Here is a 55,310-nt window from a genome sequence, read left to right as displayed (position 1 = left end):
CCGCCCGTGACCGTGCAGCTGTACGCCAGGGACGTCGGCAGCGGAACCCCGCTCGTCCTGCTGCACGCCTTCCCGCTGTCCTCGGCGATGTGGCTCGCGCAGCGGGAGGGGCTCGCCGGCCGGTTCCGCGTCATCACCCCCGATCTGCGCGGCTTCGGCGGGTCCGTGCTCGGCGACGACGAGCCCTCGATCGACGCGATGGCCGACGACGTCGCCCGCACCCTCCACGGCCTCGGCGTGCGGCGCGCCGTCATCGGCGGCCTGTCCATGGGCGGGTACGTCGCGATGGCGCTGTGCCGCCGCCACCCCGACCTCCTCCTCGGGCTGGTGCTCGCCGCCACCCGCGCCTCCGCCGACACCGAGCAGGCGCGGGCGAACCGGCTCCGGCAGGCCGAGCGGCTCGACCGCGACGGCACCCCGCAGGTGCTGGTGGACGAGGTGCTCCCCGGCCTCGTCGGGCCCACCACCTACCGGCAGCGCGCCCTCGTCTACGGGCGGGTGCGCGGCCTCGTCCAGGCGACGCCGCCGCGCGCCGCCGCGTGGGCCCAGCGCGCCATGGCCGGACGCCCCGACGCGTTCGACACGCTGCGCGGCGTCCGGGTGCCGGCCCTCGTCGTGATCGGGGACGAGGACGCGCTCGCCACCGAGGCCGAGGCCCGCGCCATGGCGGACGCCCTGCCGAACGCCGAACTGATGGTCGTCCCGCGCGCCGGGCACCTGTGCGCGATCGAGCAGCCGGACCTGTTCAACCAGGCAGTGGCCGAGTTCGCCGCCGCCCTCGCCCGCACCGCCCGCTGACCCGGCCCGGCGGTCGGGCTACAGCGTCTCCTGGCGCGGCATGACGACCTCGCGGATGAGCAGCGAGATCGCCGCCGCCGTCGGGATCGCCAGCAGCGCGCCGACGACGCCGAGCAGCGCCGCGCCGACCAGCGCCGCCACGATCGTCACCGCGGGCTGGACGTCCACCGTCCGCTTCATCACGCGCGGGTAGACCAGGTAGTTCTCCACCTGCTGGTAGACCACGTAGAAGATGACGCAGACGATCAGGTCGGTGGTGTCGCCGGTGAGGAACGCGACCAGGCACACGATCACCGCGCCGATCGTGGCGCCGATCAGCGGGACCAGGTCGGTCACCGCGACGATCAGTGCCAGCGCGAGCGCGTACTTCACCCCGAGGATCGACAGGAAGACGTAGGAGCAGACGCCGGCGATGAACGCGATCGTGAACTGCCCGGCGACATAGCCGCCGATGCGGTCCAGGATCTCGTCGCCGAGCAGCGCGACGCGGGCGCGCCGGGAGCGCGGCGCGAGCTTGTAGAAGAACGTCTTGATCTGAGGCAGCGAGCTGAGGAAGTACAGCGTCAGGATCAGGATCGTGATCGTCTGGAAGATCCCGTTGACCGCGACCTTGCCGATGCCGGTGGCGGTGTCGGTGAGGGTCTTCTGGAAGTCGTCGCTGTTGACGGCCTTCTCGGCGCGGTCCAGCAGCCCGTAGCGCTTGTCCCAATCGGCGAGCGTCTTGTTGTTCTGCAACTGCTCGACGTACTCGGGGATGTTGTGCCGCAGCTCGGAGACCTGCTCCGACACCGGCTGGACGAGCGAGGCGACGAACCCCGCGAAGAACATGATGACGACGAGGAACACCGTCGCGACCGCCGCGCCGCGCGGGAACCCGAACTTGCGCAGCCGCTCCACCGCCGGGTTGAGGCCGACCGCGAGGAACATCGCGACGACGATCATCACGATGACCGACTTGGCGTTGGTGGCCGTCTTCACCAGCATCCAGGCGGTGATGACGCCGAGCGCGGCGGTGAACCCGAACACGAACGGGTGGGCGCGGCCGAGCGGCTCCCCGGGCCGGCCGAACGGGAACCGGTGGTCGACGCCCGCCTCGCGGCGGCGCTGCTCCACGTCGTGCGCGGGATCGGGCGCGTCCGACGCGGCCGGGGCCTGGTCGGCGACCGCCACCGGCGCGGGCAGGTTGACCGGGGCGCCGGTCGCGGGGTCGCGCTCGCCCACGGGCTCCTCGGCCTCCTCGGGCGTCAGCGCACCGCTCGGCGCGACGCTCTCGGAGCCGTCCGAACCGGCGGCGTCCTCGCTCTCGTCGTCGCTCTGGTCCTCGGGAGGCGGGGAGTCCTTGGTGGGCGGGGCGTCCTCGTCGGCGGGCGGTGCCGGGGCGGGGACCCGGGGGTCGCCCGCCGGCCGCCCCGAGCCGGGCGCCGCCTCCGGCTCGTCTTCGCGGGAGGTCTCGTCGGGCACGCCGCTCTCCTCTTCGTCCTCTGCCTCGCCGATGCGACGTGGTCAAGCGCGTGATGGTCCGGTGGCCGCCGGACCAACGTCCCACGGTGGTGAGACGAAGGAAAGCCTAGAGGCGTTCACCGCCTCTAGGCTTCCTCGACGCCGTACTCAGGAACTCACTCCTGCCACCAGTCCTCGTCGTCCTCCTCGGACTTCTTGGCCTGGGCCTGCTTGGCGGGCGCGGCCTTCGCGGCCGCCGGCTGCTGCTGCTTCTGCGGCGCGGGGGCCGGAGCCGGCTTGGGCTCGGCCGCCGGGATCGCGGCCTTCTCCGGGGGCGCGGCCAGCTCGGGCTCGCCGCCCATCGTCGGCGCGACGCCGCCGATGAGCTGGCGCAGCTGGTTGAGGTGGCTGGTGATGCTGTCGCGCTGCCGGGTGAGCTCGTCGACCTGGCGCTGCGCCGCCGTCCGGACGCGGTCGGCCTCGGCCTTGGTCTCGGCGAGCAGCTGCTCGGCCTGCGCCTTGGCCTCGGCGATCACGTTGTCGGAGTTCTTGCGCGCGTTGGCCATCAGCTGCTTGGCGTGCGAGTCGGCCTCGCGCCGGGTCTGCTCGGCCTGCTGGGTCGCCTTCGCGGCCCGCTGCTCGGCGGACGCGGCGCGCTGCTCGGCCTCGGCGACCAGCTTCTGCGTGGCGGCCTGCGCCGCGGAGTGCCGCTCGGCGTCCTGCCGGTCGGCCTCCTCCCGGCGGGCGGCGAGCTGGATCTCGAACTCGGCCTCGGCCTGGGCGCGCTGGGCCTCGCTCTCCTCCAGGATGCGCTGGGCCTGCGCGCGCATCTCGTCGGCCTGCCGCTTGGCCGTGGTGAGGATCTCGTCGCGCTCGCGCTTGGTGGACGCGCGCAGCTGCGCGACCTCGCGCTCGGTGGTGGTGCGCAGCTTGGCGATCTCGCGCTCGGCGCCGGCCCGCTTCTCGGCGACCTCGTGGTCGGCGGTGGCGCGCAGCTTGGCGACCTCGCGCTCGGTGGTGGAGGTCAGCTCGTCGGCCTCGCGGCGGGCGGAGGTGCGCACCTCCTCGGCCTCGCGCTCGGCCGCGTTGCGCATGTCGTCGCCCTCGCGCTGGGCGTTGGCGCGCAGCTCGGCCGCGTCGTTCTCGGCCGTGGCCCGCTGCTCGGCGGCGTCCACCTTGGCCGCGGCCTTGATCTCGTTGGCCTCGGAGCGGGCGGCCTGCACGAGCTCGGTGGCCTGCTCCTCGGCGAGGCGGAGCAGCTGCTCGATGCGGGCGCCGAGACCGGAGTAGGTGGGCCGCTCCTGCTCCTGCAGCTGACGGTGCGCGTCCGACAGCTCCCGCTGCAGGGCCTGGGTCTGCTCGCGGGTCTGCCGCACCTCGTTGTCGAGCTGCTTGATGTGCTCGTCGACCTGGTGCCGGTCGTAGCCGCGAAGCACCACGTCGAACTCGCGCGGGGGCGTGTCTTCAAAGAAGTTGCTGAGCTGGGCGTCGATGTCGGACTGCATGTGGCTCAATCCTGATGTGACGGGGCTACGGGTGGTTCCGGGGACCGGTTGAACGCCTGGCGTGAACGGCGCAGAGCCCCAGGACCTCTTCCGGCGAATGAAGCGTACTCCGGACACTGCCGTGTTGGGGGCTCATCTTGACGCGCTGCGTGGAATGTCCGGTTTGTTGCCATGTTCAGACGTGGCAAAGGTGCCCAGGTGCCGGGGGTGCAAATGCACCAGATGTGTCCGAACGGTCACAGAGCGGCGGTCGAGGCGGCGCCGCCGCCCGCCGTGATATCGAACACGTCACGATCCGGTCGCGCCTCCGCCGCGCCCCGCCCGCTTGATCATTCCGCGTCGCGGCGCTTCTGCACGAGCTCGGTCAGCACGCCGTGGCAGTCCTTGGGGTGCAAAAAGTTGATCAAGGATCCCATGGATCCGTTCCGCGGCGCGTCGTACAGCACGCGCACGCCCTTGCCCGCGATGCCGGCCGCCTCGCCGGCGACGGTCCCGTCCGTCCCGAACGCGATGTGGTGGACGCCCTCGCCGTTCTTCGCCAGCCACTTGGCGACCGCCGAGTCCTCCCGGATCGGCTCGATCAGCTGCAGGTAGCTCGCCGCCCCGTCCCCCGTCTCGTTGATCTTGAGCATGCACTCCCGGACGCCCTGCTCCTCGTTCACCTCGAAGTGCGCGTCGGTGAAGCCGTAGGTCGCCTTGTAGAACTCCACGGTCGCGTCCAGGTCGTGACAGGCGATGCCGATGTGGTCGATACGGGTCAGCATGGGCTTTCTCCCTACTAGGACCTGCTTGGACGGCCGGACGGGGGCGAACCGAACCGGTCGGGGTTCCCCTGGGTATGGTGGCAAACGTCTGCGCAGCACCACCTGGAGGGCCCCCACATGACCGCTACGTCCGTGATCGTCGCCGGTGCGCGAACCCCCATCGGGCGCCTGATGGGCTCGCTGAAGGACTTCTCCGCGGCCGACCTCGGCGCGCACGCGATCAAGGCCGCGCTGGAGCGCGCCGGGGTGGCCGGCGACCAGGTGCAGTACGTGATCCTGGGCCAGGTGCTCCAGGCCGGCGCCGGGCAGATCCCGTCCCGGCAGGCGGCGGTCAAGGCGGGCATCCCGATGAGCGTCCCGTCCATCACGATCAACAAGGTGTGCCTGTCCGGGCTGGACGCGATCGCGCTCGCCGACCAGCTCATCCGGGCGGGCGAGTTCGACATCGTGGTGGCGGGCGGCATGGAGTCGATGACCCAGGCCCCGCACCTGCTGCCGAAGTCGCGCGGCGGCTACAAGTACGGCTCCGTCGAGGTCCTCGACCACATGGCCTACGACGCCCTCACCGACGCCTTCGACGGCATCGCGATGGGCGAGTCGACCGAGCACCATAACGCCAGGCTGGGCATCTCCCGCGAGGAGCAGGACGAGTTCTCCGCGCGCTCCCACCAGCGCGCCGCGGCCGCGATCAAGAACGGCGTGTTCGACGACGAGATCGCGCCGGTCGAGATCCCGCAGCGCAAGGGCGACCCGATCGTGTTCGCCAAGGACGAGGGCGTCCGCGCCGACACCACCGCCGAGGGCCTGGCCCGGCTGCGGCCCGCGTTCAGCAAGGACGGCACGATCACCGCCGGGTCGTCCTCGCAGATCTCCGACGGCGCCGCCGCGGTCGTCGTGATGTCGAAGGCCAAGGCCGAGGAGCTCGGCCTCGACTGGATCGCCGAGATCGGCGCGCACGGCAACGTGGCGGGCCCCGACAACTCGCTCCAGTCGCAGCCGTCCAACGCGATCAAGCACGCGCTCGGCAAGGCGGGCCTCACCGTCGACGACCTCGACCTGATCGAGATCAACGAGGCGTTCGCGTCCGTGGGCATCCAGTCGATGCGCGACCTCGGCGTCTCCCCGGAGAAGGTCAACGTCAACGGCGGCGCCATCGCGCTCGGCCACCCGGTCGGCATGTCCGGCGCCCGGATCGTCCTGCACCTCGCCTACGATCTGAAGCGGCGCGGCGGCGGCACCGGCGCCGCGGGCCTGTGCGGGGGCGGCGGCCAGGGCGACGCGCTGATCCTCCGCGTGCCGACCGCGTAACTCCCGCCGCTCGCCACTCCTGCCGCTCACTGGGCGCTGGGCTGCGTGACGGTCACCGTCGTGAAGCCCAGCGCCTTGAGCATGTTCTCCAGCATGGTCTTGGTGTTGGCGTCCGCGCGCTGCGTCAGGCCGCTCTGGCCCGCGGCGGTCTGGATCTTCTGCGCCGCGAGGACGTAGAGCTGCTGCTGGTTGTTGGGGTTGCTGCTGAAGAAGTCGCCGAAGCGGTCGATGAGGCCGCGCTCGGTGGCGTAGACGTAGCTGGTCTTCGTGTCCAGGTTCGTCTTCTCCAACTGCGCGCGCGGGAGCGTGATGGTCGCGGCCGTCCGGTCCTCGTTGACCTTGACCGCGCCCGAGGCGAGCTGAGAGAAGTCCACGTAGGCGTCGACGGTGCCGTTGCCGACGAACAGCGTCCGCTTGCCGCGCAGCGAGCCGGGCAGGAACTTCGCGTCCTTCTCCAGGTCGACGATGACCTGGAAGCTGCCGCTCGCCGCCTCGTACCGGTGCAGGTCGCGGATCGACTTCAGCAGGACGGGCCCGCTGCGGTCCTTCGTCTCCTCGGCGAACGGGTTCAGCCACCCCGGCAGGCCGCGCAGCGCCTGCTGCGCCAGCAGCACCAGGGCGACGGTCGCGACGACCAGCACGAGGGGCGTCAGCAGGCCGCGCCGGGGAGCGCGGGACGGCGTGGGGGGTGCGTCGTTCTTCGGTTCGGCGTCGGCCATGCACCTCCCATTCCCGGCATCCCGCCCCTCATATCCGGCGCCGCGGTGATGTCGCCGTGCGCGGGCGCGCTCCCGCTCGTGACATGGTGTGGGCTCCTTGAACGCGTCGGTCGATGTGATCAGGGCCATAGGAGCGGCCGAAACCTCCGGCCGCGGTCGTCCGTTGGGAGGGCGTGGACATGATCCGTGTTTTCCGGCTCGTCTCCGTGGCGGAGGCGACGTCGTTCCTGCTCCTGCTGCTGGTCGCCATGCCGCTGAAGTACGGCGCGGACGCGCCGCTCGGCGTCCAGGTGGTGGGGCCGCTGCACGGTGTCCTGTTCATGGCCTACGTGGGGCTCGTCCTCCTCGTCCGGGAGCAGCTCCGCTGGGACCTCAAGCGCACGGCCCTGGCCCTCGTCGCCTCCGCGCTGCCGGTGGCGCCGTTCCTCGTGGAGCGGTACTGGGCCCGGCCCGTGACGCCCGCCGCCGAGCCGCAGCCGGCCGGGCGGGCCTGAAAGCTCCTGCGCGGCCGCGGCAGGCTGGGGGTGGCCGCCGCGGCCGCGCAGGGGACGCGTGCGGGCGGGGGACGCCCGCACGCAGGGGGACGGCCCCATCGGGGCCGCATCCGGGTCATCGGGGACTCATTGTGGTTCGTGCGGGTTCCGCGGCCGGTAGGCCGGACGGTCGAGCGCGCGGCGGGAGAGCTGGGACGCGCGGGCCTTCTTCGGCCGGGACGGCCGGAAGTCGGCGGGGCCGAGGGAACAGGTCCGGTATTCAGCGAAGTGATGGCGCAGCCACGAGCGGCGCTCGCGCTCGCTCAAGGACGCGAACCGGCGGGCCGCGCGCGTGTCGTCGATGGACGGGGGGTCGTCGCCGAGCAGCCACGCGTCGACCAGAGCCCGGTAGCCGCCTGGTGAGCCGACCGGGCACCGGGCGGGGTCCTTGAGCGTGTGGCTGATCTGCCGGGCGGCGCGCGCCGCGTAGCCGGGGGAGAGGTCCTCGTCGAGGTGGACGAAGGCGGTGCCGTCCGCCACCTCGACCGGCGCCCAGCCCGGACGCTGCCGCACCGCCGTGAACGCGCCGGGGGTGCCGTTCAGCCGCGCGGCGAGGGGGACGAACTCGGCCGTCAGCCGGGGCAGCGCCTCCCGCAGGGCCGGGTGCACGCAGACGACCAGCGGCCACTGCCGGCAGACGGGTGCGGCGTCGGCGGCCCGGACCACCGCGCCGCCGGAGTCGCGCAGGCCGAGCGTGGCGGTGCCGGTCGCGGCGAGCGCGGCGGCGAGCGGCAGGACGAGCAGGTGCCGCCGCGTCGCCCACAGCACGTAGCCGAGGATGAGCGCGGCCGTCAGCCCGGCCGTCCAGGCGGCCTGGTCGGCGAACACCCGGGGCCGCAGGGTCGTGAACAGGTCGGCGCGGGGAAGCGCCGCCGGGGGGAGCAGGCTCCACCACGACACGCCGGGGATGCGCAGCGCCGCCCACATCGCCGTCGCGCCGAACGCCAGCGGCGCCGTCGCGCGGTGCGGGACGACGCGGCCCGTCAGGTAGCCGACGACGACGTGCAGGACGAGCGTGCCCGCGCCCGCCGCGAGAGCCAGCGGCTGCGGGTGCCCGGCCCCGTCCCGCGCGAGCGTGACGGCGGCGGCGAAGCCCGCGATCACGGCGTAGGAGACGAGGGCCGCCGAGGACAGCAGCAGCAGGTCGAGCAGCACGCCGGTCGCGGGCGAGCGCGCGGTGAGGTCGCGCAGGTAGTCGAGCGGCCGCTCGCGGACCGCCGCCCACGCCGCCAGCGCGGCGGCCACGGGCCCGAGGAAGCGGACGGCGTTGACCAGCGCGACGACCGTGTTGTCCCAGTACGCGGCGGACGGGTGGAGCGCCGGAAGCGCCGCCGCCGCCCCGACCAGGGTGAGGACCGGCACCGCGACCAGCAGCGCCGTGCGACGGGCGTCCAGCCGGAGCACCCGCCCGAGGTCAGACACCGGTGGCGCTCCCACCCGCCGGTGACGGGGCGGGCGGCCGCCGCGCCGGCAGCCCGGTGAACCGCGGCAGCGGGAGCCGCGGCAGCGGCGGCCGTCCGGGCCGCCGCGCCGGCGGGCCCGGCCGCGCGCCGCGCGCGGCGGGCCGGGCCTCGCGGCGCCGGTTCATCGCGCCGACCGCGGGCCGCGGCGGCCGGTCGGCGCCCTGCCGCCCGGGGGCGCCCGAGTCGCGCGGTTCGGCCCTGTCGCGTGGTTCGGCCCTGTCCCGCGGTCCGGCCCCGTCCGGCGGTGGCGTCCCGTTCCGGTCGGGGCCGTCCCGGAGGTCGGCCGAGGCGCCCGCCCGGCGGTCCGCCGCCGACCGGCCGCGCCGCGTCCCGGCCGAGTGCGTGGGCTGCTCGGTCAGCCGGCCGCGGGCCAGCGTGAGGAGGCGGTCGCACCAGCCGGTGAGCGTGTCGGTGGCATCGGCGGTCACCACCACCGCCGGGGCCAGCGAGCGCAGCACCGGGATCAGCTCGGCCATCGCGGCGGTCAGCACGGACCGGCCGGGGCCGTCGGCGCCGGTGGGCCACGGCTCGGCGGCGGCGCACAGCGTGCCGAACGGGTCGTCCAGCAGCACGACCGGGGGCTCGTGGACGCACGCGGCGGCGAGCCCGGCGCGCAGCCGGACGTCCGGCGGCAGCAGCGCCAGCTCCGTCCCGGCGGCGTCGGCGAGGTCGAGCCGCCGCAGCATCGAGCGCGCGGCGGACGCGCTCGTGCGCTTGTAGTACGCCGCGTAGGCGACGAACTCGCCCGCCGTCATGTTCTCGGCGCGGGAGAACCGGGCCGGCAGGTAGCCGATCCCCGCCCGCGCGGCCCGCAGCCCGGCGGCGTTCGATATGTCATGTCCCAGAATGCGCAGCAGGCCGGCATTCGGCCTGCGCAAGGTCGCGAACGTGGCCAGCAGAGTGGATTTACCGGCACCAGGTGGACCGGCCAGGCCGACCACGCCTTCGGACACGCCGAAGGTCACCGGGCGCAGGAGCCACCGCCCCCCGCGGCGGACACCCATTCCTCGGGCCACGATCACGGAATGCTCCGCGATCACAAGTGTTTCCCCCCGTAGCTCGCCATGCGGTCGCGACGCCGGCACGGGCGCTCCGGTGGCCGCGGGTCCCCCAACCCGCCACGCGGTGCCCGCCGGGACCGGGCCCGCCCTCCGGCGGGTCCGGCGCTTTTGCCGGGCCGCGATGCATCGACATCGTGACTATAACCGGGCTTGGTGATGGCTGTCAGCAATCTTTTTGCCTTTACGGCAGCACGCCTGGATTCTTTGCCTACCGCGCCGAAGTGGCGAATTCCAGAAAGGTGGACAATTGCTGATTTACCCCGTCGGGCGGGACGGGTGGGGCGTCCGGGGCCGGGGGCGCGGGGCGGCGGCCCGCTCCGCTGAGGGCGTACGGGCGTACAGGCTGGTGCGCTCATGGGGCAGGATGGACCCATGCCTTCTCGGGACTTTTCGTTGCACGGGGCCATCGACCTGGGGGCGCGCCAGGCGGCCGCAAGGAAGCAGCAGGAACGCCGCGCCCAGGGCGGCGGCGCGCAGGCGGACTCGGGCGGGGCCGCCGGGCAGTACGTCGTGGACGTCACCGACCAGACGTTCAACACCGAGGTCGTGGAGCGGTCGCAGTCCGTCCCCGTCCTCGTCGACTTCTGGGCCGAGTGGTGCGGCCCCTGCAAGCAGCTCGGGCCGATCCTGGAGAAGCTCGCGAACGAGGCGGCCGGCACGTGGGTGCTCGCGAAGGTCGACATCGACGCCAACCCGCAGCTCGCCGCGTACATGCAGCAGATGGGCGTGCGCGGCATCCCGTTCGTGGCGGCGGTCGTCGCCGGGCAGCTGCTGCCGTTCCTCAACGGCGCCGCGCCCGAGCCGCAGGTGCGCCAGGCCATCGACCAGCTCTTCGACGCGCTCCGCAAGGAGGGCATCCTGCCGGACGCCCCCGCGGGCGAGCAGCAGCCCGCCGCCGGCGCGGCCGAGGGCCCGGCGGGCGACCCGGTGTTCGCCGAGGCCGAGTCCGCCCTGCAGCGCGGCGACCTGCCCGCGGCCAAGGCCGCGTTCGAGCAGATCCTCGCCGACAACCCCAGGGACGGCCAGGCCAAGCAGGGCCTCGCCATGGTGGAGCTGAGCCAGCGCGTCGGCTCGCTGGACGCCGAGCGCGTGCTCCAGGAGGCCGCCGAGAAGCCCGGCGACGTCCAGGCGCAGATCAGCGCGTCCGACGTGGAGATGATGTACGGGCGCGTCGACTCCGCGTTCGACCGGCTGGTCGCCGCGGTGCGCGTCAGCGCGGGCGACGACCGCGACGCGGCGCGCAAGCACCTGCTGTCGCTGTTCGACCTGCTGCCCCCGGACGACCCGCGCGTCGGCAAGGCCCGCCGCGGCCTCCAGTCGGCCCTCTTCTGAGGCGTCCGCGCGCTGCGGCGCCGCCGCGCTGAGGCGCCCTCGTTCTGAGGCGTGCCGTTCCGGTCGCTCCGGTGCGGGCGCCGGTTCCGGCGTGCCCCGATCCGCGCTGGTCGGGGCCGGGAACGAGCCGGGGCGATCGGGACACCCCGCCGTGATGTTGCGCGTATGCTCGATGCGTTGACCGTGCCCGGACGGCCCGCGCGCACCACTCCCACGAGCCGCCCCGTCGCCGATCCGCGCCCCCCGGGCACGCCGCCCGGGCGATCGGGCGTCGCGCACGGGTGAGAACAACCACGGGCGAGAACAACCCAGAGCAGCTAGGGAGCAGTCGTCGTGGCGAGCGTGCCGAGCGTGTCGTACTCCATCACCGTCCGGCTGGAGGTGCCGGCCGGCGGCCGTGCGGTCAGCCAGATCACCCACGTGGTCGAGAACGCCGGCGGCATCGTCACCGCCCTCGACGTCAACACCGCCGGGCACGAGACGCTGCGCATCGACGTCACCATCGCGACCCGCGACACCCAGCACGCCGAGGCGATCGCCGGGGCGCTGGAGGGCATCGAGTCCGTCAAGATCCACAAGGTCAGCGACCGGACCTTCCTGATGCACCTCGGCGGCAAGATCGAGATGCAGTCGAAGGTGCCGCTGCGCAACCGCGACGAGCTGTCGATGGCCTACACGCCGGGCGTCGCGCGGGTGTCGCTCGCCATCGCCCGCAACCCCGAGGACGTCCGCCGGCTGACCATCAAGCGCAACAGCGTCGCCGTCGTCACCGACGGGTCGGCGGTGCTCGGGCTCGGCAACATCGGCCCGGAGGCGGCGCTGCCGGTCATGGAGGGCAAGGCGGCGCTGTTCAAGCGGTTCGCCGGGATCGACGCCTGGCCGATCTGCCTCGACACGCAGGACACCGACGAGATCGTCCGGACCGTCCAGATCCTCGCGCCCGCGTTCGGCGGCATCAACCTGGAGGACATCTCCGCGCCGCGCTGCTTCGAGGTCGAGGCCCGGCTGCGCGAGCTGCTCGACATCCCCGTCTTCCACGACGACCAGCACGGCACGGCGATCTGCGTGCTGGCCGCGCTGACCAACGCGCTGCGCGTTGTCGGCAAGGAGATCGGCGCGGTCCGCATCACGATGGCGGGCGCCGGCGCGGCCGGCACCGCGATCCTGAAGCTGCTGATGCACGCGGGCGCCCGCGACCTCATCGTGTGCGACTACCGCGGCGCCGTCCACAAGGGCCGCGACGACCTGGACGACTCGCTGCGCTGGATCGCCGAGCACACCAACGCGGCCGGCTACGACGGCGACCTGCGCGGCGCCGTCAAGGACGCCGACGTCTTCATCGGCGTGTCCGCCCCCGCGATCCTGAACGGCGACGACATCGCGACGATGAACGACGGCGCGATCGTGTTCGCGCTCGCCAACCCCGAGCCCGAGGTGTCCCCGGACGAGGCGCGCGAGCACGCCGCCGTCGTCGCGACCGGGCGCAGCGACTACCCGAACCAGATCAACAACGTGCTGGCGTTCCCCGGCGTGTTCCGTGGCCTGCTCGACGCCCAGGCCGACGGCGTCACGCTCGACATGCTGGCGGCCGCGGCGGCGGCGCTCGCCGAGGTCGTCACCCCGGAGGAGATCGGCCCCAACTACATCGTGCCGAGCGTCTTCCACCCGGACGTGGCCTCCCGCGTCGCGGGCGCCGTCCGGGAGGCGGCGGGCGGCCGTCCCCGCACCGAGGCGTAGCGGGCTGAGCCGGCGGGCGGACGCCGGGCGGGCGGGACGCCGCGCGGGCGGGGGCGCGGCTCAGGAGTTCTTCTTGTCGGCGAAGATCCGCTCGCGGCGGCGGGGCCAGATGCCGCCGTACCAGAAGATGATCACGCCGGTGAGCATGACGCCGACACCGGTCGCGGCCCGCGCCCACAGCACGGTGTCGGGGCCGGTGTGCGGCAGGTTGCTCGGGGGCGTCTCGGTCGGCGCGGCGCCCGCCTTCTTGCAGTTCGCCCGCACCGCCTTGGTCTCGATGCGCTTGTTGGCCCAGGTGACGGTGAGGTCGGTGCGGCGGTCCTCGCGCAGCTTCACCGAGATCGTCCGGGTGCCGCCGGGCTGGATCTGGCCGGGGACGGCGGCGCCGCCGTCGTCCCGCTCGACGGAGAAGTCCTCGGTGCGCGTCCCGGTGTTGCGGACCTTGACGTGCACGGTCCGCTCCGGGCAGGAGACGGCGCCGATGTCGGCGGTCACCGGCCGGGCGGGGGCCTTCGCCGTCCCGGACGTGCTGGGCGACGCCGACCCGGACGCGCTGGGGCTCGCGGACGCGCTGGACGCCGCGGGCGACGCCGAGCCGTCCGACTTGAACACCGCCTGGATGGTGATCAGCGCTCCCAGGACGGCGAACACGGCGGCGATGATGACCCTGGGCAACTGCATCGCTGTCCTCCCGGCGCGGACCAAGCGGATGGCCGATGATCCTAGATCATTCTTAACCCAGGACCTTGTGGTGCCGATATCCCCATCGATAGGAATGCGTAACAGGCTAACGACCGGGGAGGCGTGCCGCCGGAGGTCCGGGCAACGCATGATGGAACCCATGGAAGACGGCATCAGGGTGGGGCTCCTGCTGGTGGCGACCCCCCAGCTGGAGGATCCGAACTTCAGGCGGAGCGTCGTCCTGCTGGTCGAGCACGACGCCGGCGGGGGCACGCTCGGGGTTGTCCTCAACCGGCCGACCGAGGTTCCGCTGGACCGCGTCCTCCCGCCGTGGGCCGGGCTCGCGACCGGTCCCGCCGTGGTGTTCCAGGGCGGGCCCGTCGCGCTGGAGCACCCGCTCGCCCTGGCCCGCCTTCCCGGAGAGGACGAGCCGCTCGGCTGGCGGGCGCTCGACGGCGGCGCCGAGGTCGCGCGGGTCGGGGTGGTGGACCTGGAGGCCCCGCCCGGCCTGCTCGCGGCCGAGCTGCTGCAACTGCGGGTGTTCGCGGGCTACGCCGGCTGGTCGGCGGGGCAGCTGCGCCGGGAGATCGAGGACGGCTCCTGGTACCTGGTGCCGGCGGAGGCGGGGGACGTCTTCGCGGACCGTCCCGACCGGCTCTGGCAGGACGTTCTCCGCAGGCAGGGCGGCGATCTCGCGTTCGTCTCCACTTTCCCCGACGACCCCACACTGAACTAAGGTGAACGACGTGAGTACGAAGATCCTTCCGGATGGCGACACACAGCAGGACGTACGGCCCGACCTCTCGCACGGTGACGGCGACCACGAGCGGTTCGCCCACTACGTGAAGAAGCAGAAGATCACCGAGAGCGCGGTGAACGGCACGCCGGTGATCGCGCTGTGCGGCAAGGTCTGGGTGCCGAACCGGGACCCGAAGAAGTACCCCGTCTGCCCGGAGTGCAAGGAGATCTACGAGTCCATGCAGTCGGGCGGCGAGGGCGGCAAGGGCGAGTGACCCGCCGCTGAGACGCGGCGGAGGCGCACCGCCCATGTCGGGCTGCGCGCTTTCCGGGTCCCGTGGCGGGGGATGCCGCGGGACCCGGTGCATGTGATGTGACGGGGTTTCGACCTACGGGGGATGAATGCGGCGGATGGCCGGGGTTTCGCTGTGCGCACTATCGATTACGGTGTGCGCTGTTCCGGGTGCGGTGAGTGAGCGGGGCCGGGAGTGGGTGCGGGCCGTACCGGCCGCCGCCGCCCGCGACGCCGGCGCTGTGCACGGCGGCGCGGTGCACGACGGGGACGACTGCGTCCGGCACGCGGGCGCGAGGGCGGCGCGTCCGCGCGACCGGGCCGACCTCGGCCGGGACGGGGCGGCGGCCATGCTCGCCGACCTGCGCCGCACGCTCCTCGACCGGTTCGGGACGGCCGACGAGCAGCACCTCGACTCGTCCCGGCGCGTGGCGAAGCGGCTCGTCGTCCCCGTGCGGTTCCACATCGTGCACAGCGGGCCGTACGGGCGGCTGCCGAAGAGCGCGGTCCTGCGGCAGGTCGCCGCGCTGAACGCCGCGTACGGGGGGAGGCTGGGCGGCGCCGACACGGGCGTGGGGTTCCGCCTGGCCGGATACGACCGGGTGGACAGCGCCGCCTGGTTCCGGCAGCCCGAGCGGTACGAGCGTGCGATGAAGCGGCGGCTGCGCAAGGGCGGGGCCGGCACTCTCAACGTGTACACGGCCGCCGTCGGGTCGGCCGTCCTCGGCTTCTCCACGTTCCCCCAGCGGTACCGCGGCGCCCCGCACATGGACGGCGTCGTCATCGACTACCGCAGCCTGCCCGGCGGGTCGTACCGGGGGTTCGACCGCGGGTACACGGCCGTCCACGAGATCGGGCACTGGCTCGGCCTGCTGCACACGTTCGAGGGCGGCTGCGTCCCGCCGGGCGACGGGGTGGCCGACACCCCGTACGAGGCGGGGCCGGCGAACGGCTGCCCGCGCCACCGCGACACCTGCCCGCAGCGCGGCCTCGATCCGGTGCACAACTTCATGGACTACGCGCAGGACGCCTGCATGCGGGCCTTCACCGCAGGTCAGGGCCGCCGTATCCGGGCGTCGTGGGCCGCGTACCGGTCCGGGCGGCACGGCCGCCACCGTGTGGATCTCGGCACAGGTGCGCCGGGGACGGCACGATCTGTCGGTGGTCCTCGGTAGCCTTCAGAGACCGTGAGCACCTTCGCCGCATCGAGCATGCCCCCCGCGTTCCCCGAACGGGCCGCCTGGGGGACGGCGTCGTCCCTGCGCGCCTGGCAGCAGCAGGCGCTGGAGGCCTACTTCGGCACCGACGGCTCCCAGCCCGGTCCGCGCGACTTCCTCACCGTCGCGACGCCCGGCGCGGGCAAGACGACGTTCGCGCTCCGGCTCGCCCGCGAGCTGATGGAGCGCCGCATCGTGCAGGCGATCACGGTGGTGTGCCCGACCGAGCACCTCAAGCGGCAGTGGGCGGAGTCCGCGGCCCGGGTCGGCATCAAGATCGACCCGGAGTGGCAGAACAGCGACGGCCCCATCGGCAAGGACTTCGACGGCGTCGCCGTCACCTACGCCACGGTCGCGGCCCGTCCCGCGCTGCACCGCAACCGCACCGAGTCGCGCAAGTACCTGGTCATCTTCGACGAGGTGCACCACGCGGGCGACGGCCTGTCCTGGGGCGACGCGGTGCGGGAGGCGTTCGAGCCCGCGACGCGGCGGCTGGCGCTGTCCGGCACGCCGTTCCGCACCGACATCAACCCGATCCCGTTCGTCCAGTACGAGGAGGGGCCGGACGGGGTCCGCCGCAGCCGGGCCGACTACACCTACGGGTACGGCCCGGCCCTCGCCGACGGCGTCGTCCGCCCGGTGATCTTCCTGGCGTACGCGGGGGAGATGCGCTGGCGCACCCGGGCCGGCGACGAGATCACCGCGACCCTCGGCGAGCCCCTCACCCAGGACCAGATGGCCCAGGCGTGGCGCGCCGCGCTCGACCCGAAGGGCGACTGGATCAAGCAGGTGCTCGCCGCCGCCGACCGGAGGCTCACCGAGCTGCGCCGCGTCATCCCGGACGCGGGCGGGCTGGTGATCGCCACCGACCACGAGACCGCCCGCGCCTACGCCGGGATGCTGAAGGCGGTCAGCGGGCAGAGCGCCACGATCGTGCTGTCGGACGACCCGACCGCGTCCAAGAAGATCAAGAAGTTCGCGGGCACCGACGACCGCTGGATGGTCGCGGTGCGGATGGTGTCCGAGGGCGTCGACATCCCCCGGCTGTGCGTCGGGGTCTACGCGACGTCGACGAGCACGCCGCTGTTCTTCGCGCAGGCGATCGGCCGTTTCGTCCGCGCCCGCAAGCGCGGCGAGACGGCGTCGGTGTTCCTGCCGTCGGTGCCGACGCTGATGGGCCACGCCTCCGAGATGGAGGAGGAGCGCGACCACGTCCTCGACCGGCCCGTCCGCGAGGACGGCCTCGACGACGATCTGATCGCCGAGGCCAACCGCAAGCAGGACACCCCGGACGTCGGCGAGGAGCTGCCGTTCGAGACGGTCGAGGCGTCCGCGACGTTCGACCGCGTCCTGTACGACGGCGGCGAGTTCGGGATGCACGCCCAGCCGGGCTCCGCCGAGGAGGAGGAGTACCTCGGCATCCCCGGTCTGCTGGAACCCGACCAGGTGTCGGCGCTGCTGCGCAAGCGGCAGGCCGACCAGCTCGCCAGCGAGCGGCGCCGCAAGACCGGCGACCCGCGCGCCGACCGCGCCGACCGGACCGCCGCCGAGGACATCGCCGCCCTCCGCCGCGAGCTGAACGGGCTCGTCAACGCGTGGAACCACCGCACCGGGCAGCCGCAGGGCGTCATCCACAACGAGCTGCGCCGCGCCTGCGGCGGCCCGCCCGTCCCGCAGGCCAGCGCCGCCGAGATCCGCGACCGCATCGCCAAGATCCGCGACTGGGCCGCCAAGCGCCGCCACTGACCGCGCCGGGCGGTGCGGTCAGCCGCCCGCCCGCGCGGGCTGGAACAGTTCGATGAGGTTGCCGGCGGGGTCGGTGAGCAGGATCTGCCGCCCGCCGGGGCCGCTGACCACGTCGCCGCGGAACGCCAGGCCGGCCTCGCGCAGCCGCGCGATCTCGGCGTCCAGGTCGGCGACGGTGAGGTGGATGCGGTTGCGGCCCGGGGCGGCGGCGTCGGCGGGGGTGGCGCGGGCGCCGGAGCTGGCCGGGCCGGACAGCAGCAGCCGCAGCGGCCCGCGCCGGACGTCGGCGAAGGCGGGGACGGCGCTGCCCTCAAGGGTGAACCCGAGGTGGCCGGTGTAGAAGTCGATGGCCGCCTGGACGTCGTCGACGAGGTAGCGGACGCTGGCGTGCTGTTGGGGCGTGCTCATGGGTGGGCCTCCGTGGTCTGGGCGAGGACGGGCAGGAGGTGGCGGACGCGGGTGTCGATGTCGGCGGCCGCGCGCTCGAACGGGTCGGACCCGTCGCGGTCCGCCGCGGCCGGGTCGGGGACGCTCCAGTGGATCCGCCGGGACGGGTCGCCGAACTCGGGGCAGACCTCGCGGGCCCGGTCGCAGAGCGTGATCGTGTAGTCGAACCGGCGGCCGTGCAGGGTCCGCAGGTCGCGGGGCCGCCGGCCGGCGATGTCGATGCCGTACCGGTCGCGCAGGACGTCCACCGCGCGCGGGTCGAGGTCCGGCTTCGGGCGGCTGCCGGCGCTGGTCGCGTTCACGCGCCCGCCGGTGCGGTGGCGCAGGAGCGCCTCGGCGATCGGTGAGCGGGCGCTGTTGCCGGTGCACACGAACAGGACGTCCAGCCGGGGCCAGTCCCACTCGGCGTCGGGCGAGAGGAGGGCGGCGTGCAGCGCCGGGTGCAGGGCGGTGCCGGTGCCGGCGAGGGCGCCGGCGCAGCGGTCGAGGTCGAGCCGGTAGTAGCTGTCGCGGCCGTCGAAGCTGCTGCGCGCGGCGGTGACCAGCCCGCCCTCGCGCAGCAGCCGCAGATGGTAGGAGACCAGGTTCTGCGGTTCCCGCACCCGTGCCGTGAGCTCGCGGACGCGCAGGTCGCCGCCCGCGAGCTCGGTCAGCAGCCGCCAGCGCAGCGGGTGCGCGGCGAGGCGCAGGAACGCCGGGACGGCTCCGCTCGACATGGCCATGCTCGGACGATACATCAAATCAGTTTGATGGAATAGGGCGCCATCGCCCTCATTCGGCCTTGGCGGCCTCCAGGACGGGGACGCCGGCGGCCCGGCGCGCGGGCAGTGCCGTCGTCGCGAGCGTCGCCACCGCCGCGCCCGCCGCGACGACCGGGAACAGCCACCACGGCGCCACCGGGCGCAGGAAGGTGCTGCCGGTGGCCAGGTGCAGCAGCGCGAGCAGGCCCACGGCGATCGTGAGGCCGAGGAGCGTGCCGAGGGCGACCACGGTCGCCGCCTCCCAGCGGACGATCGCGCGGATCTGCCGCATCGTGGCGCCCACCGCGCCGAGCAGCCCGAACTCGCGGGTGCGTTCCGCGACGCTCATCGACACCGTGGTCGCCATCCCGAACAGCGCCAGCAGCAGGGCCATGCCGATGAAGGTGTGGGTCGCCCGCAGCGGCCGGGTGAGGGTGGACGACGCGGCGTCCACGTAGGCGTCGCGGTCGAGGACCCGGACGCCGGGCACTCCCGCCACGGCTTGCGCGAGGGCCTCCGGCGAGCCGCCCCGCACCAGGACCGCCTGGGTCGCCGCGTTGGGGTCGAGCCGGTCCATCGTCGCCGGGGCCACGAGCGCCTCCTCGGCGAACAGGTGGGAGGGATCGTGGTAGACGTCCACCACCGTCAGCGCGACCCGCCCCCGGGGGGCCCGCACGGTGATCTGCTGGCCGCGCCGCAGCTCCCGCTCCGCCATGACGGACGACGACAGCGCGATCTCTCCGGGTTTCAGCGCGGGCGGGTTCCCGCCCAGCCGCAGCAGGTCGTTCAGCCCGGTCTGCCCGGCGCCGCTGATTCGGAAGCGGAACGGCTCGGGGTCGTCGTCGGGGGACGGCGGCGACACGAGCGCGACCTCGGTCTGGGTGAGGGCGGTCGTGCGGGTGACTCCGGGAGCGTCCGCGGCCAGCGCCGCGACGTCGCGGGCCAGCGGCGCGGGTGCGCCCTCGGCGGTCCTGGCGGTGGCGGTGACGGCGTGCTCGGCCACCATGACCTGCCGTCCCGCCTCCGCGAACCGGTCGTTCACCGACTGCGTGATCAGGACGACCCCGGCGACCAGCGCGACGCCCAGCATCAGCGACGACGCGGCGGAGGCGACCCGGCGGGGGCTGCGGGTGATGGTGGCGTGCGCGAGCCGTCCGGTCTCGCCGCCGACGAGCGTTCCGACGCGTCCGACCAGCCCGCCGAGGGGCGCGACGAAGAACGGGGTGAGGATGGTCAGGGCGGTCATCGCCAGCATCGAGCCGAACAGGATCATCAGCCCGACCCCGAACGTGCGGTCCTGGCCCGGGGGATCGCCGAGGCGGACCGCCGCCGCCACCGCCCACCAGAACCCCGCGCCGAGGAAGAGCGCGGAGGCGCCGAGCAGCCTCGGCCACCGCTGCTCCGGGGTCTCGGCGACGGTGCTGCGCAGCGCCTGCACGGGGGAGACGCCGGCGGCGCGGCGCGCGGCCCGCCAGGCGGCCAGCTGGGTGACCAGGAGCCCGGCGGCGGCCGGGAGGCCCAGCGCGATCCAGTCGAACCGGGGCCCGGCGGAGGAGACGTCGAAGCCGTCCCGGGCGAACAGCCGGATGATCAGCGCGGACAGCGGGAAGCCGGCGGCCACGCCGCCCACCGCGGCGATCGCGCCGAGCACCAGCGCCTCCAGCCGGATCAGCAGGCCGAGCTGCCGCGGCGTGGCGCCGATCGCGCCGAGCAGCGCCAGCCTCCGGGTCCGCTGCCGCACCAGCGTGCCGAACGTGTTGGCCACGGTGAACAGCCCGACGAAGACCGCCACGAGGGAGAGGCCGCCGATGACGCCGGCGACCGAGGCGCCCTCACCGGACGCGGCGGCGGCCTGCGCGTCCCGGACGGACGCGGCGGTGCGCACGGTGACGCCGCCGCCGAGGTCCCGGGCCAGCTCGCCGCGCAGCCGCTCGGCGGGCACGCCCGGCGCGGCCTTCAGCCAGACGCTCTGCCACGTGCCCGCGGGCAGGAGGGCGGCGCGCCGCACGGTCTCGGGCGGGGCCAGCACGAGGTCCCCGGCCGCCACCGCGTCCCGGTCCTGCACGGTGACGACCCCGGTGACCGTCACCCGGCTCGTCCGGTGCGGCAGCGTCAGGGTCAGGCTGTCGCCGACGCCGACCTTCCCGGCGCGGGCCATGGAGCGGACGACCGCCACCTCGCCGTCGGCGGCGGGAGCGCGCCCGTCCTCCAGCCGGTAGGGGGCCAGGCGCGCGTCGGCCACCCAGGGGCGCAGCAGCGTGCGGCCCTCGGCCGCCGCCGTGATCGCCCGCCCGCCCGGACCGATGGCCGTGACCGGCACGGCGGCGTCCCCGGCGGCGGCCGCGACGCCGGGACGGGACGCGAGCCGGTCCAGCCGGACGCGGCCGTCCGGGAGCGCGGTCGGGTCGTCCGGATCCATCGTCCCGCCCTGCACCAGCACGTCGGCGCGGAAGTACTCGCTCGCGTCGCTGCCCGACACCGCGTCCTGCGCGCGCAGCGCGAACTGCAGCGAGCCCGCGATGAGCGCGATCGATCCCAGTGCCGCCAGCAGGGTCGCGGCGAGCCGCAACCGCCCCTCGGCGGCCGAACGGCGCGCGATGAGCCACAAGGCGCTCCCCACGGCGTCCCCCAATCTTTTCTGCCCACTCAAGATAGTCTCAGGTGAGACTATAACGTGCCGGGCGGCGGGCTTGTGCCTAGACTGCCCGGGACGGCGCAAATGCTCGTGCGGGCGGGAGCCTTCGATGGACCGACCGGGTGTGATCGACCGCGGCGCGCTCGCCGCCAGGCTCTCCGACGACGTCGACCGGGCGGCCCCGCTGCTCGCCAGGCTGCTGCTGGTCCGCGCGGTCTGGAACATCCACCACCATTACGGCGACCACGCCCTCTGGGTGGCGCAGGACATGGCCGTCGACTGCGGGGAGGATCTAGAGGAGGCCGGGGTGGCCGCGCGGGAACTGGCGCGCGTCCTCGCCCCCTACCACGGCATCGACCGCGACCTCACCGCCGCCGTCGAAGGGGCCAGGCAGCTGAGCAGGGCCATCAGGCGCGAGAACGACGCGTACGCGCGGTACTCGCTCGCCACCGACCCGGATATCCCCATCGACCAGGAGCGAGCCGGGCGGCTCTACGGCGAGTGGGACGAGCAGCGGGGCGGCGTCCGCGACGCGTCCCGCGGCCTGCCCGTCGACCTGGGCAGCGGCGAGACGGGCTCGCTGCTGCTGGACGGCGCCCTCGGCCGCGTCTTCAAACGGGGGCTGTACTACCACGCCCGCCACTACCTGCTCAGCGCGCATCCCGAGCGCGCATGGCGCGGCCGGGTCGCGGACGTCCTGCACCGGGCGGCACGCGTCCGGCTCGACCGCGGCAATGCGGCCGCCACCGGCGACCTGACCCGCAACATCCGCGAAGGGCGCCGGGAACTGGACGCCGCATCCCCGAGCGCGTGGGCGCGGCAGGCCGCGACCCGCCTGGAGGAGACGGCGGTGCCCGTCCTCACCGAGGAGGCCCCCGCCACGGCGAACGGGATCGCCGCGATCCGCCTGGCCGCGCTGTGCCTGGCCTACGAGGCGGACGCCGCCCGCGTCCCGGCGGCCGGCGACCCGTTCCGCGGCATCGTCGCCGGCATCACGCTGCTGGAGCGGGACGGAGCGTTCGAGGGACGGCGATGACCGCGAGCGCCCGCCGACGCCGCGTGCGCGGCTGAGGCGGTGGCCGTCCTTCGCGGGGTCAGCTCGGGACGGCGTCCGGGCTCAGGGCCTCCATGATGTGGTCGACCGTCTCTTCGGGAGAACCGGCGATCGGGGCCGTGAGGACGTCCTCGCCGGGGCCGGGAAGCTCCAGGTCGGCGAACTGGCTGTCGAGGAGGTCCGCCTTGAAGAAGTGGCCCTTGCGCGCCTTCATGCGGGCGGCGATGAGGTCGCGGTCGCCGTCCAGCAGGACCATCGCGACCGCGGAGTTCCCGCCGGTGAGGATGTCGCGGTACGTGCGCTTGAGGGCCGAGCAGGTGACGACGCCGGGGCGGCCGGTGTCGAGCCGGTCGGAGATCCAGGCGGCGATGGTGCGCAGCCAGGGCGCGCGGTCGGCGTCCGTCAGCGGATGGCCCGCGCGCATCTTGGCGATGTTCGCCTCGGAGTGGAACGCGTCGGCCTCGGCGTACTCCCAGCCGAGCCGCTCCGCGAGGAGCGTGCCGATGGTGGTCTTGCCGCTGCCGGAGACGCCGGCGATCACGATCACGGTGGGGGGTGAGGTGCTCATGGTCAGCCGGCCACCACCGGGTCTCCGGCCAGGGCGACGCCCTCGTCGCGCAGCTCGTCGAGGGCGCGGTCGACGGTGGTCTTCGCGACCCCGGCGGTGAGGCCGAGCAGGACGGTGGTGCGCAGGCCCGCGCGGGCCGCGTCGACGGCGGTGGCGCGGACGCAGTGGTCGGTCGCGATGCCGACGATGTCCACGGCGTCGACGCCGCGGGCGGCGAGCCAGTCGGCGAGCGGCGTCTCGTCGTCCGAGACGCCCTCGAAGCCGCTGTAGGCGGCGCTCTCGCGGCCCTTGCTGAACACGGCCTCGATCGGGGCGAGGGCCAGGTTCGGGTGGAAGTCGGCGCCGGGGGTGCCGATCACGCAGTGCGGCGGCCAGGTGTCGACGAAGTCGGGTTCGGCGGAGAAGTGTTCGCCGGGGTCGAGGTGGAAGTCCCGCGTCGCGACGATGTGCGCGTACTCGGACCTGTGCTCGGCCACGTACGCGGAGATGGCGGAGGCGACGTCCGCGCCGCCGGCGACGGCCAGCGATCCGCCCTCGCAGAAGTCGTTCTGCACGTCAACGATGATCAGAGCCTTCTTGCCCACGACCGCTCCCTGGTACCGGTTGCCCCTGATCGACCGTACCCCAGGCGGGCGCCGGCGCACCGTCACGGACCGCCGTGGACGAATTCGGTCGGGACGGCGGGCTCGCCGCGGGAGAGCTGGAGCGCGGTCGGCGGCAGTTCCCCGACGGCGCGCTCGTGGCGCGCGCGGGCCGCCTCCAGCGGTTCGCGCCCGACGATCTCCCCGTCCCGGACGAGCGGGACGTGCAGCACCCGGTCGCGCGCCCCGGGGGCGGGCTCGCCGACGGAGACCGCCTCGGCGACGGCGACGCCGTGCCCGTCGATCCGGCGGACGGCCGACTTGCGGCCGCCCCGGCTCGGCTTGCCCGGCGAGCGCTTGGCGACCGGGCGCACGGGCGCGTCGCCGCCGGGGACGTCGGCGCGGGCGACGAGCTTGTAGACCAGCGACGCGGTCGGCGCGCCGGACCCGGTGACGAGGGACGTCCCGACCCCGTAGCCGTCCACGGGGGCGGCGGCGAGGGCGGCGATGCCGTACTCGTCCAGGTCGCCGGTCACCACGATGCGGGTGCCGTGCGCGCCGAGCGCGTCGAGCTGGTCGCGGACGCGCCGCGCCACGACGGCGAGGTCGCCGCTGTCGATGCGGACGGCGCCGAGCGGCGGCCCGGCCAGCTCCACCGCCGTCCGGACGGCCCGCTCCACGTCGTAGGTGTCGACGAGCAGCGTGGTGCCGTCGCCGAGGGAGTCGAGCTGCGCCTCGAACGCGTGCCGCTCGCTGTCGTGCAGGAGGGTGAACGAGTGCGCGCTCGTGCCGGCCGTGGGGACGCCGTAGCGCCGTCCCGCCTCCAGGTTGGACGTCGTGGTGAACCCGGCGATGTAGGCGGCGCGGGCGGCGGCCACGGCGGCGCGCTCGTGGGTGCGCCGCGACCCCATCTCGATGATGGGGCGGCCCTGCGCGGCCTGCACCATCCGGGACGCGGCGGACGCGATCGCCGAGTCGTGGTTCAGGATCGACAGCGCGATCGTCTCGAGCAGCACCGCCTCCCCGAACGTCCCCTCGACCACCAGGATCGGCGAGTCCGGGAAGTAGCAGTCGCCCTCGGCATAACCCCAGACGTTCCCGCTGAACCGGAACTTCTCCAGCCATCGCGCGGTCGGCTCGTCCACGATCCCGTTGGACGTGAGGAAGTCCAGCTCGGCGGTCTCGAACCGGAACTCCTCGATCGCGTCCAGCAGCCGCCCGGTCCCGGCGACGACGCCGTAGCGGCGGCCGGCGGGCAGGCTCCGGGCGAACACCTCGAAGACCGCGCGGCGGTCCGCCGTGCCGCTGCGGAGCGCCGCCTGGAGCATGGTCAGTTCGTACTGGTCGGTCAGCAGTGCGGTGCCGTCACCAAGGTCCACAGGTGGAACCCTAAGCCCCGCTGCGGGCACCATGGATGTGCGGGCTCGCGCACCCGGCGGGGGGACCGGCGCATAGCATCGGGGTGCTGCGGGCGGACGGACAGCGCGCGAGGAGTCACGGAGAGAGAGGGGGTGACCGGGCGGATGAGCGCCATGAGCACGGCGCCCGCACCGGTCGAGCTGGAGCGGCCGGACGCCGAGGAGGACGTGAGCGCCGACCGGCCCTGGCTGGCGATCGTCTGGAACGACCCGATCAATCTGATGTCGTACGTCACCTACGTGTTCCAGACCGTGTTCGGCTACCCGAAGACCAAGGCCGAGAAGCTGATGCTCGACGTGCACCACAAGGGCCGCGCGGTCGTGGCGAACGGCACGCGCGAGGAGATGGAACGGGACGTGGAGATCCTGCATTCCTACGGGCTGTGGGCGACCGTGAAGCGGGACGACTAGCGGATGACCGATGTGGGCAGGTCCGGGGACGCCGTCGAGATCCGGCTGGAGGCCGAGGAGACGGCGCTGCTGCGGGCCCTGATGGAGCAGCTGCTGGCGCTGATCGGCGAGGCCCCCAGCGGGGACGACGAGCTGGCCGCGATGGGCATCGCCGAGAACGCCACGAAGCCGGACGACCCCGTCCTGGCGCGGCTGTTCCCGGACGCCTACCGCGACGACGGCGAGGCCGCGGGGGAGTTCCGCCGCTACACCGAGATGGGGCTGCGGGACGGCAAGCGCGAGGCGGCCGGGGCGGTGCTGTCGGCGCTCGGCGAGCGCGACACGGACGCCGTCCTCAACGAGGAGCAGGCGCAGTGCTGGCTGCGGGCGCTGAACGACGTCCGGCTCGCGCTCGGCACGCGGCTCGACGTCACCGAGGAGTGGTACGAGGAGGCGAACCAGATGGACCCGCGCGACCCGCGCGCCTCCCTGTTCGCCGTCTACGACTGGCTGACGATGCTCCAGGAGAGCCTCGTCCGCGTGCTGTGGGAACCGCTGCCCTAGGAGCCCTGGGGAACCGCTGCCCTACGAGCCCTGGGGGACCGCTCCAGGGGCCCTGGGGAGCCGTTGCAGTGCGCCCGCGGGCCGTTCCTTTAAGCTCGGGGCCATGCTGACGATCGAGCGCGCCCTGGTGGAGAAGATCATCGCGCACGCGCGCGCCGACCACCCGGACGAGGCGTGCGGAGTCATCGCGGGCCCGGTCGGGTCGGACCGGCCGGTCCGGTACATCGCGATGGAGAACGCCGAGCGTTCGCCGACCTTCTACCGGTTCGACTCCAAGGAGCAGCTGAAGGTCTGGCGGGAGATGGACGACCGGGACGAGGAGCCGGTGGTGATCTACCACTCGCACACGGCCACGGAGGCGTACCCGTCCCGCACGGACATCTCCTACGCGTCCGAGCCGAACGCCCACTACGTGCTCGTGTCGACCCGCTCGGACGACGACACCGAGTTCCGGTCGTTCCGGATCGTGGACGGGGAAGTGACCGAAGAAGAGGTCGCCATCGTCGACTCGTACGCGGGCTGAGCGGGAGCGGATCGGGATGGCCGCGGCCGGTAAACTGGTCGACATGTGGACGAGCGGGCACGAGACGGACGGCTGCCCGCGGCGCCGTGCCGGTTCCGCCGTGCCCCCCGTGCAGAGCTTCCTGTTCGGGCACTCGCGCGCCGAGGTCGTCTACGACTGTCGCTGATGCGCTGATCACGCCTGGAATCAACCCGCTTCCCGCCCGGTTGAGACGCGAGAGGGCGGGGAGTCCCCGTACGACGTAGAAGGAGATCACCGCGATGGCGATCGAGGTCCGGATCCCGACGATCCTGCGCAACCTGACCGACGGCGCGAAGGCCGTGGAGGGCAAGGGCGCCACGCTGGACGAGCTGTTCAGCGACCTGGACAGCCGGCACGCCGGCCTGCGCGACCGGCTGGTGGACGACAAGGGCCTGCGCAAGTTCGTCAACGTCTACCTGAACGACGAGGACGTGCGCTTCCTCGGCGGGCTGGAGACGCAGGTCGCCGACGGCGACAACGTCACCATCCTCCCCGCCGTGGCCGGCGGCTGAGCCGGGCTGGACGGGCGGCACATGCGCTTCGACTCGCTACTGGACTCCCTCGGCCGCACGCCGCTGGTCGGCCTGCCGCGGCTGTCGCCGAGCGAGGACGTCCGGATCTGGGCCAAGCTGGAGGACCGCAACCCCACCGGCTCGGTGAAGGACCGCCCCGCCTTCTACATGATCGAGAAGGCGGAGAAGGACGGGCTGCTGACCCCCGGCTGCACGATCCTGGAGCCGACGTCCGGCAACACCGGCATCTCCCTCGCCATGGTCGCGAAGCTGCGCGGCTACCGGATGGTGTGCGTGATGCCGGAGAACACCTCGGCCGAGCGGCGCCAGCTCCTGGAGATGTGGGGCGCGGAGATCATCTCGTCCCCGGCGGCGGGCGGCTCGAACGAGGCGGTCCGGGTCGCGAAGGGGCTGGCGGCCGAGAACCCCGACTGGGTGATGCTCTACCAGTACGGCAACGAGGCCAACGCGCTCGCGCACTACGAGACGACCGGCCCGGAGATCCTCGAGGACCTGCCGACGGTCACGCACTTCGTCGCCGGGCTCGGCACGACGGGCACGCTGATGGGCGTCGGCCGGTTCCTGCGCGAGCGGGTGCCGGACGTGAAGATCGTCGCGGCGGAGCCCCGGTACGGCGACCTCGTGTACGGGCTGCGCAACATCGACGAGGGCTTCATCCCCGAGCTGTACGACGACTCGGTGCTGACCACCCGGTTCTCCGTCACCTCCGGGGACGCGCTGCGCCGCACCCGCGAGCTGCTGGAGCAGGAGGGCATCTTCGCGGGCATCTCGACCGGCGGCGCGCTGCACGCGGCGATCGGCATGGCGAAGAAGGCGGTGAAGGCCGGTGAGCGGGCCGACATCGCGTTCGTCGTCGCGGACGGGGGCTGGAAGTACCTGTCCACCGGCGCCTACGGCGGCACGCTGGAGGAGGCCGAGGCCCGCCTCGAAGGCCAGCTCTGGGCCTGACCCGGTCCGGCCCCGGCCCGGCGCGAACGGATCCGGGGCTGACCTGGCCCGCGTGGCATCCCGCCCGGCACGGTAGAGTTCGATTTCGAACGTGATTCTAGAACCGGGCCCGGCGGGACGTCGCGGGTCCGGGCGACGCGGGAGTGTGCGGATGAGCGGGTTCGGCGAGGCGACGGCCGTCGCGCGGGTCGGCGACGGCCGGTACGAGGCCGTCCTGGACGGGGACTACGGGTTCGCCGAGGCGCTCAACGGCGGCTATCTGATGGCCGTGCTCGCCCGCGCCGCCGTGGACGCCTCCCCGCACGAGCACCCCGTCTCGACCGCGACCAACTTCCACCGGGTCGCCAAGCCGGGCCCGGCGCAGATCGTCGTCGACACCCGCAAGCAGGGCCGGACGGCCGCGTCGGCGTTCGTCACGCTCGTCCAGGACGACCGCCCGATCGCGGACGCGCTGATCACCACCGGCACCCTCGACGCCGCCGCCGAGCCCGTCTACGCCGGCGCGGCGCCCGCCCCCGTCCCGCCGCTGGAGGAGTGCACCGACTTCCGGCCGCCCACGGGCGACGGCTTCGCCGACGTGGTCGACATGCGCTTCGACCGCCGGACGATGGGCTGGCTCGACGGGCAGCCGAGCGGGAACCCCGAGATCCGCGCCTGGTTCCGGCTCCGCGACGGCTACCCGGCCGACGGGTTCGCCCTCGCCCTCGCCGTGGACGCGCTGCCGCCCGTCGCGCTGAACCTCGGTGCGCAGGGCTGGGCGCCGACCGTCGAGCTGACCTGGCACATGCGGGCCGTCCCCGAGCCCGGCTGGCTCGCCGTGCACGGCACCGGGCGGCTCCTCGCCGACGGCTGGTTCGACGAGGAGGTCGAGGTGTGGGACGGCGCCGGGCGGCTCGTCGCGCAGAGCCGGCAGATCGCCCGCGTCCCGCGCACCCGCTCCTGACGCACCCGCTCCTGACGCACCCGCTCCTGACGCACCCGCTCCTGACGCGGGCCGACACGCGCGGAAAGCCCCGGCGTTTCGTCCGCGCGGGCGTCCGGATCGCGCGTGCGACCCCTGACCTGGACGGTTTTCCGGCGCGTTACGGTGTGATGTCCGACGCATGACGCACCCGCGCGGGGCCGTGTCGCTTAGCCTTGTGCACCATGTCAGATCCATCCCGGGGGGACCGCCTCCCAGACGCTCCCATCGGGATCTTCGACAGCGGTTTCGGTGGGCTGACGGTGGCGCGGGCCATCCTCGACCAGCTGCCCAACGAGCCGATCGTGTACCTGGGCGACTCCGCCCGCCAGCCGTACGGGCCGCGGCCGATCGCCGAGGTCCGCGCCTTCGCCCTGGAGATGCTGGACCGGCTGGTCGACGAGGGCGTGAAGATGCTGGTGATCGCCTGCAACAGCGCCAGCTCGGCGATGCTCCGGGACGCCCGGGAGCGCTACGACGTGCCGGTGGTCGAGGTGATCAACCCCGCCACCCGGCGGGCCGCGCGCGCCACCTCCAACGGCCGGGTCGGGCTGATCGCCACGGAGGCGACCGTGACCAGCCGCGCCTACGAGGACGCGTTCGCCGCCGCCCCGCACATCGAGCTGGTCAGCGCCGCCTGCCCGCGCTTCGTCGAGTTCGTGGAGGCGGGCGTGACGATGGGCGGCGAGCTGCTGGAGGCCGCCCGCGGCTACCTGCGGCCGATCGTGGACGCGGGCTGCGACACCCTCATCCTCGGCTGCACCCACTACCCCCTTTTGACCGGCGTCATCTCGTATGTCGTCGGCGGCGGGGTCACACTGGTGTCAAGCGCCGACGAGACCGCCAAGGACGTGTACCGCGTGCTGCACGATCGGGGGCTGGCCCGCGCCGAGGCCGCGCCCCGTCCTCGGCACCGGTTCCGTGCCACGGGGGACCCCGCCGTCTTCGCCGAGCTCGGCCGCCGCTTCCTCGGCCCGGAGATCGGCTCGGTGGAGACCACGCCGGCCGGGACGGCACCGGACGGGACGGCGCCGGACGGGAGGGGACCGGGCGGGAGAGGGCCGGACGGGACGGCGGGCACGGCGTCGACCAAGGCTCTGGCCACCTGATTCCTCGGGGACCTAAGAGGAGGAGTGAGCGTGCGGGTCACTGTGATCGGCTGCTCCGGCAGTTTCCCTGGGCCGGACAGTCCCGCGTCCAGCTACCTGGTCGAGGCGGACGGGTTCTCCCTGCTCCTCGACATCGGCAACGGTGCGATCGGCAGCCTCCAGCGCTTCCACCACGTGCTGGACATCGACGCCATCTGCATCTCGCACCTGCACCCCGACCACTGCCTCGACCTCACGGTCTACTGGATCGCGCGGACGTACTGTCCCGGCGGCCCGGCGCCGCGCATCCCCGTCTACGGTCCCCGGGGCACCGCCGAGCACATGATCAAGGCGTACGAGCTCGATCCGAACCCCGAGATGACCGACACCTTCGACTTCCGCGACCTTGAGCCGGGCCCGGTGTCCATCGGCCCGTTCACGGTGACCACCGCGCTGGTGAACCACCCCGTCGAGGCGTACGCGCTGCGGGTCGAGCACGGCGGCGGCGTCCTCACCTACTCCGGCGACACCGGGCACAGCGACGCCCTGGTCCGGCTGGCGGAGGGCTCCGACCTGTTCCTGTGCGAGGCGGCGTTCGCCGACCGCCCGGAGCTGCCGCCGGACATGCACCTGACGGGCCGCTCGGCGGGCGAGCACGCCGAGCGCGCCGGGGTCGGGCGGCTCGTCCTCACCCACCTGCTGCCGTGGAACGACCCGTCCGAGACGCTCGCCGAGGCGAAGGCCAGCGGTTTCCAGGGCCCGATCGAGCTCGCCGAGGTCGGCGCCGTCTACGACCTGTGACCGGACGCCCGGCGCGGCGGGCGCGCTCGCCCCGGCCCCGCCCGGCCCGGCCGGTCGCGGGGTGCGGCCGCACGGTGCCGGGCCGCTAGGGTTGGGTCCATGGCCCGCCCCGATGATCGCGCTCCAGACCAGCTCCGCCCCGTCCGCATCCAGCGCGGATGGCTCGACCACGCCGAGGGATCGGTGCTCGTCGAGTTCGGCGCGACGCGGGTGCTGTGCGCCGCGTCCGTGCAGGAGTCGGTGCCCCGCTGGCGCCGCGACAGCGGCCTCGGCTGGGTCACCGCCGAGTACGCGATGCTGCCGCGCGCGACCAACACCCGCAACGACCGCGAGTCCGTCAAGGGCCGGATCGGCGGGCGCACCCATGAGATCTCCCGGCTGATCGGCCGCTCGGTCCGCGCCTGCCTGGACCTGAAGGCGCTCGGCGAGAACACCGTCCAGCTCGACTGCGACGTCCTGCAGGCCGACGGCGGCACCCGCACCGCCGCGATCACCGGTGCCTACGTGGCGCTCGCCGACGCGGTCGGCTGGATGCGCGAGCGGCGGCTGCTGAAGGGCGACCCGCTGATCACCTCGGTGGCGGCGGTGAGCGTCGGCGTCGTGGACGGCGAGGCCCGCCTCGACCTCTGCTACGAGGAGGACTCCGCCGCCGGCACCGACATGAACGTCGTCTGCACCGGCGACGGCCGGTTCGTCGAGGTGCAGGGGACCGCCGAGGGCGCCCCCTTCGACCGCGCCGAGCTGGACGCCCTGCTCGACCTCGCCGCCGCCGGCTGCGCCGACCTCACCCGGATCCAGAAGGAGGCGCTCGGCGGATGAGCCGGATCGTCCTCGCCACCCACAACCGGGGCAAGGTCGCCGAGCTGCGCCGCATCCTCGGCGATCTCGACGTCGTCGGCCTGGACGAGTTCCCGGGCGCGCCCGACGTCGCCGAGACCGAGCTGACGTTCGAGGGCAACGCGCTCCTGAAGGCCCGCGCGATCGCCGCGTTCACCGGCCTGCCCGCCGTCGCCGACGACTCCGGCCTGGCGGTGGACGCGCTGAACGGCATGCCGGGCGTGCTGTCGGCCCGCTGGTCGGGCCGGTTCGGCGCGGCCACGGGCGACCGCGACACCGCCAACCTCCAGCTCCTGCTCGACCAGCTCGCCGACGTCGCCGACGACCGGCGCGGCGGCGCCTTCGTGTGCGCGGCCGTCCTGGTCGTGCCGGGCGGCGGCGAGCACGCCGTCGAGGGCCTGATGCGCGGCACGGTGATCCGCGAGCCGCGCGGCACCGGCGGGTTCGGCTACGACCCGATCTTCGTCCCGGACGGGGAGACCCGCACCACCGCCGAGATGGCCCCGGCGGAGAAGGACGCGATCAGCCACCGCGGCCGGGCGTTCCGCGAGCTCGCCGCGCTGATCCCCGCCGCCCTGGCGGCGGCCGGCCCCGCCTGACGCCGGAGCCGTCCGGGGCGGGAGCCTTCCGGGTCCGGGCGAGAAAAACGCGGCGGCATGACAACCCGGCGGGGCCGGGCGGGGGTTGTTCGGGGGTGTACGGACATCTCCCCCGAGGAGCAACATGATCGACAAGGGTCGCATCCGCCGCGGGCCGCTGCTCGCGCTGGCCGGGCTCGGCGCGGCCGGGGTCGTCGGCGCGGGCGTCTGGCTCGGTACCGGGCCGGGCTCGTCTCCGGCCGCGGCGCCCGCCGCGCACGAGCAGACGATCCACGCCTCGCCGCCGTCGCCCGTCCCCGAGCCCAGCACGACCTGCCCGGCGGAACCGGCGCCGTCGACCCGCCCGGCGAGCCCCGTGCCCACCCCGACGGAACCTCCCAAGGCCGTGACGCCCGAGCCCGTCCCGCCGACGCCGGTGCCGTCGGTCTCGCCGCGGAAGGCGGCGCCCTCTCCCGTGCCGAGCGTGCCGGCGGGGAAGCCCGCGCCCTCGGCGAGCGCGGTCCCGTCGCGGCCGGGGACGCCCGTGCCGGCGCCGCCGGACTGCGCGGAGGCCGCACCGGGGGGAGCGCCGGCGCAGAGCGCGGTGCCCGTGCCCACGCACAGCGGGTAGGTGCGGTCTGTCCACGTTGAGCGCCCAGGAGGTGCGCGGGGCGGAGACCGCGTTCGACGAGTTCGTGGCCGCCACCGCGGGCCGGCTCCTGCGCACCGCCGTGTTCCTCGTCTACGACCGGCACCTCGCCGAGGACCTGCTCCAGACCGCCTACGAGCGGGTCGCGCGGCGGTGGGCGCGGCTCGCGGACGGGGACCCGGAGGCGTACGCGCGGCGGGTCCTGGTGAACCTCGCCATCGACGAGAAGAAGCGCTGGGCCCGCCGCCGCGACACCCCGGTGGGGTCCGTCGCGGACGTGGAGCGGCTCGCGGGCGCGCCCCCGGCGGCGGGGGCCGCCGGGGGCGACCTCGACGAGGTGCTCCGCGCGCTGCCCGCCAAGCAGCGCGCGGTGGTCGTGCTGCGGTACTGGTGCGATCTGAGCGAGCAGGAGATCGCCGCGACGCTCGGGATCTCCCGGGGGACGGTGAAGAGCCACACCGCGCGGGCCATGGCCGCGCTGCGGAAGCACATGAGGGAGGACCGGGCGTGAGCGACGACCTGGACGCCCTGCTGCGCGAGCACTACCGTGCCGCCGCCGACGGGATCCGCCCGGACCCGGCCGCCGTGCGCCGGTTCCAGGACGCGGGGCGGGCCGCCGCGCCCGCGCGCGCCGTGCGGCGATGGACGCTGCCGACGCTGGCGGCCGCGGTCACCGCCGCCGTGCTGGTGGCGGTCGCGGTGCTGGTCTGGCCGGGGGTGCGGGAGCCGGAGCCGCCCCGTCCGATGGCGCCGCCGGTGTCTCCCGTGTCGCCGGCGTCGCCGGAGCCGCGGACCGTCCCGCCGGAGCCGTGGACCGGGCCGCCGGTGCCGTCACCGAGCAGCCCGGTGCCCGGGATGGGTGCGGTACCGGAGCCTTCGCGGCCGGGGGGCGCGCCATCGGCGAGCCCGCCGAGCAGCGTGCAGACGCCGTCTCCGACCGGCCCGGCGCCCACGGCGAGCCCGACCCCCGGAGCCGGGTACCGCCCTGCGGGCTAGGGGCGCTTGCGGAGGCGCACGAATGTGCCGTCCCAGCCGGCGCGCAATTCCATCAGGTCGACCAGGAGGCGGACGGTCCACAGGCCGAACCCGCTCTGGAGGGCCGTCTCGGGCGGGACGAAGCCGGTCAGCGGGCCGGGGCCGGGGCGCCAGAACCCGTGGTCGCCGACCTCGCAGACCAGGTCGGGGCCGTCCCGCCACATCCACAGGCCGATCGGCGGCGTGCCGTGCTGGAGCGCGTTCGCCGCGACCTCGTTCACGGCCGTGACGAGGTTCTGCTCGGCCTGCTCGCGGAGGCCGTGCGCGCGCGCCCGGACGGAGACGAACGACCGGAGGCGGTGCAGGTCGGCGCCGTCGATCGGCAGGTACTCGGCCTCGCCCGGCCGGTCGGGGCGGGGGCTGCGGCGCGAGCGCAGGTCGCGGTCGCAGTCGGAGCCGAACGCCACCGGGTCGATGTACTCGTCGTTCGCGCCCTCGTGGCCGGGGGCCACCAGCAGCGGATGGGTGCGCCGCGCCTCCGCGAGGACGCGCGGCGGCAGCGACTCGGTGTCGTAGGGGCACAGCGCGCTGGCGTCGGCGTCCTTGAACACCACGTTGATGAGGGACTCGTAGCGGATCCACTCCAGGGTCTGCCGCTCGTCCCAGCCCTCCCAGATCGGTTCGGCGAGCGCGCACACGCCGCGTGGCGCGCTCTGCTTCACGATGGCCTGGTAGTCGCGCAGCGTGCGGACGGGGTGCTGGTAGAAATCGGCCGAGTCGACGTAGCCGACCCCGGCGTCGCCGAGCGTGTCGCGCAGTGCGGAGAGGTGGGGTTCGCGCACCACCGCCACGACGTTCTGACCGCGTTCGAGCCCGGCTCTCAGGTACGGCACCGAGACCGACAGGAAGTCGTCGGTGCCGCGGTACAGGAAGGCCCTGTGCTCCAGTGCCATCAGGCGTAGTCCTCCGTTTCGGGAGCTCCGCACCCCGCGCCGCGGGTGAGGCCCGGCAGCCGGTTCCAGCCGACCGCGTCGATCACGCCCTCCACGTTCGGCCGCAGGTGGTCGAGGACCATCGACCGGTCGGCGGGCAGCCGGGTGGCGTGCCGGGCCAGCAGGTTGAGCCCGCCGATGTCGATGAAGCCGAGCCGGGACAGGTCGAGGTGGACGGTGCCGCGCTGCGCGACCAGCTGGGCGAGGCTCTCGGCGACCACGGTGTGCCGGGCGGCGTCCAGTTCGCCCTCGATCCGCAGCCCGGCGGGCTCGAAGGTGCGCACGATCTTCAGGATCCCGTCGTCGAACTCGGGGTTCACTTCCACGAGGACCTCGTGTGTGTCGCGGAGGGCGATGAGCTGGTCGGGCGGGCAGGCGCGCCGGTCGAGCTGGCAGATGGCCATCGCCATCGTGCTCGGCGCGACGGCGTCGTCGACCTCGTGCTCGCAGCCCAGCATCGAGCCGAGGCCGGCGGGTTCCGGCTCGCGGAACAGCCAGCTGTAGTCGGTGGTGAGGCGCACCGCGCGGAACCCCTGGTCGAACGCGCCGCCGACCTCCCGTTCGATGGTGTCGAGCATCATCGCGGGGGCGAAGGCGCCGCCGCGGTCGAGGCACGCGTCCTGCCGCGAGAGGACGCGCAGCCGGCCCGAGCGCACGCATTCGTCCACGTCGATGCCGCCCGCCCCGCCGCCCAGGCCGGGCAGCCGCTCGGCGGGCAGGCCGGTGACGTACACGACCTTCTCGTCGGTCAGCAGGCCCTCGCGGAGGAAGGGCCCGATGACGCGGTCGCGCTCTTCGGGGCCGCTGTAGGCCAGCCAGCCGTGGTCTCCGGGCCGGACGGCGCTGACGGGGCGCTTGGCGAACCAGGGTGTCGTCATGGCCTGCCCATCGGGTTCGGGGCGGATCTGTTCAGGGTACGCCGCTCGCGGGGTTTTGGAAGCCCAACGCATGGAGCGCCTCACGCTGCGTTCACCTCGCCGGGCCTAGCCTGCGCCGTTCCGGCCGGGGAGCGCGAACCGCAGCCGGACGGTGGTGCCGTTCTCCCCTGTCCGGATCTGGACGGTGGAGCACAGCAGGCGGACGGCCCACAGGCCGAACCGCTCGTCGGCGAGAGCGCCCTGCGGGCGCGGCGGGAGCAGCCCGTACCCCGTGCCGGGCGCCCAGCGGCCCGCGTCGGCGACCTCGCAGACGAGCGAGGCGTCCCCGCCGCTGGAGTGGACGCCGCCGGAGCCCGTGCCGCCGCTGTCCTCGCCGCCGGAGTCCGCCCATATCCGCAGGACGACGGGCGGCGCGCCGTGCCGGAGCGCGTTGGTGACGACCTCGGTGGCCGCGACCAGCAGCCGCTGGAGGCCCTCCTCGGGCAGCGGCGTCTGCCGCGCGCAGTCGGTGATCCAGGCGCGCAGCCAGAACAGGTCGGGACGGTCGTCGAGGGGCAGCGTGTCGGCGCCGGGCGGCGGCGGGGGCAGCGGGTCGGCGTCGCAGCGGGCGCAGAACGTCCACGGGTCGACGAAGCCCGGGTTGCGCCGGGCGCTGGTGCCGCGCACCGTCTCGGGGTGGGTCTTGCGGCCCGCCGCGACGACGGCGGCGGGCAGGGTGGTCGAGTACGGGCACAGGACGGACGCGCCGGTGCCGCGCAGCGCGATGTTGACCAGCGCCTCGGCCCGCTCCCACTCGACGACCTCCAGCGGGGACCGGGTCGCCCACGCCGGCTCGCCGAGCAGCCGCAGCCGGCGGCCCCGGCGGGCGCTCTCGGCGGCGTCGCCGAGGCAGTCGGCGAGGGTCCGGGACGGGTGGGCGTACCAGGCGGCGGCGTCGGTGAACAGGACCGCCTCCGCGGCGCCGCCGAGGGCGTCGCGCAGCAGCATCTCGCGCGCGGTGCCGCAGACGGCGAGAACGCGGTCGCCGGCCGCGATGCCGTCCCGCAGGAACGGCACCGCGCCGCCGAGGTAGTCGTCCACCCCGTCGTAGGGCAGCACCCGGTGCGTGAAGTCATCGTTCACGGCGGCCCCCGCCGGTTCTGTGGTCGTGGTGTCGCGGACTGCGCGTGCCGGACGGACGCGACCCAGCCTAGGCCGCCCTTCCACGCCTGCCGAGGGCCCGTTTTTCAAATGTCACCACGCGCGACCTGCCGGTCTGTCCGCAACCGGGCCGATGTCGTGTCCCTTAACGCCGACGCCGGGGGGAGAACCCTGTGACCGCGCGGGCGGTGCTCAGGGGTCGGCGCGGGGGTTGTACACGCCCGCGTACTCCTGGCCGGAGAGCTTGCGGACGGCGTTCATGATCTCGTCGGTGACGACGCGGCGCAGCCGTCCCGGCGGCAGGTCGGCGCCCGCGTAGCGGGAGAAGTCCATCGGCTCGCCGAAGCGGATGCGGGGGCGGGTGCCGAGCCGGGGGCGCCACGTGCCGAGCGGGATGATCCGCTCGGCCCCCTCGATGGCCACCGGGACGACCTGCGCGCCGGTCGCGAGCGCCAGCCACGCGACGCCCGTCCGGCCCCGGTAGAGCCGCCCGTCGGGGGACCGGCTGCCCTCCGGGAAGATCGCCACGGCTCCCTCGGCCTCCAGCAGCGCGCCGGCGCGTTCCAGCGCACGGAGGGCGGCGCGGGTCGGGCCGCGCCTGATCGGCACGTTCCCGAGCGCGAGCAGCGCCCACCGCAGCAGCCGCCCGCCGAGCCCGGGGACCTCGAAGTACTCGGCCTTCGCCAGGTAGGCGACGCGGCGGCTGACAACGGGCGACAGCACGAACGTGTCGACGAACGACAGGTGGTTGCAGGCCAGAATGACCCGGCCCTCGGCGGGGATGTTGGCCCGCCCCTCGACGCGCGGCCGGAGCAGCAACCGGAGCAGGGGCCCCGCGGTATGCGACGCCAAACCGTAGAACACGCGGCCTCCTCGCAGCTTTCGCCGCTCCTGATCAAGGGCGGCGAAGCCGACTCTAGGGCCGTGCGGGGCGGTGCGGATCCGCCATGTGACGGGCGTCATCCCGGCCGGGGCTGGAAAATAAACGAACGAGCGATTAGTTTCGGGACCTGACAGACCCGTTCCAGAGAACAAGGAGGTCTGGTGATGGAGGCACGCAAGCCCATCGCCGTGCTCGTGGCGGTGACACTGCTCGGGATGCTGTTCGCGGGCTCCTTCCTCGGCGCCCTGCACAGCCCGAAGCCGCACGAGGTGCCGGTGGCGGTCGTCGGCCCGCAGGCCGTCGCCGCCAAGGTCGGCAGCACCCTGGACGCCCGCATGGACGGCGCGTTCGACATCGAGCACTACGCCGACGAGAAGGCCGCCCGCCAGGCGCTGCTCGACCGTGAGGTGGACGGGGTGTTCGTCCCCGGCCCGAGCGGCGCGCGGCTGATCGTGGCGAGTTCGGCGGGCAAGATCGAGACGACCCTGATCACCGAGGTGTTCCGGCAGGTCGGGACGGCGACCGGCCAGCAGGTCCAGGTGCAGGACGTCCGGGCGCTGCCCGAGGGGGACAGCAACGGCATCTCCGCGTTCTTCCTCGCGGTCAGCGCCATCATCCCCGGCGTGATCCTCGCCGTGCTGATGGTGTTCGTGGTCCCGCAGGCGAGCGCGGGGCGGCGCATCGGACTGGCCCTGGCCGGGGCGCTGCTGCTCGGCGGCGGCGTCGCCTGGGTCGCGGACGGCCTGACGGGCGCGCTCGTCGGCTCGCCGTGGGAGCTGTGGGGCCTCGTCTCCTTCCTGGTGTTCGCGGTCGCGACGGTCACCGGTGGCCTGCTGCGCGTCGTGGGCCCGCCCGCGGCGGCGCTGGCCGTGCTCCTGTTCATCCCCGTCGGCGCCCCCGCGAGCGGCGGCCCGCTCGGTTCCGAGTTCGTCCCGGCCTGGTACGCGGCGGTCGGCGAGTGGCTCCCGCTGGGGGCGGGCGCCGAGGCCGTCCGCAACACCGTGTACTTCGACGGCAGCGCGATCGGGCAGCCGCTGCTGGTGCTGACGCTGTGGGCGGTCGCGGGCCTGGCGCTCGTCCTGTCGCCGAAGGTCGTCCGGCACGGGGGCCGCGCGGCGGTGGAGGCCGCGGGGAAGCCGGAAACGGAGGCCGCCCACTCCGCCGGCGCCTAGCCGACCGGTGCTTTGATGGAAGCAGGAGGTGCGGTGTGACGAAGACGGGGGACCGGGCGGTCCGGCGGCGGCCGGGCCGCCCGCCCAAGGCGGAGGCGGGCGACACCAAGGCGGCGCTGGTCGACGCGGCGCTGCGGCTGTTCGCGCAGAAGGGCTACGCGGGCACGTCGATCCGGGCGATCGCCCGCGAGGTCGGGCTCAGCGAGAGCGTGCTGTACGCGCACTTCCCCAGCAAGCAGGCCATCTTCGACGCGGCGGTGTCCGGGCTCGGGCCGCAGCGGCTGATGGCCGGGCGGGACGACCTGGACCCGGAGCTCGCCGACCGGGACCCGGCGCAGTACCTGCGCTCCCTGGTGACCAGCGTGCTGGACGCCTGGGACTCGCCGAACGGCCGTCTGTTCATCAGCCTGATGGTCCGCGACGGCCTCGTCCACGACATGGACCTCGGCAGCACGATCGCCAGGTCGATGGAGGAGGCCGGCGGGCTGTTCGAGCACTGGATCGCCACCGGGCGGATCCCCGCCGGCATCGGCCGCCCCGCCGACCTCGCCTGGGCGCTGTTCGGGCCGGTCGGGCAGGCCCGGCTGCTGTGGCTGCACGCCGACGCCGACCCCGAGACGCGGCGGGCGGCGCGGGAGCGGTCGATGCGGCACACCGAGCTGTTCATCCGGGCGGTCTTCCGCGAGCCGCCGGAGCCGAAGGATGTGGTCGACGATGACAGGAGCGGACACTGACCTGACCCGGCCGCCGGCGGGCAGGGCGCCCGGGCCGGTCCGGGTCCTGCTGGCCGAGGACGTCGCGCTGCTGCGCGGCGCCCTCGCCGGGCTGCTCGGCCTCGAACCCGACCTCGACGTGGTCGCGGAGGTCGGCAGCGGCGACGCGATCGTCGCCACCGCGCTCGCGCACCGCCCGGACGTCGCGGTGCTCGACATCGACCTGCCCGGGGTGGACGGGGTGACCGCGGCGGCGGAGCTGCACGACCGGCTGCCCGAGTGCCGGGTGCTGATCCTGACCGGTCTCGGCCGTCCCGGGCATCTGCGCCGCGCGCTGGACGCCCACGTGCACGGGTTCGTCCTCAAGGACGTCCCGCCCGCCGACCTGGCCGACGCGATCCGCCGGGTGGCGGCGGGCGAGCAGGTGGTGGACCCGCAGCTCGCGCTGGTGGCGCTGCGGCAGCCCGAGAGCCCGCTCACCGCCCGGGAGACCGAGGTACTGCGGCTGGCGGCCGGGGGCGCCGGGGTGGACGACATCGCGCTGGTGCTCACGCTGACGACCGGGACCGTCCGCAACTACCTGGCGAGCTGCATCAGCAAGCTCAACGCGCGCAACCGTATCGACGCCGTGCGCATCGCGGGGGAGTTCGGCTGGGTGTGAGGCCCGTCCCGCATGTGAGGGCCGTGCATGTGGGGGCCGCGCATATGAGGAACGCATAGTCGGGGCCTGCGCGATCCATGGGCGGATCGGTGCCGCACGCACTGGGCCGTGCGCGGGCCCGGTGCGAGCATTTCGGGCATGCAGGGGGAGACGCTGTACGGGCGGCGGGCGGAGCAGGAGGAGATCGGCCGCCTGCTGGAGCGCGCCCGCGCCGGGGCGGGCGGCGCGCTGATCGTGCGCGGCGAGGCCGGGGTCGGCAAGTCCGCGCTGCTCGGCCACGCGGCGCGGGCCGCCGCCGGGACGCGCGTCCTGCGCTGGACCGGGATCGAGGCGGAGGCCGCCCTCCCGTTCGCGGCCCTGCACCTGCTCCTCGTCGGCTGCGCCGACCTCGCCGGGTTTGCTGACCTCGCCGGGCGTGCCGGCCTGGCGGGCCTGCTGGAGCGGCTGCCCGCCGAGCACGCGGCGGCGCTGCGGGCCGCGCTCGGCCCGGTCCCGCCCCGCCCGCGCGCCCGCCTTCTCGCGGGCCCCGCGCTGCTGGCGCTGCTCACCGAGCTGGCGGCGGGCGAGCCGCTGCTGTGCCTGGTCGACGATGCGCACTGGCTGGACCGGGCGTCGGCGGACGCGCTGCTGTTCGCCGCGCGCCGCGCCGCCGGGTCCGGCCTGACGTTCGTCATCGCGGTGCGCGACGGGCTCGCGGGCGCGGACCCGCACGACTGGTCGCGCACGGGCGTCCCGGAACTGCCGCTGGCGGGCCTCGACGACGACGCGGCGGAGCGCCTGCTCGCGGAGCGCTCGCCGGACCTGCCCGCCGCGCGGCGGGCGGAGGCGGTCGGCTGGGCGGGCGGCAACCCACTGGCGCTGCTCGGCTTCCCGGACGCCGGGTCCGCCCTGTTCACGCCGGTGCCGGGGGAGTTCGCGCGGGCCGTCCGGCGCCTGCCCCGAGCCACGCGGCTGCTGCTCGCCGCCGCAGCCGCCGATGACACCGGCTCGCCCGGCGCCGTGGAGGCGGCGGCGCGCATCCTGGACGTGCCGCTCGGCGCGCTCGACGCGGCCGAGGAGGCGGGTCTCGTCCGGCTCACCGAGGACGCGATCCGCTTCCCGCATCCGCTCGCCCGCGCCGCCGCGTACCAGGGCGTGCCCGCCGCGCGGCGGGCCGAGGCGCACCGCGCGCTCGACGAGGCCGGACGGGACGCCCGGACGCGCGCCCGCGCCGACCTCTCGCGTGCGAGCGCGGAGCTGGAGCGGAACGGTCCGCAGGCCGCCGGACGGCTGCTGCTCGACCGCGCCGCGCAGTGCGACGAGCCGGGCGTGCGAACGCGGCTGCTGGACGAAGCCGTGCTCCTGGCCTGGCTGGCCGGCGACCGGGCGATGGCCCGCGAGGCGTCGGCCGGGGTGGACAAGCCGTTCCCCGAGGCGCGGCTGGCACTGGCCCTGCTCGACGGCGACGCGGCGGCCGCCGGGCGGCTCGCGGCCATGGTGCGGGACGGGAGCGACCCGCGCCGCCGCCTCCTCGCCGCCGAGGCGGCGTTACTGACCGGCGATGACGCTGCCGCCGCCGAGTTCGCCGCGCACTGCCGCGCGGGCGGGCCGTCCCCGCTGCTGCCCCGCGCGCTCATCGCCGAGGCGCGGGCCCGGCTCATGCTCGGGGACCGCGACGCGGCGCGGGCACTGGCGGACGAGGCGCGGGAGGCGGCCGAGCGGGCCGGGGCGCGCCACCTGGTCGCGGCGGCGGCCTCGGTGCGGGCGCGGCAGGCGGCGATGGAAGGGGACGAAGTGCGCTGCCGGGCGCTGTCCTCCGCCGGGGCCGCCGGCGCGCGCGTCGGCGACGCGCTCGGGCTGCTCTCCCTGGGCCTCGGACGTCCGGGCGACGCGCTGGAGCGCTTCCGCGAACTGCACCGGGACACGGCCGCGTCCCCTCCGGCGGCGTTCCTCTCCCTCGCCGACCATGTGGAGGCGGCGGTCGCGGCGGGCCGCCCCGAGGCCGCCGCCGCACCCATGGAGCGGCTGGCGGCGTTCGCGCGGGAGACCGGTCGTCCCTGGGCGGACGGCGCCGTGGCACGCTGCCGGGCGCTGCTGGCCACCGACCCCGCCGCGGCGGAACGGCACTTCACGCATGCGCTGCGGGTGCATCACGGGGCCGATCGCCCGTTCGAGCGCGCCCGCACGGAACTGCTGTACGGCGAATGGCTGCGCAGGGCGCGGCGGCGCGCGCGGGCGAGGGCGCGGCTGCGCGCCGCACTGGAGGTCTTCGAGCGGCTCGGTGCGGTCCCGTGGGCGGAGCGGGCGCGCCGCGAGCTGCGGGCGGCGGGCGAGGGCACCGCCCCTCCGGACGCGTCCGGGGACCCGTCCGGCACCCTCACCGCGCAGGAGTTGCAGGTCGTCCGGATGGCGACGACCGGCGCGACGAACCGGCAGATCGCGGCCCGGCTGGGGCTGAGCCACCGCACCGTCGCCTACCACCTCTACAAGGCGTTCCCGAAGCTGGGCGTGGCGTCCCGCGCGGAGCTGCACCGCTGCCTGCCCGCCGCCGACCGGGAGGATCAGTCGGCATGAGGATCGGGCGGCATGAGGATCAGTCGGCATGAGGATCAGTCGGCATAGCGCGAACGATTGATGTGCAGCGCCATATGGTCATTGGTCCGAACATCTCCCTTGATCGAACCGTTCCGGCAACTCATCATCGAAGAGGCGGTGGTGAGGGGGACCGGTGGTACGGACGTGGCGGGTCGCACGCGTCCCGGACGGCGGCGGCGACGGCGGCGACGACGGCGAGAGCGCCCGCGAGGGCGGGCGGGGCGACCGCACGCCCCTGCTCGTCCGCGCGATCATCGTCCTCTACTTCGGGCTGACCCTGCAGACGCGGCTGCTCAAGCAGGCCGAGACCGGCCCGTCCCGGCTGCTGGTGTCGGCCACGGTCGTGATCGTCCTGGTCTTCGGCGTGCAGTTGCTCTTCGTGCTGTACGGGCCGCGCGCCTTCCGGCCCGGCGCCCGCAGGGCGGTGGTGCTGCTCACGGCGCAGACCGCACTGGCGGTGCTTCCGCTGCTGGTGTTCGGCAACGACTGGTACCCGGTGGCGGGCGGGTTCCTCGCCGGGGCCGTGCTGCTGCTGGTGCGCCCGCCGCTGTCGTGGCTGCTGGTGGCGCTCATCGCCGGCGCGGAGGGGCTGCTGCGGCACGCGCAGGGGTGGCCGGCCGACAGCGTCTCGTTCTGCATGATGGCGACCGTCAACGTCGGGGTGTCGATGTACGCGCTCACCCGGCTGGCGGGCCTGATCCGGGAGCTGCACCTCACGCGCGCGCAGTTCGCGGCGGCCGCCGCGGCGCGGGAGCGGATCGCGGCGTCCGGCAGCCTGCGCGCCGTGCTGGACGCGGCCCTCACCCGCATCGAGGCGGCGAGCCGCCGCGCCCTCGGCCGCCGCGCCGCGCCGTCCCGCGCCGACCTGGACGAGGTGGTCCGCACCGCGCGCCGGGCGCTCGGCGACGTCCGCTCCATCATCGGCGCGCTCCAGGCCGCGCCGCCTCCCGCGCCCCGGCCGGGGGTGGTGACGCAGCCGCGGCTGGCGTGGACGATCCTCGCCATCATCACCGCGGGCTTCGGCGTCCAGCAGGTCATGTACGTGCGGGCCGGGGCGGACGGCGACCCGTGGACGATCGGCGCGGCGGTCACCGTGGCGGCCGCCGTGGGAGCGCTCCAGCTCCGGCACTCCGGCACGGTGCTGCGCGGGCGGCGGCCGAGGGGCGCGGCCTGGACGTTCGCCGCCCAGTTCGCGCTGGTCTTCGTCCCGTTCGCGGCGCTCGGCTGGGAGTGGGCGACGATGGCGTGCCTGGTGACCGCGTCGGCGCTGCTGGTGGCGCCCGGCCGCGTCGCGTGGTGGCTGTTCGGCGGGACGGTGGCGGCCTGGTACGCGCCCGCCCTGTGGGCGTCGCACGGCACGCTGTTCCACCTCTACACCTGCGCGGTGTCGGTGCAGATCGGCGTGATCGTGTACGCGCTGGACCGGCTGCCGCGCCTGGCCCGCGAGGTCTCCGCCGCGCGCGAGCGGCTGGCCCGGATGGCGGCGCTGCACGAGCGGCTGCGCATCTCCCGGGACGTCCACGACCTGCTCGGGCTCGGCCTGTCCACGATCACGGTCAAGGCGGAGCTGGCCCGCCGGGTGGCGGGCAGCGACCCGGCGCGGGCCCGCGCCGAGCTCGCCGAGCTGATCGTGCTGGCCGACCGGTCCCGGGCGGAGGCGAACGCCGTCGCGGAGGACGAGCCCGCCCTGGTCCTGCGCGAGGAGGCCGACGCGGCGCGGGTCGCGCTGGCGGCGGCGGGCGCACGGGTGCGGATGGACCCGGAGCGCTGGCCCACCGCGCCGCCCGCCGTCGACGCCGTCCTGGCCGCCGTGCTCCGGGAGGCGGTCACGAACGTCCTGCGGCACTCGCGGGCGCGGCGCTGCCACATCGCGGTCACCGTCCACAAGGGGACCTTCCGGCTCACGGTCGGCAACGACGGCGCGGCCAAGCAGGGGGAGGCGGGCCTCGGGAAGGGGCTGGGCAGGGGCCTGGCGAACCTCACCGCGCGCGCCACCGCCGTCGGCGGCTGCCTCTCGGCGGGTGCGGACGGATACGGCTGGTTCGCCCTCGTCGCCGAGATCCCGGCGAGCACCGAGGACGCGTCCGCGCGGGACTGCCCGCTCCTGCGCGAAAGCCTGATCGCTTGACGGATTCGCTCGCCTCTTCCGCTCCCTAGCGTCGGCGGCGTACGCCGACCAGGGAGCCGAGGGGGCCGCCATGTCCGTTCTCGTTTTCGCCAGCGTGCTGCGGTGCGCGAACCAGGAACCCGTGTCGTTCGAGGGGAGACGGCCCTCCGCGCCCCGGGCTCAACCGGACCTGCGTCCATGCCCGGACCCGGCACCGGACCCGGACTGGCTGGACGACATGCGCCGCCTCATCGCGACCGCGCTCCCCGCCGGTCCCGTCACCTTGGGCTGGGTGGCGTCCCGGATGGCGGTGAGCGCCCGCACGCTCCAGCGCCGCCTCCACGACGCGGGCACGAGCTGGCGCGACGAACTGGAGTACGTGCGCGGCCGGAGCGCCCGGCTGCTGCTGGAGGACGGCGCCCTCACCCGCGAGGCGGTGGCCCGCCGCCTCGGCTACTCCGACGCCCGCTCGCTGCGGCGCGCGCTGCGCCGCTGGGAGTGGCGCGCCGGGTCCGCCGCATGACGCGCTCCGTCCTTATCCGGGCCTATTCGATCTTTCTAGCGTGGTGACCATGACGCAGGAATTCGACCTCGACCGCTACGTGCGGAACTCGCGGGCGGTGGACCTGTCGGGAGTCGCGTGGGAGCAGATCTCCGCCCACCCGGTCTCCGGTGCGGAGGCGCGCTGCCTGACGTTCATGATGGACATCGAGACCCACACCGTGATGTACGCCCGCGACCTCCTCGCCACCCGGGCCGCGTTCGACCCGGAGGTCACGGCGTTCATGAGCTGCTGGATCTACGAGGAGTTCTGGCACGGCGAGGCGTTCTCCCGGTTCCTCGGGGAGGCCGGCTTCACGCTGGCCCCCGACCGGGAGAAGGTCACCGCCGCGTCGCCGTACCCGACCAAGACCGCGCGCAACGAGCGCATCCGCCGGGCGCTCGGCCGCAGCGTCTACACCGGCCACCTCGTGTCGATGCTCGGGTCCGCGCTGACCCGCGACTTCGTCGCGATCCAGATGACGTGGGGCGCGATGAACGAGCTCAGCGCGATCAACAGCTACCAGGCGATGATCGAGCGCAGCGGCAACCCGGTGCTGCGCGAGATCCTGCGGCGCGTCATCAAGGACGAGCGCCGCCACTTCGCCTTCTACCGGGCGCAGGCGCGGCTGCGGCTCGCGCGGAGCGCCCGCGCGCGGCGGCTGGCGCGCTGGGCGATGCACCGGCTGTGGGCGCCGGTCGGCACCGGGCTGCGCCCCCAGGAGGAGAGCGACTTCGCGCTGGTCTGGCTGTTCGGCGACGACGCCGGGCTGGACCGGATGCGCCGCATCGACGCGACGATCGCGCAGCTGCCCGGCTTCGCCGGCGCGACCCTGGCCGAGGACGCCCGCAGCCGCGCGCTGGAGCGCATGCCGGTGGGCCGCATCCCCGAGCTGTCCACCGACGGCGCGCTGGCCCGCGCCGGCGTGCACCGCGAGCGGCACGAGGCAGCGGCGTGAGCGGCGGGCGCGCGGTGAGCGGGGAGCACGCCGGGCTCGCAGGGCTGGCGGGACGCACCGTCCTGGTCACCGGAGCGACCGGCTTCATCGGGCAGGCGCTGCTGGAGCGGCTGCTGTCGGGCCACCCGGACACCCGCGTCGTCGTGCTGGTCCGGGAGCGGCCCGGCGTCACCGCCGGCGACCGGCTCGCCGAGCTGATCGCCAAGCCCGTCTTCGGCCCCTGGCGGGAGCGGGTCGGCGCCGAGCGGGCGGGGGAGATCGTCCGGGAGCGGGTGCGGCTCGTCCCCGCCGACCTGTCCGACGCGGCCCCGGACGTGCCGGACGACGTGGACGTGGTCGTGCACGGCGCGTCCGTCGTGTCCTTCGACCCGCCGATCGACGAGGCGTTCCGCACCAACGTCGTCGGCACCGTCAACCTCTACGAGGGCGTCCTCGCCGCCGCGCGCCGCACCGGCCGCCGCCCGCACCTGGTGCACGTCTCCACCGCCTACGTCGCGGGCTCCCGCAAGGGCGTCGTCCGCGAGGCCGCGCTGGACCACGCGGTCGATTGGCGCACCGAGCTGGAGTGCGCGCTGGAGGCGCGCCGGTCCGCCGAGAGCGACTCGCGCCGCCCCGAGGTGCTCGCCCGCCTCCGCGCCGCCGCCCTGAAGGCGCAGGGCAAGGCGGGCCCGAGCGCCGTGGCCGCCGACACCGAGCGCCGCCGCCGCGACGCGGTCGCGGACCGGCTCATCGCCTACGGCCGCGAGCGCGCGCGCAGCGTCGGCTGGCCTGACGTCTACACCTTCACCAAGGCGCTCGGGGAGCGGGCGGCGGAGGAGACCGCGCGCGAGGTGCCGCTGTCGGTCGTCCGCCCCGCGATCGTGGAGAGCGCGCTGCGCCACCCCTATCCGGGCTGGATCGACGGGTTCAAGATGGCCGACCCGCTGATCCTCGCCTACGGGCAGGGGATGCTGCGCGCGCTGGCCGGGATCCCGGACGGCATCGTCGACATCATCCCGGTCGACCTCGTGGTGAACGCGCTGCTCGCCGCCGCCGCCGTCCCGCCCGAACCCGGCGACCCCGCCTACTACCACGTCGGCTCCGGCGCCCGGAACCCGCTGACGCTGCAACGGCTGGTGGAACTCGTCCAGGAGCACTTCGCCGAGCATCCGCTGCCCGCGCCCGACGGCCGCGGCGCCGTCCGCAACCGCGACCTGCGGCTGCTCAGCGAGTCGCAGGCCGAGCGGGTCCTCGGCACCGCCGAGCGCGCGATGGACGCCGCCGAGCGCGCCCTGCTCGCCCTGCCCGGCGGGGAGCGCACCCGCGCCTGGCAGCGCGACCTGCACCGCAAGGGCCGCGAGGTGCGGATGCTGCGCCGCTACCGCGACCTCTACGGGGCCTACGGCGCCGCCGAGGTCGTCTACGCCGACGCCAACACCCTCGCGCTGGACCGGACGCTGCCGGACGGCGAGGGCTGCGACTCGGCCGCGATCGACTGGCCCCACTACCTCCGCGACGTGCACTGCCCCGCCGTGACCGCCGCCTTCTACGGCCCGCCGATGCCCCGCGCCCCCAAGCCCGCCCCGGCGCCCTTCGAGGAGCGGAGCGACGTCGCCGCCGTCTTCGACCTGGACGGGACGATCGTCGCGTCCGACGTCGTGGAGGCGTACCTGTGGGCGCGGCTGCTCGACGCGCCCATCCGGTCCTGGCCGGGGGCGCTGCTGCCCGTCCTGAAGTCGGCGCCGCGCTACCTGCGCGCCGAGCACCGCGACCGCGGCGAGTTCCTGCGCGCGTTCGTGCGCCGCTACGAGGGCGCCGCCGAGGCGGAGCTGCGCGCGCTGGCCCGCGAGCGGCTCGGCGACGTGCTGCTGCGCCGGGCCTGGCCGCAGGCGATCCGCCGGATCCGCGCCCACCGCGCCGCCGGGCACCGCACCGTCCTGCTCACCGGCACCGTCGACCTGTTCGTCGAGCCGCTGCGCGCCCTGTTCGACGACACGGTCGCGGCGCGGCTGCGGGTCGTCGACGGGCGCTGCACCGGCCACTTCGAGGCGCCGCCGCTGATCGGCGAGGCGCGCGCCGCGTGGCTGCGCGAATGGGCCCGGGACGAGGGCGTCGACCTCGCCGGGAGCTGGGCCTACGGCGACCACTACTCCGACCGCCCCGTCCTGGAGCAGGTCGGGCATCCCGTCGCCGTCAACCCCGACGCCCACCTCTACCGGCACGCCAAACGGCACCGCTGGACGGTCGCCGAATGGGGCGGCGCCGGCGGCAAGGTGTCCGCCGTGCTCGACGCCGCCCTGGAGGAGGCCCGGTGATCCTCGCCCTCGAATACCACCGCTCGCCCGCCCGCTACCTCGCCGCCGGGCGGCTGCCCGGCCGGCTGCGGCCCGCCGTCGTCCCGTCGCTGGCGCCGCTGCGGCTGTCGCACCGCAGGCCGCCCGCGCCGCCCGGCCCGGACTGGGTGCGGCTGCGGCCCGTCCTGTCCGGCATCTGCGGGTCCGACCTGTCGATGGCGGCCGGGACGGTGTCGCCGTACCTGTCGGCGCTGGTGTCGACGCCGTTCGTCCCCGGGCACGAGATCGTCGCCGAGCTGATGGACGACACCGGCGACCTGCGCGCCGGGACCCGCGTCGTCGCCGACCCCGTGCTGTCGTGCGGGACGCGCGGCCTCGACCCGTGCGCGTCCTGCGCGGACGGCCACGAGAACCGCTGCGACCGCGTCACCGCCGGCCGCGTCTCCGCGGGCCTGCAGACAGGGTTCTGCGCCGACACCGGCGGGGGCTGGTCGGAGCGGCTGGTCGCGCACCGCGACCGGCTGCACCCGGTGCCCGCGTCGCTGCCGTCCGAGCGGGCGGTGCTCGCCGAGCCGCTCGCCTGCGCGATCCGGTCGGTGCGGCGGATCGACGTGCCGCGCGGCGCGACCGTCGCGGTCGTCGGCGCCGGGACGGTCGGGCTGCTGACCGTCCTCGCGCTGCGCGAGCTGACCCCGGCCGGGCCGATCATCGTGCTCGCCCGGCATCCCGCGCAGCGGCGCCGCGCCACCGCCCTCGGCGCCACCGAGACGATCGACCCGGGCAACGCGCTGCGCGGGCTGCGCCGCATCACCGGCGGCTCGCTGGTGCGGCCCGAGCTCGGCCCCGGTTACCTGCTCGGCGGCGCCGACATCGTCGCCGAGTGCACCGGCGGGCAGGGGCTCGACACCGCGCTGCGGATCGTCCGGGCGGGCGGCACCGTGCTGCTGTCCGGGATGCCGTCCCGGCCCGCCGACCTCACCCCCGCCTGGTACCGGGAGCTGACCATCGCCGGCTCCTACGCCAGCCGCGGCGCCGCCGACTTCGCCGCCGCGCTCGACCTGGCCTCGCACGACGCCCTGGAGGGCTTCGTCGACGGCGTCTACCCCCTCAGCCGCTGGCGGGACGCGCTGTCGCACGCGCTGGCCGCCGGCCGCTCGGGCAGCGTCAAGATCGCGTTCGCGCCGCAGCGCCGCGCGGACGAGCCCGCCGAACCGAACGGAGGAGCCGACGGATGAGCAGACCCGGCCTCGTACTGGAGGTGGACGAGCGGACGCCGCCGCTTCTCGTGCACGAGGGGGAGGGGTTCCGGCTGGAGCGGTTCCCGCTCGGCACCCGGGTGGTCTACCCGCCGGACTCGCTGCCCGGCGTGCGCGACCTGACCGGCCGGATCCGCGACGCCCTGCTGCACCCGCTCGGCAGCGAGCCGCTGCCGGAGCTGCTGCGCGCGGGCATGCGGCTGACGATCGTGTTCGACGACCTGTCGCTGCCGCTGCCCCCGATGCGCGCCCCCGACGTCCGGCAGCGGGTCATCGAACAGGTGCTGGAGCTGGCCGCCGCGGCGGGCGTGGACGACGTGGAGCTGATCGCCGCGAACGCGCTGCACCGCCGGATGACCCCGGCGGAGATCCGGCACATCGTGGGGGAGCGGGTGTTCGCCTCGTTCTGGCCGGACCGGCTCCGCAACCACGACGCCGAGGACCCCGAGAACCTCGTCGCGCTCGGGCAGACCCGGCACGGCGAGGACGTCGAGATCAACCGGCGGGCTGCCGAGAGCGACCTCATCGTGTACGTGAACATCAACCTGGTCGCGATGAACGGGGGCGCCAAGTCGGTCGCGGTGGGCCTCGCGTCCTACAAGAGCCTCCGGCACCACCACAACGTGCACACGCTGCGGCACTCCCGCTCGTTCAACGACCCGCCGAACTCGGCGATGCACCACTCCTACGGCCGCATGCACGCCCTGCTGTCGGAGTCGGTGCGGGTGTTCCACATCGAGGCCACCCTCAACAACGACCAGTTCCCGTCACCGTTCGGGTTCCTCAACCGGCGCGAATGGGAGTGGACGCTGCGGGACCAGGCGACGTTCCTGGCCGCCAAGCGCGCCAACGACCTCGCCCCGGCCGGGGCCCGCCGCCGCGTGTGGCAGGGGCTGCGCGCGCCGTACCAGGTCACGTCCGTGCAGGCGGGCGCCACCGACGAGGTCCACGCGCGGACGCTCGCCGCCGTCCACCGGCAGCAGCTCACCGAGGTGCAGGGCCAGTCGGACGTGCTGATGCTCGGCCTGCCGTACCTGTCGCCCTACAACGTCAACTCGGTGATGAACCCGATCCTGGTGGCGTGCCTGGGGCTCGGCTACTACTTCAACATGTACCGGGGGCGTCCGCTGGTGCGCGAGGGCGGGGCGCTCATCATGTACCACCCGATGCCGGCGGAGTTCCATTCGCTGCACCACCCGAGCTACATCGACTTCTACGACGAGGTCCTCCCGCAGACGACGGACCCGGCCACCATCGAGACGAAGTACGAGGAGCAGTACGCCACCGACCCCTGGTACGTCCACCTGTACCGGAACAGCTACGCCTACCACGGCGTCCACCCGTTCTACATGTGGTACTGGGGCGCCCACGCGCGCGAGCACCTCGGCGACGTCATCTGCGTCGGCGCGGACCGCAAGGTCGCGGCGCGGCTCGGCTTCCGCGCCGCCACCACGCTCGCCGACGCGCTGGAGATGGCGGGCGAGACCGTCGGGCACAGCCCGAGCCTCACCTACCTGCACACCCCGCCGATGACGATGGCGGACGTCCGATGAGCGGGCGCGCGCGCCGCAAGAGCGGCAAGCTGTCGCTCGCGCAGGAGGTGCGGCTGCTGCGCCGGGGCCGCGACTGGCGGGGCCGCGCCCCCGCTCCGCGCTCCGCCGCCCCCTGGGCGCCCGAACCGGAGGCGAGCCCGTTCCCCACCGAGTGGGCGCGAACCCCGCTCGCCATAGCGGCCCGCAAGGTCGCGCTGGACGGCGTCCTCCGCACCCTGACCTGGACCCAGACCCGGCCGGAGATCCACGGCGCCGACCTCCTCGAAGGCGTCGAGGGGCCGGTGGTGTTCGTCGCCAACCACGCGAGCCACCTGGACACTCCGCTGATCCTCGGCTCGCTGCCGGTGCGGCTGCGCCGCCGCGTCGCGGTCGCGGCGGCGGCCGACTACTTCTTCGACGCCCGCTGGCGGGCCGTCGCCACCGCGCTCGCCTTCAACGCCTTCCCGATCGAGCGGCACGGCTCCGGCGGCTCCCTCGACCAGGCCGCCGAGCTGCTCCAGGACGGCTGGAGCCTGCTCATCTACCCGGAGGGCACCCGCTCCCAGGACGGCTGGGCGCGCCGGTTCCGGATGGGCGCCGCGCTGCTGTGCCGCGAGCAGGGCGTCCCCGCCGTCCCGCTGGCGGTACGCGGCACGTACCGAGCGATGCCGCGCGGCGGAATGTGGCCCAAGCCGGGCCGCCCCGCCGTGGCGGTGCGTTTCGGCTCTCCGCTAGCCCCCGAGCCGGAGGAGACGACGAGCGCCTTCAACACCCGCCTGGAGGACGCGGTGGGCCGCCTGTGGATCGAGCACGACGAGAGCTGGTGGGCGTCCTTGCGCGCACCGAACCGCCGCCTCGCCCCGCGCGGCCCGGACGTGGCGGAATGGCGCCGCATCTGGGCCGCCACCCGCCCCGACCGCCCACCCCGCCGAGACATCTGGCCCCGCTAGCGTTCAGCCCGAGCCAGGGAGGTCGTATGCGCCCTGCTTGATCTGCGACACCATCGCCGCCCACACGTCCCGCCGCATGGTCAGGACACCGCCGTCCGGGTTCTTCGAGTCCCGCACCAAGTGGTGCGTGTCGCGGACGCAGGTCTCGACGCAACCGTTCGCCCCCTCGCTGTGGCTGCTCTTACGAAAGTCAGTCCGGGGAAGACGGGGACTGGACAATTTGTCCCTCCATGTACTCATTGTCGCGCTAGCTGTTCGAGCATAGCCACTGACTCCTCGGGGCTCAGTGCCGTGGCAGCCATCTGCTCGAACGCAAGCGAGTACGTGTGCACCTCCTTCTCGTCCTCGATGTAGAGAGCACTCGTCATGTTCTCGACGTACACCACATTCGGTGTGAACCGTTGAGGGAATCCCAGTACGGCGAAGCTGCCCACAACTCCGGGATGCCCGCCGGCGGCCAAGGGCATGATCTGAAGCATCACGTTCGGCCGCTCGACTAACTCGATGATCCGCCTGTACTGGGCGCGCATCACCTCCGGACCGCCGATGACCCGCCTGAGCGCGGTCTCGTCCAAGATCGTCCAGAGGCGCATGGGGTCCTCGCGCTCCGCCCACGCCCGCTGTCGCGCCATGCGTGCCGTTACGCGACGCTCGACTTCTGAGACCGGAGAAAAGCGCATCAAGATCGACTTAGCCACGTGGTGGGTGTAGTCGTCGGTCTGCATCAGGCCGTGCACAAGGCCCATCGTGTAGGAGTTGAGCCACTCGGCCTCAGCCTCCAGCCCCATGTAGGTGGCATAGTCCGCAGGCAGGCTGTTCTCGTAGACGTCCCACCAGCCGCGCTGCCTGGCCGTGCGAGCGAAACGGGCGAGTCCGTCCAGTCGGGGCCCGCTCACGCCGTAAAGGGTCAGCATCTGCTGAACCTCGCTGGCGGTAACCCTGCGGATCGCGGTCTCGATTCTCGACAGCTTGGTCTTGCTCCAGCCGAGCTGTTCAGCAGCCTCTTCGAGGTTCAGTGTTGTCGTGGATTCTCTAAGCCTTCGCAACTCGCTGGCGAGGCGGCGCTCACGAACACTGGGTGGCCTGTTCGTCATGTGACCGAGCATGCCCGCTGTGTAGTTGGTCCTCAAGCCGTTCAGGGGAAGATTCTCGAACTGATCTTTAGTTTCTTCCTTGAAACTGTTGCGCAACTCGGCATGGGCCCGCACTATGTGACGCGAAAGCAGCACGGTGAGTGACCAACTTGTCGCTTTCTGTATGGATCGTGCTGATCGTCATAGAGAGAGGTGGGGCCTCGATGGAGGTCAAGGGGGCGTGGGGGCTGGTGACCGGGGGGCTGTGCGCGTGGCGGCTGCCCGGGGACGAGAGCGGGCCGGCGATGGCGCGGCGGCTCGTCCGGCAGACGATGCTCGAGCTGCAACTGGCCCCGGACGTGATCGAGGACGGCAAGCTCGCCGTCTCCGAGACCGCGACCAACGCGCTCCGCCACGCCGGACGCGCCCGAGGCGACCGGCCGCCCACCCCGCCCGAGCTCTGGATCTGGGCGCGGACCGTCCCGTCCCCGCAGCTCATCATCTCCGTCTTCGACGGCGCACGCTCAACCACCCCGCACGCCTCCGGGGCCGGGCTGCTGGACGAGCACGGCAAGGGCCTCGAACTCGTCCGCCAAGTCACCGCCGCCTGGGGCAGCAACCCCACTCGCTCCCGGGTCGACACCACGTCCGTCCCCGGCAAAACGGTCTGGTTCGCCCTACCACTGCCGCGCGACTGGCCCGGCCTGCACTACCGCGTCCACCCCGGCACCGCCGCACACCACCTGCTGCTCAACCTCACCCGCCGCGGCTTCAGGGGCCAGCGCAGCACCACGGAAGACGGCCTCTCCGTCCTCCTTCTTCCCACCCTCAACGTCTGGGTCCACCGCCGCACCTTCTGCTGGTGGTCCACCCCCCACTGCTACCTCCGCCGCCCCCTCATCGACCTCCAGGAAACGACCGAACTCCTCGTCCACCACCTCGACACCACCCCCGCCCCGGCCCTGCACAACTGAGCGGGCCGTACCGGGTGCCTTCACTCGCGACGCTCGCCGATCGCCACCTGGGTGACGTTCGGGAGGTCGCCGAACACCTTCGTGCCCGCGCCGAAGCCGTTCGCGGTGACGGTCATGTCGGGGAAGGGCCCGAACGAGTCGGCCAGCGTGACCAGCAGCGCAGTGCCGGTCGGCGTACTCATCTCCGCGTCTACGGCGCGGCCGGTGATGGGCGCGCGGGCGCGGGCGAGCAGCTCCACGACCGCCGGGCCCGGGTTGGGCAGCAGGCCGTGCCGGGTCCTGATGAAGCCCTGCCCGACGGGGATCGGCAGCGCGGCCACCTCGTCCACGTCGAGGGTCTCCAGCGCGGCGCAGGTGCCGACGACGTCCACGACCGCGTCGTGGCCGCCGACCTCATGAAAGTGGACGTCGGCCGGGGGCATGCCGTGCACTCGGCCCTCGGCCTCGGCGAGGGTCCGAAAGACCGCGAGCGCCCGTTCCCGCACCCGGTCGGGCAGCGGCGCCTCGCCGACCATCGCGGCGATCACCGCGTGGGTGCGCGACACCGCGTCGTCCTCGACGGTCACGACCGCCCGGGTCGCCGCGATGCCCCGCCGGGTGACGCGCTCGGTGTCCAGCGACCAGCCGGGCAGGCCGAGCCCCGCCAGCATCTTGCGCACCGCGTCCAGGTCGGCGCCCGCGTCGAGCAGCGCGCCGAGGGCCATGTCGCCCGCGATGCCGGCGAAGCAGTGGAAGTAGGCGATCCTCTTCATGTCAGCATCCTCCGTGCGGTGATCGCGGCCCCGAGGCCGTCGTCGATGCCGGTCACGGCCAGTCCGGGCGCGCCGGACGCGAGCATGGCCGCCAGCGCGGCGAGCCCGCCGGACGCGGTGCCGTAGCCGACGCTCGTCGGCACCGCGAGGACGGGCCGGGGCACCAGCCGCGCCACGGCCGACGGCAGCGCGCCGTCCATGCCCGCCGCGACGATCAGCACCCGCGCACCGCTCAA

Annotated in this window: 57 protein-coding genes (1 of these 57 cut by a window edge); 36 read left to right on the top strand and 21 right to left on the bottom strand. The window is 74.3% G+C overall.

Features of this window, described 5'->3' with window-relative positions; translation table 11 throughout:
• Positions 1 to 6: 6 nt before the first annotated feature.
• On the top strand, positions 7 to 798 hold the full coding sequence (locus tag CHF16_RS15155) for an alpha/beta fold hydrolase (RefSeq protein ID WP_245868529.1): 792 nt from the start codon (positions 7 to 9) through the stop codon (positions 796 to 798).
• 18 nt (positions 799 to 816) lie between these two features.
• Here CHF16_RS15155 and CHF16_RS15150 read toward each other — a convergent pair whose 3' ends face one another.
• From CHF16_RS15150 to mce, 3 genes are all read right to left on the bottom strand, one after another.
• Positions 817 to 2,259, bottom strand: a complete 1,443-nt coding sequence (locus CHF16_RS15150) for an AI-2E family transporter (protein WP_089326656.1) — start codon at positions 2,257 to 2,259, stop codon at positions 817 to 819.
• A 155-nt stretch (positions 2,260 to 2,414) separates the two neighbouring features.
• Positions 2,415 to 3,743, bottom strand: coding sequence for a DivIVA domain-containing protein (locus tag CHF16_RS15145; protein ID WP_089326655.1), 1,329 nt, complete (start codon positions 3,741 to 3,743; stop codon positions 2,415 to 2,417).
• A 329-nt stretch (positions 3,744 to 4,072) separates the two neighbouring features.
• On the bottom strand, positions 4,073 to 4,507 hold the full coding sequence (gene mce, locus CHF16_RS15140) for a methylmalonyl-CoA epimerase (RefSeq protein ID WP_089326654.1): 435 nt from the start codon (positions 4,505 to 4,507) through the stop codon (positions 4,073 to 4,075).
• Between the two features lie 117 nt (positions 4,508 to 4,624).
• Here mce and CHF16_RS15135 point away from each other — a divergent pair, with 117 nt between their 5' ends.
• Positions 4,625 to 5,815, top strand: a complete 1,191-nt coding sequence (locus CHF16_RS15135; protein ID WP_089326653.1) for an acetyl-CoA C-acetyltransferase — start codon at positions 4,625 to 4,627, stop codon at positions 5,813 to 5,815.
• Between the two features lie 26 nt (positions 5,816 to 5,841).
• Here the strand turns inward: CHF16_RS15135 and CHF16_RS15130 are convergent, their stop codons facing one another.
• On the bottom strand, positions 5,842 to 6,534 hold the full coding sequence (locus CHF16_RS15130; protein WP_089326652.1) for a DUF4230 domain-containing protein: 693 nt from the start codon (positions 6,532 to 6,534) through the stop codon (positions 5,842 to 5,844).
• Between the two features lie 179 nt (positions 6,535 to 6,713).
• On the opposite strand from CHF16_RS15130, the gene CHF16_RS15125 reads away from it, so the two are divergent.
• Positions 6,714 to 7,028, top strand: coding sequence for a DUF3817 domain-containing protein (locus CHF16_RS15125; protein WP_089326651.1), 315 nt, complete (start codon positions 6,714 to 6,716; stop codon positions 7,026 to 7,028).
• A 126-nt stretch (positions 7,029 to 7,154) separates the two neighbouring features.
• Here CHF16_RS15125 and CHF16_RS15120 read toward each other — a convergent pair whose 3' ends face one another.
• Together CHF16_RS15120 and CHF16_RS40280 are read right to left on the bottom strand one after the other, a co-directional pair.
• On the bottom strand, positions 7,155 to 8,489 hold the full coding sequence (locus CHF16_RS15120; protein ID WP_143227995.1) for a hypothetical protein: 1,335 nt from the start codon (positions 8,487 to 8,489) through the stop codon (positions 7,155 to 7,157).
• Positions 8,482 to 9,534, bottom strand: coding sequence for an ATP-binding cassette domain-containing protein (locus tag CHF16_RS40280; RefSeq protein ID WP_245868537.1), 1,053 nt, complete (start codon positions 9,532 to 9,534; stop codon positions 8,482 to 8,484). The genes CHF16_RS15120 and CHF16_RS40280 overlap by 8 nt, the downstream gene beginning before the upstream one ends.
• Before the next feature lie 450 nt (positions 9,535 to 9,984).
• Between CHF16_RS40280 and CHF16_RS15110 the strand changes: the two genes are divergently transcribed.
• Positions 9,985 to 10,923: a tetratricopeptide repeat protein gene (locus tag CHF16_RS15110; RefSeq protein ID WP_089326650.1), complete on the top strand. Its 939-nt coding sequence runs from the start codon at positions 9,985 to 9,987 to the stop codon at positions 10,921 to 10,923.
• 333 nt (positions 10,924 to 11,256) lie between these two features.
• Positions 11,257 to 12,660, top strand: coding sequence for an NAD-dependent malic enzyme (locus CHF16_RS15105; protein WP_089326649.1), 1,404 nt, complete (start codon positions 11,257 to 11,259; stop codon positions 12,658 to 12,660).
• A gap of 60 nt (positions 12,661 to 12,720) precedes the next feature.
• Here the strand turns inward: CHF16_RS15105 and CHF16_RS15100 are convergent, their stop codons facing one another.
• The gene (locus tag CHF16_RS15100) at positions 12,721 to 13,341 is read right to left on the bottom strand and encodes a hypothetical protein (RefSeq protein ID WP_089326648.1); all 621 of its coding nucleotides are present in this window, start codon (positions 13,339 to 13,341) and stop codon (positions 12,721 to 12,723) included.
• A 160-nt stretch (positions 13,342 to 13,501) separates the two neighbouring features.
• Here CHF16_RS15100 and CHF16_RS15095 point away from each other — a divergent pair, with 160 nt between their 5' ends.
• From CHF16_RS15095 to CHF16_RS15080, 4 genes are all read left to right on the top strand, one after another.
• Entirely contained in the window at positions 13,502 to 14,077 is a 576-nt protein-coding gene (locus CHF16_RS15095) for a YqgE/AlgH family protein (RefSeq protein ID WP_089326647.1), read from the top strand.
• Between the two features lie 10 nt (positions 14,078 to 14,087).
• Positions 14,088 to 14,354 (top strand): DUF3039 domain-containing protein, encoded by a 267-nt coding sequence (locus tag CHF16_RS15090; RefSeq protein ID WP_089326697.1) that lies wholly within the window; start codon positions 14,088 to 14,090, stop codon positions 14,352 to 14,354.
• Positions 14,355 to 14,547: 193 nt separating this feature from the next.
• Positions 14,548 to 15,546 (top strand): zinc metalloprotease, encoded by a 999-nt coding sequence (locus CHF16_RS15085; RefSeq protein WP_245868527.1) that lies wholly within the window; start codon positions 14,548 to 14,550, stop codon positions 15,544 to 15,546.
• A gap of 36 nt (positions 15,547 to 15,582) precedes the next feature.
• Positions 15,583 to 17,334, top strand: a complete 1,752-nt coding sequence (locus CHF16_RS15080) for a DEAD/DEAH box helicase (RefSeq protein WP_089326696.1) — start codon at positions 15,583 to 15,585, stop codon at positions 17,332 to 17,334.
• Positions 17,335 to 17,352: 18 nt separating this feature from the next.
• On the opposite strand, the gene CHF16_RS15075 is transcribed toward CHF16_RS15080, so the two are convergent.
• Genes CHF16_RS15075 through CHF16_RS15065 form a run of 3 tightly spaced genes read right to left on the bottom strand, consistent with a single transcriptional unit; the run spans position 17,353 to position 21,141 of the window.
• Complete coding sequence (locus tag CHF16_RS15075) at positions 17,353 to 17,742, bottom strand: VOC family protein (RefSeq protein WP_089326645.1); 390 nt, start codon at positions 17,740 to 17,742, stop codon at positions 17,353 to 17,355.
• Positions 17,739 to 18,503: an arsenate reductase/protein-tyrosine-phosphatase family protein gene (locus CHF16_RS15070; protein ID WP_089326644.1), complete on the bottom strand. Its 765-nt coding sequence runs from the start codon at positions 18,501 to 18,503 to the stop codon at positions 17,739 to 17,741. The genes CHF16_RS15075 and CHF16_RS15070 overlap by 4 nt, the downstream gene beginning before the upstream one ends.
• 49 nt (positions 18,504 to 18,552) lie before the next feature.
• Entirely contained in the window at positions 18,553 to 21,141 is a 2,589-nt protein-coding gene (locus CHF16_RS15065; protein ID WP_143227994.1) for an FtsX-like permease family protein, read from the bottom strand.
• A 124-nt stretch (positions 21,142 to 21,265) separates the two neighbouring features.
• Here CHF16_RS15065 and CHF16_RS15060 point away from each other — a divergent pair, with 124 nt between their 5' ends.
• On the top strand, positions 21,266 to 22,192 hold the full coding sequence (locus CHF16_RS15060; RefSeq protein ID WP_143227993.1) for a hypothetical protein: 927 nt from the start codon (positions 21,266 to 21,268) through the stop codon (positions 22,190 to 22,192).
• Between the two features lie 58 nt (positions 22,193 to 22,250).
• Here CHF16_RS15060 and CHF16_RS15055 read toward each other — a convergent pair whose 3' ends face one another.
• From CHF16_RS15055 to CHF16_RS15045, 3 genes are all read right to left on the bottom strand, one after another.
• Positions 22,251 to 22,778: a gluconokinase gene (locus CHF16_RS15055; protein ID WP_089326641.1), complete on the bottom strand. Its 528-nt coding sequence runs from the start codon at positions 22,776 to 22,778 to the stop codon at positions 22,251 to 22,253.
• A gap of 2 nt (positions 22,779 to 22,780) precedes the next feature.
• Entirely contained in the window at positions 22,781 to 23,362 is a 582-nt protein-coding gene (locus tag CHF16_RS15050) for an isochorismatase family protein (RefSeq protein WP_089326640.1), read from the bottom strand.
• A 62-nt stretch (positions 23,363 to 23,424) separates the two neighbouring features.
• On the bottom strand, positions 23,425 to 24,771 hold the full coding sequence (locus CHF16_RS15045; RefSeq protein WP_089326639.1) for a nicotinate phosphoribosyltransferase: 1,347 nt from the start codon (positions 24,769 to 24,771) through the stop codon (positions 23,425 to 23,427).
• A gap of 120 nt (positions 24,772 to 24,891) precedes the next feature.
• Here CHF16_RS15045 and clpS point away from each other — a divergent pair, with 120 nt between their 5' ends.
• From clpS to CHF16_RS39465, 14 genes are all read left to right on the top strand, one after another.
• Positions 24,892 to 25,188, top strand: coding sequence for an ATP-dependent Clp protease adapter ClpS (clpS, locus tag CHF16_RS15040; RefSeq protein WP_089326695.1), 297 nt, complete (start codon positions 24,892 to 24,894; stop codon positions 25,186 to 25,188).
• Between the two features lie 3 nt (positions 25,189 to 25,191).
• Positions 25,192 to 25,731, top strand: a complete 540-nt coding sequence (locus CHF16_RS15035; RefSeq protein WP_089326638.1) for a DUF2017 domain-containing protein — start codon at positions 25,192 to 25,194, stop codon at positions 25,729 to 25,731.
• A gap of 103 nt (positions 25,732 to 25,834) precedes the next feature.
• Entirely contained in the window at positions 25,835 to 26,254 is a 420-nt protein-coding gene (locus CHF16_RS15030; RefSeq protein ID WP_089326637.1) for a M67 family metallopeptidase, read from the top strand.
• A gap of 43 nt (positions 26,255 to 26,297) precedes the next feature.
• Positions 26,298 to 26,420: a hypothetical protein gene (locus CHF16_RS41840; protein ID WP_281259353.1), complete on the top strand. Its 123-nt coding sequence runs from the start codon at positions 26,298 to 26,300 to the stop codon at positions 26,418 to 26,420.
• 94 nt (positions 26,421 to 26,514) lie between these two features.
• Complete coding sequence (locus CHF16_RS15025; RefSeq protein ID WP_089326636.1) at positions 26,515 to 26,787, top strand: MoaD/ThiS family protein; 273 nt, start codon at positions 26,515 to 26,517, stop codon at positions 26,785 to 26,787.
• 21 nt (positions 26,788 to 26,808) lie between these two features.
• Positions 26,809 to 27,756 (top strand): PLP-dependent cysteine synthase family protein, encoded by a 948-nt coding sequence (locus CHF16_RS15020; protein WP_089326635.1) that lies wholly within the window; start codon positions 26,809 to 26,811, stop codon positions 27,754 to 27,756.
• Between the two features lie 151 nt (positions 27,757 to 27,907).
• Positions 27,908 to 28,699, top strand: coding sequence for a thioesterase family protein (locus CHF16_RS15015; RefSeq protein WP_089326634.1), 792 nt, complete (start codon positions 27,908 to 27,910; stop codon positions 28,697 to 28,699).
• A 203-nt stretch (positions 28,700 to 28,902) separates the two neighbouring features.
• A complete protein-coding gene (gene murI, locus CHF16_RS15010) occupies positions 28,903 to 29,826 on the top strand; it encodes a glutamate racemase (RefSeq protein WP_089326633.1) in 924 nt (307 codons plus the stop codon).
• A 30-nt stretch (positions 29,827 to 29,856) separates the two neighbouring features.
• Positions 29,857 to 30,606: an MBL fold metallo-hydrolase gene (locus CHF16_RS15005; protein WP_089326632.1), complete on the top strand. Its 750-nt coding sequence runs from the start codon at positions 29,857 to 29,859 to the stop codon at positions 30,604 to 30,606.
• 99 nt (positions 30,607 to 30,705) lie between these two features.
• The gene (gene rph / locus CHF16_RS15000) at positions 30,706 to 31,425 is read left to right on the top strand and encodes a ribonuclease PH (RefSeq protein ID WP_089326631.1); all 720 of its coding nucleotides are present in this window, start codon (positions 30,706 to 30,708) and stop codon (positions 31,423 to 31,425) included.
• Positions 31,422 to 32,042 (top strand): RdgB/HAM1 family non-canonical purine NTP pyrophosphatase, encoded by a 621-nt coding sequence (gene rdgB, locus CHF16_RS14995; RefSeq protein ID WP_089326630.1) that lies wholly within the window; start codon positions 31,422 to 31,424, stop codon positions 32,040 to 32,042. Before rph ends, rdgB begins: the two co-directional genes overlap by 4 nt.
• Positions 32,043 to 32,166: 124 nt before the next feature.
• The gene (locus CHF16_RS14990; RefSeq protein ID WP_089326629.1) at positions 32,167 to 32,652 is read left to right on the top strand and encodes a hypothetical protein; all 486 of its coding nucleotides are present in this window, start codon (positions 32,167 to 32,169) and stop codon (positions 32,650 to 32,652) included.
• Between the two features lie 16 nt (positions 32,653 to 32,668).
• A complete protein-coding gene (locus CHF16_RS14985) occupies positions 32,669 to 33,181 on the top strand; it encodes a SigE family RNA polymerase sigma factor (RefSeq protein WP_245868525.1) in 513 nt (170 codons plus the stop codon).
• On the top strand, positions 33,178 to 33,666 hold the full coding sequence (locus CHF16_RS39465; protein WP_143227992.1) for a hypothetical protein: 489 nt from the start codon (positions 33,178 to 33,180) through the stop codon (positions 33,664 to 33,666). Before CHF16_RS14985 ends, CHF16_RS39465 begins: the two co-directional genes overlap by 4 nt.
• On the opposite strand, the gene CHF16_RS14975 is transcribed toward CHF16_RS39465, so the two are convergent.
• The 4 genes from CHF16_RS14975 to CHF16_RS14960 form a co-directional block, all read right to left on the bottom strand.
• Positions 33,663 to 34,598 (bottom strand): sensor histidine kinase, encoded by a 936-nt coding sequence (locus CHF16_RS14975; protein WP_089326627.1) that lies wholly within the window; start codon positions 34,596 to 34,598, stop codon positions 33,663 to 33,665. The two genes, CHF16_RS39465 and CHF16_RS14975, sit on opposite strands and share 4 nt — an antisense overlap.
• Positions 34,598 to 35,515 (bottom strand): MEDS domain-containing protein, encoded by a 918-nt coding sequence (locus CHF16_RS14970; RefSeq protein ID WP_089326626.1) that lies wholly within the window; start codon positions 35,513 to 35,515, stop codon positions 34,598 to 34,600. Before CHF16_RS14970 ends, CHF16_RS14975 begins: the two co-directional genes overlap by 1 nt.
• Positions 35,516 to 35,620: 105 nt before the next feature.
• On the bottom strand, positions 35,621 to 36,637 hold the full coding sequence (locus CHF16_RS14965; protein WP_089326625.1) for a sensor histidine kinase: 1,017 nt from the start codon (positions 36,635 to 36,637) through the stop codon (positions 35,621 to 35,623).
• 210 nt (positions 36,638 to 36,847) lie between these two features.
• Positions 36,848 to 37,519: a lysophospholipid acyltransferase family protein gene (locus CHF16_RS14960; RefSeq protein ID WP_245868524.1), complete on the bottom strand. Its 672-nt coding sequence runs from the start codon at positions 37,517 to 37,519 to the stop codon at positions 36,848 to 36,850.
• A gap of 183 nt (positions 37,520 to 37,702) precedes the next feature.
• Between CHF16_RS14960 and CHF16_RS14955 the strand changes: the two genes are divergently transcribed.
• The 11 genes from CHF16_RS14955 to CHF16_RS14905 all read left to right on the top strand — a co-directional run bounded on the left by CHF16_RS14955 (position 37,703) and on the right by CHF16_RS14905 (position 52,275).
• Entirely contained in the window at positions 37,703 to 38,710 is a 1,008-nt protein-coding gene (locus CHF16_RS14955; RefSeq protein ID WP_089326623.1) for a YhgE/Pip domain-containing protein, read from the top strand.
• Positions 38,711 to 38,745: 35 nt separating this feature from the next.
• Positions 38,746 to 39,444: a TetR/AcrR family transcriptional regulator gene (locus CHF16_RS14950; protein WP_218826675.1), complete on the top strand. Its 699-nt coding sequence runs from the start codon at positions 38,746 to 38,748 to the stop codon at positions 39,442 to 39,444.
• Positions 39,425 to 40,084, top strand: coding sequence for a response regulator transcription factor (locus CHF16_RS14945; RefSeq protein ID WP_089326622.1), 660 nt, complete (start codon positions 39,425 to 39,427; stop codon positions 40,082 to 40,084). Before CHF16_RS14950 ends, CHF16_RS14945 begins: the two co-directional genes overlap by 20 nt.
• Before the next feature lie 138 nt (positions 40,085 to 40,222).
• Positions 40,223 to 42,637: a helix-turn-helix transcriptional regulator gene (locus tag CHF16_RS14940; RefSeq protein WP_089326621.1), complete on the top strand. Its 2,415-nt coding sequence runs from the start codon at positions 40,223 to 40,225 to the stop codon at positions 42,635 to 42,637.
• Between the two features lie 154 nt (positions 42,638 to 42,791).
• Positions 42,792 to 44,786 carry a sensor histidine kinase gene (locus CHF16_RS14935; protein ID WP_089326620.1) on the top strand — a complete coding sequence of 665 codons (1,995 nt, stop codon included), beginning with the start codon at positions 42,792 to 42,794 and terminating at the stop codon, positions 44,784 to 44,786.
• A 70-nt stretch (positions 44,787 to 44,856) separates the two neighbouring features.
• A complete protein-coding gene (locus tag CHF16_RS14930) occupies positions 44,857 to 45,288 on the top strand; it encodes a helix-turn-helix domain-containing protein (RefSeq protein WP_089326619.1) in 432 nt (143 codons plus the stop codon).
• A gap of 49 nt (positions 45,289 to 45,337) precedes the next feature.
• Positions 45,338 to 46,264 (top strand): ferritin-like domain-containing protein, encoded by a 927-nt coding sequence (locus CHF16_RS14925; RefSeq protein WP_089326618.1) that lies wholly within the window; start codon positions 45,338 to 45,340, stop codon positions 46,262 to 46,264.
• Positions 46,261 to 48,558 (top strand): HAD-IB family hydrolase, encoded by a 2,298-nt coding sequence (locus CHF16_RS14920; protein WP_218826674.1) that lies wholly within the window; start codon positions 46,261 to 46,263, stop codon positions 48,556 to 48,558. Before CHF16_RS14925 ends, CHF16_RS14920 begins: the two co-directional genes overlap by 4 nt.
• A complete protein-coding gene (locus CHF16_RS14915) occupies positions 48,555 to 49,772 on the top strand; it encodes a zinc-dependent alcohol dehydrogenase (protein WP_089326617.1) in 1,218 nt (405 codons plus the stop codon). The genes CHF16_RS14920 and CHF16_RS14915 overlap by 4 nt, the downstream gene beginning before the upstream one ends.
• Complete coding sequence (gene larAH / locus CHF16_RS14910; protein ID WP_089326616.1) at positions 49,769 to 51,346, top strand: NPN-dependent hydroxyacid isomerase, LarAH14/15/16 family; 1,578 nt, start codon at positions 49,769 to 49,771, stop codon at positions 51,344 to 51,346. The genes CHF16_RS14915 and larAH overlap by 4 nt, the downstream gene beginning before the upstream one ends.
• A complete protein-coding gene (locus CHF16_RS14905; RefSeq protein ID WP_089326615.1) occupies positions 51,343 to 52,275 on the top strand; it encodes a lysophospholipid acyltransferase family protein in 933 nt (310 codons plus the stop codon). The genes larAH and CHF16_RS14905 overlap by 4 nt, the downstream gene beginning before the upstream one ends.
• 3 nt (positions 52,276 to 52,278) lie before the next feature.
• Here CHF16_RS14905 and CHF16_RS14900 read toward each other — a convergent pair whose 3' ends face one another.
• A complete protein-coding gene (locus CHF16_RS14900) occupies positions 52,279 to 52,515 on the bottom strand; it encodes a DUF397 domain-containing protein (protein ID WP_089326614.1) in 237 nt (78 codons plus the stop codon).
• Complete coding sequence (locus CHF16_RS14895; protein ID WP_143227991.1) at positions 52,512 to 53,405, bottom strand: helix-turn-helix domain-containing protein; 894 nt, start codon at positions 53,403 to 53,405, stop codon at positions 52,512 to 52,514. The genes CHF16_RS14900 and CHF16_RS14895 overlap by 4 nt, the downstream gene beginning before the upstream one ends.
• 167 nt (positions 53,406 to 53,572) lie before the next feature.
• Here CHF16_RS14895 and CHF16_RS14890 point away from each other — a divergent pair, with 167 nt between their 5' ends.
• Positions 53,573 to 54,322: an ATP-binding protein gene (locus CHF16_RS14890; protein WP_089326612.1), complete on the top strand. Its 750-nt coding sequence runs from the start codon at positions 53,573 to 53,575 to the stop codon at positions 54,320 to 54,322.
• Between the two features lie 20 nt (positions 54,323 to 54,342).
• On the opposite strand, the gene larC is transcribed toward CHF16_RS14890, so the two are convergent.
• Entirely contained in the window at positions 54,343 to 55,074 is a 732-nt protein-coding gene (gene larC, locus CHF16_RS14885; RefSeq protein ID WP_089326611.1) for a nickel pincer cofactor biosynthesis protein LarC, read from the bottom strand.
• Positions 55,071 to 55,310 carry the end of a nickel pincer cofactor biosynthesis protein LarB gene (gene larB, locus CHF16_RS14880; RefSeq protein ID WP_089326610.1) on the bottom strand. The gene runs 360 nt beyond the window's last position, so only the last 240 of its 600 coding nucleotides appear in the window; the start codon falls outside the window, past its right edge — the gene reads right to left on this strand; it ends in the stop codon at positions 55,071 to 55,073. Before larB ends, larC begins: the two co-directional genes overlap by 4 nt.

Origin of the sequence: Actinomadura meyerae, assembly GCF_900188445.1 — a bacterium.
In the GTDB taxonomy this organism is placed as follows: domain Bacteria; phylum Actinomycetota; class Actinomycetes; order Streptosporangiales; family Streptosporangiaceae; genus Spirillospora; species Spirillospora meyerae.
Note: the sequence above shows the minus strand (reverse complement) of the source record. Positions and strands in the feature narration are given on the sequence as shown.

Excerpts from the sequence above, each read along its gene's own strand:
- CHF16_RS14900 (WP_089326614.1), bottom strand. The coding sequence starts at position 52,515 with ATGAGTACATGGAGGGACAAATTGTCCAGTCCCCGTCTTCCCCGGACT.
- rph (WP_089326631.1), top strand. The coding sequence starts at position 30,706 with ATGGCCCGCCCCGATGATCGCGCTCCAGACCAGCTCCGCCCCGTCCGC.
- clpS (WP_089326695.1), top strand. The coding sequence starts at position 24,892 with ATGAGCACGGCGCCCGCACCGGTCGAGCTGGAGCGGCCGGACGCCGAG.
- CHF16_RS14975 (WP_089326627.1), bottom strand. The coding sequence starts at position 34,598 with ATGGCACTGGAGCACAGGGCCTTCCTGTACCGCGGCACCGACGACTTC.
- CHF16_RS15095 (WP_089326647.1), top strand. The coding sequence starts at position 13,502 with ATGGAAGACGGCATCAGGGTGGGGCTCCTGCTGGTGGCGACCCCCCAG.
- CHF16_RS15030 (WP_089326637.1), top strand. The coding sequence starts at position 25,835 with ATGCTGACGATCGAGCGCGCCCTGGTGGAGAAGATCATCGCGCACGCG.
- larAH (WP_089326616.1), top strand. The coding sequence starts at position 49,769 with ATGAGCAGACCCGGCCTCGTACTGGAGGTGGACGAGCGGACGCCGCCG.
- CHF16_RS15080 (WP_089326696.1), top strand. The coding sequence starts at position 15,583 with ATGCCCCCCGCGTTCCCCGAACGGGCCGCCTGGGGGACGGCGTCGTCC.
- murI (WP_089326633.1), top strand. The coding sequence starts at position 28,903 with ATGTCAGATCCATCCCGGGGGGACCGCCTCCCAGACGCTCCCATCGGG.
- CHF16_RS15135 (WP_089326653.1), top strand. The coding sequence starts at position 4,625 with ATGACCGCTACGTCCGTGATCGTCGCCGGTGCGCGAACCCCCATCGGG.
- CHF16_RS15035 (WP_089326638.1), top strand. The coding sequence starts at position 25,192 with ATGACCGATGTGGGCAGGTCCGGGGACGCCGTCGAGATCCGGCTGGAG.
- CHF16_RS15125 (WP_089326651.1), top strand. The coding sequence starts at position 6,714 with ATGATCCGTGTTTTCCGGCTCGTCTCCGTGGCGGAGGCGACGTCGTTC.
- CHF16_RS14940 (WP_089326621.1), top strand. The coding sequence starts at position 40,223 with ATGCAGGGGGAGACGCTGTACGGGCGGCGGGCGGAGCAGGAGGAGATC.
- CHF16_RS15045 (WP_089326639.1), bottom strand. The coding sequence starts at position 24,771 with ATGGTGCCCGCAGCGGGGCTTAGGGTTCCACCTGTGGACCTTGGTGAC.
- CHF16_RS15145 (WP_089326655.1), bottom strand. The coding sequence starts at position 3,743 with ATGCAGTCCGACATCGACGCCCAGCTCAGCAACTTCTTTGAAGACACG.
- CHF16_RS14925 (WP_089326618.1), top strand. The coding sequence starts at position 45,338 with ATGACGCAGGAATTCGACCTCGACCGCTACGTGCGGAACTCGCGGGCG.
- CHF16_RS15025 (WP_089326636.1), top strand. The coding sequence starts at position 26,515 with ATGGCGATCGAGGTCCGGATCCCGACGATCCTGCGCAACCTGACCGAC.
- CHF16_RS14945 (WP_089326622.1), top strand. The coding sequence starts at position 39,425 with ATGACAGGAGCGGACACTGACCTGACCCGGCCGCCGGCGGGCAGGGCG.
- CHF16_RS40280 (WP_245868537.1), bottom strand. The coding sequence starts at position 9,534 with ATGGGTGTCCGCCGCGGGGGGCGGTGGCTCCTGCGCCCGGTGACCTTC.
- CHF16_RS15020 (WP_089326635.1), top strand. The coding sequence starts at position 26,809 with ATGCGCTTCGACTCGCTACTGGACTCCCTCGGCCGCACGCCGCTGGTC.
- CHF16_RS14905 (WP_089326615.1), top strand. The coding sequence starts at position 51,343 with ATGAGCGGGCGCGCGCGCCGCAAGAGCGGCAAGCTGTCGCTCGCGCAG.
- CHF16_RS15100 (WP_089326648.1), bottom strand. The coding sequence starts at position 13,341 with ATGCAGTTGCCCAGGGTCATCATCGCCGCCGTGTTCGCCGTCCTGGGA.
- CHF16_RS14890 (WP_089326612.1), top strand. The coding sequence starts at position 53,573 with ATGGAGGTCAAGGGGGCGTGGGGGCTGGTGACCGGGGGGCTGTGCGCG.
- CHF16_RS15075 (WP_089326645.1), bottom strand. The coding sequence starts at position 17,742 with ATGAGCACGCCCCAACAGCACGCCAGCGTCCGCTACCTCGTCGACGAC.
- CHF16_RS41840 (WP_281259353.1), top strand. The coding sequence starts at position 26,298 with ATGTGGACGAGCGGGCACGAGACGGACGGCTGCCCGCGGCGCCGTGCC.
- CHF16_RS15060 (WP_143227993.1), top strand. The coding sequence starts at position 21,266 with ATGGACCGACCGGGTGTGATCGACCGCGGCGCGCTCGCCGCCAGGCTC.
- CHF16_RS15015 (WP_089326634.1), top strand. The coding sequence starts at position 27,908 with ATGAGCGGGTTCGGCGAGGCGACGGCCGTCGCGCGGGTCGGCGACGGC.
- larC (WP_089326611.1), bottom strand. The coding sequence starts at position 55,074 with ATGAAGAGGATCGCCTACTTCCACTGCTTCGCCGGCATCGCGGGCGAC.
- CHF16_RS15130 (WP_089326652.1), bottom strand. The coding sequence starts at position 6,534 with ATGGCCGACGCCGAACCGAAGAACGACGCACCCCCCACGCCGTCCCGC.
- CHF16_RS14970 (WP_089326626.1), bottom strand. The coding sequence starts at position 35,515 with ATGACGACACCCTGGTTCGCCAAGCGCCCCGTCAGCGCCGTCCGGCCC.
- mce (WP_089326654.1), bottom strand. The coding sequence starts at position 4,507 with ATGCTGACCCGTATCGACCACATCGGCATCGCCTGTCACGACCTGGAC.
- CHF16_RS15055 (WP_089326641.1), bottom strand. The coding sequence starts at position 22,778 with ATGAGCACCTCACCCCCCACCGTGATCGTGATCGCCGGCGTCTCCGGC.
- CHF16_RS14930 (WP_089326619.1), top strand. The coding sequence starts at position 44,857 with ATGTCCGTTCTCGTTTTCGCCAGCGTGCTGCGGTGCGCGAACCAGGAA.
- rdgB (WP_089326630.1), top strand. The coding sequence starts at position 31,422 with ATGAGCCGGATCGTCCTCGCCACCCACAACCGGGGCAAGGTCGCCGAG.
- CHF16_RS15070 (WP_089326644.1), bottom strand. The coding sequence starts at position 18,503 with ATGGCCATGTCGAGCGGAGCCGTCCCGGCGTTCCTGCGCCTCGCCGCG.
- CHF16_RS14990 (WP_089326629.1), top strand. The coding sequence starts at position 32,167 with ATGATCGACAAGGGTCGCATCCGCCGCGGGCCGCTGCTCGCGCTGGCC.
- CHF16_RS14955 (WP_089326623.1), top strand. The coding sequence starts at position 37,703 with ATGGAGGCACGCAAGCCCATCGCCGTGCTCGTGGCGGTGACACTGCTC.